Annotated in this window: 46 protein-coding genes (2 of these 46 running past the window's edge); 32 read left to right on the top strand and 14 right to left on the bottom strand. The window is 54.4% G+C overall.

Annotated elements, in window-relative coordinates:
- The 20 genes from RAC89_RS09885 to RAC89_RS09790 form a co-directional block, all read left to right on the top strand.
- Window positions 1-75, top strand: the final stretch of a protein-coding gene (locus RAC89_RS09885) for an extracellular solute-binding protein (protein WP_306613294.1). The gene continues 1,461 nt to the left of window position 1, outside the view; 75 of the gene's 1,536 nt are visible here — the last part of the coding sequence; the start codon falls outside the window, past its left edge; its stop codon occupies window positions 73-75.
- Window positions 76-185: 110 nt separating this feature from the next.
- Window positions 186-2,468, top strand: coding sequence for a helix-turn-helix domain-containing protein (locus RAC89_RS09880; RefSeq protein WP_306613293.1), 2,283 nt, complete (start codon window positions 186-188; stop codon window positions 2,466-2,468).
- Window positions 2,469-2,598: 130 nt separating this feature from the next.
- Window positions 2,599-2,790 carry a hypothetical protein gene (locus RAC89_RS09875; protein ID WP_306613292.1) on the top strand — a complete coding sequence of 64 codons (192 nt, stop codon included), beginning with the start codon at window positions 2,599-2,601 and terminating at the stop codon, window positions 2,788-2,790.
- Between the two features lie 57 nt (window positions 2,791-2,847).
- Window positions 2,848-4,539 carry an S-layer homology domain-containing protein gene (locus tag RAC89_RS09870; RefSeq protein WP_306613290.1) on the top strand — a complete coding sequence of 564 codons (1,692 nt, stop codon included), beginning with the start codon at window positions 2,848-2,850 and terminating at the stop codon, window positions 4,537-4,539.
- 2 nt (window positions 4,540-4,541) lie between these two features.
- Window positions 4,542-9,200, top strand: a complete 4,659-nt coding sequence (locus RAC89_RS09865; RefSeq protein ID WP_306613289.1) for a 3-keto-alpha-glucoside-1,2-lyase-like domain-containing protein — start codon at window positions 4,542-4,544, stop codon at window positions 9,198-9,200.
- A gap of 280 nt (window positions 9,201-9,480) precedes the next feature.
- Window positions 9,481-10,905: a glycoside hydrolase gene (locus RAC89_RS09860; RefSeq protein WP_306613288.1), complete on the top strand. Its 1,425-nt coding sequence runs from the start codon at window positions 9,481-9,483 to the stop codon at window positions 10,903-10,905.
- A gap of 129 nt (window positions 10,906-11,034) precedes the next feature.
- A complete protein-coding gene (locus RAC89_RS09855) occupies window positions 11,035-13,416 on the top strand; it encodes a sensor histidine kinase (protein WP_306613287.1) in 2,382 nt (793 codons plus the stop codon).
- Between the two features lie 16 nt (window positions 13,417-13,432).
- Window positions 13,433-14,080, top strand: a complete 648-nt coding sequence (locus RAC89_RS09850; RefSeq protein ID WP_306613286.1) for a response regulator transcription factor — start codon at window positions 13,433-13,435, stop codon at window positions 14,078-14,080.
- Window positions 14,081-14,260: 180 nt separating this feature from the next.
- Window positions 14,261-15,205 (top strand): helix-turn-helix transcriptional regulator, encoded by a 945-nt coding sequence (locus RAC89_RS09845; protein ID WP_306613285.1) that lies wholly within the window; start codon window positions 14,261-14,263, stop codon window positions 15,203-15,205.
- A 103-nt stretch (window positions 15,206-15,308) separates the two neighbouring features.
- On the top strand, window positions 15,309-15,812 hold the full coding sequence (locus RAC89_RS09840) for a DinB family protein (RefSeq protein ID WP_306613283.1): 504 nt from the start codon (window positions 15,309-15,311) through the stop codon (window positions 15,810-15,812).
- A 158-nt stretch (window positions 15,813-15,970) separates the two neighbouring features.
- Complete coding sequence (locus RAC89_RS09835) at window positions 15,971-16,846, top strand: arylamine N-acetyltransferase family protein (RefSeq protein ID WP_306613281.1); 876 nt, start codon at window positions 15,971-15,973, stop codon at window positions 16,844-16,846.
- Between the two features lie 227 nt (window positions 16,847-17,073).
- Window positions 17,074-17,760, top strand: coding sequence for an ABC transporter ATP-binding protein (locus RAC89_RS09830; RefSeq protein WP_306613279.1), 687 nt, complete (start codon window positions 17,074-17,076; stop codon window positions 17,758-17,760).
- 1 nt (window position 17,761) lies between these two features.
- On the top strand, window positions 17,762-20,248 hold the full coding sequence (locus RAC89_RS09825; protein ID WP_306613277.1) for an ABC transporter permease: 2,487 nt from the start codon (window positions 17,762-17,764) through the stop codon (window positions 20,246-20,248).
- Window positions 20,241-21,059: a hypothetical protein gene (locus tag RAC89_RS09820; protein WP_306613276.1), complete on the top strand. Its 819-nt coding sequence runs from the start codon at window positions 20,241-20,243 to the stop codon at window positions 21,057-21,059. The genes RAC89_RS09825 and RAC89_RS09820 overlap by 8 nt, the downstream gene beginning before the upstream one ends.
- A gap of 13 nt (window positions 21,060-21,072) precedes the next feature.
- Window positions 21,073-22,446: a DJ-1/PfpI family protein gene (locus tag RAC89_RS09815; protein WP_306613274.1), complete on the top strand. Its 1,374-nt coding sequence runs from the start codon at window positions 21,073-21,075 to the stop codon at window positions 22,444-22,446.
- Between the two features lie 201 nt (window positions 22,447-22,647).
- Entirely contained in the window at window positions 22,648-24,408 is a 1,761-nt protein-coding gene (locus RAC89_RS09810; protein WP_306613272.1) for an ABC transporter ATP-binding protein, read from the top strand.
- Between the two features lie 88 nt (window positions 24,409-24,496).
- Window positions 24,497-26,053: an ABC-F family ATP-binding cassette domain-containing protein gene (locus tag RAC89_RS09805; protein ID WP_306613270.1), complete on the top strand. Its 1,557-nt coding sequence runs from the start codon at window positions 24,497-24,499 to the stop codon at window positions 26,051-26,053.
- Window positions 26,054-26,188: 135 nt separating this feature from the next.
- On the top strand, window positions 26,189-27,748 hold the full coding sequence (locus tag RAC89_RS09800; protein ID WP_306613268.1) for an IS1182 family transposase: 1,560 nt from the start codon (window positions 26,189-26,191) through the stop codon (window positions 27,746-27,748).
- Window positions 27,749-28,010: 262 nt separating this feature from the next.
- Window positions 28,011-28,355, top strand: coding sequence for a helix-turn-helix domain-containing protein (locus RAC89_RS09795; protein ID WP_306611401.1), 345 nt, complete (start codon window positions 28,011-28,013; stop codon window positions 28,353-28,355).
- Window positions 28,277-29,182 (top strand): IS3 family transposase, encoded by a 906-nt coding sequence (locus tag RAC89_RS09790; RefSeq protein WP_306612056.1) that lies wholly within the window; start codon window positions 28,277-28,279, stop codon window positions 29,180-29,182. The genes RAC89_RS09795 and RAC89_RS09790 overlap by 79 nt, the downstream gene beginning before the upstream one ends.
- Before the next feature lie 616 nt (window positions 29,183-29,798).
- Here the strand turns inward: RAC89_RS09790 and RAC89_RS09785 are convergent.
- The 7 genes from RAC89_RS09785 to hcp form a co-directional block, all read right to left on the bottom strand.
- The gene (locus RAC89_RS09785; protein ID WP_306613266.1) at window positions 29,799-31,427 is read right to left on the bottom strand and encodes a response regulator transcription factor; all 1,629 of its coding nucleotides are present in this window, start codon (window positions 31,425-31,427) and stop codon (window positions 29,799-29,801) included.
- A complete protein-coding gene (locus RAC89_RS09780; RefSeq protein ID WP_306613265.1) occupies window positions 31,402-33,174 on the bottom strand; it encodes a sensor histidine kinase in 1,773 nt (590 codons plus the stop codon). Before RAC89_RS09780 ends, RAC89_RS09785 begins: the two co-directional genes overlap by 26 nt.
- A gap of 70 nt (window positions 33,175-33,244) precedes the next feature.
- Window positions 33,245-34,060 (bottom strand): carbohydrate ABC transporter permease, encoded by an 816-nt coding sequence (locus RAC89_RS09775; protein WP_284644963.1) that lies wholly within the window; start codon window positions 34,058-34,060, stop codon window positions 33,245-33,247.
- Window positions 34,060-34,944: a carbohydrate ABC transporter permease gene (locus RAC89_RS09770; protein ID WP_306613262.1), complete on the bottom strand. Its 885-nt coding sequence runs from the start codon at window positions 34,942-34,944 to the stop codon at window positions 34,060-34,062. The genes RAC89_RS09775 and RAC89_RS09770 overlap by 1 nt, the downstream gene beginning before the upstream one ends.
- A gap of 92 nt (window positions 34,945-35,036) precedes the next feature.
- Window positions 35,037-36,374 carry an ABC transporter substrate-binding protein gene (locus RAC89_RS09765; protein ID WP_306613260.1) on the bottom strand — a complete coding sequence of 446 codons (1,338 nt, stop codon included), beginning with the start codon at window positions 36,372-36,374 and terminating at the stop codon, window positions 35,037-35,039.
- 439 nt (window positions 36,375-36,813) lie between these two features.
- Complete coding sequence (locus tag RAC89_RS09760) at window positions 36,814-37,653, bottom strand: DUF4405 domain-containing protein (protein ID WP_306613259.1); 840 nt, start codon at window positions 37,651-37,653, stop codon at window positions 36,814-36,816.
- Between the two features lie 123 nt (window positions 37,654-37,776).
- Window positions 37,777-39,066 carry a hydroxylamine reductase gene (hcp, locus tag RAC89_RS09755; protein WP_306613257.1) on the bottom strand — a complete coding sequence of 430 codons (1,290 nt, stop codon included), beginning with the start codon at window positions 39,064-39,066 and terminating at the stop codon, window positions 37,777-37,779.
- A gap of 268 nt (window positions 39,067-39,334) precedes the next feature.
- On the opposite strand from hcp, the gene RAC89_RS09750 reads away from it, so the two are divergent.
- From RAC89_RS09750 to RAC89_RS09740, 3 genes are all read left to right on the top strand, one after another.
- Window positions 39,335-43,561 carry a LamG-like jellyroll fold domain-containing protein gene (locus RAC89_RS09750; RefSeq protein ID WP_306613256.1) on the top strand — a complete coding sequence of 1,409 codons (4,227 nt, stop codon included), beginning with the start codon at window positions 39,335-39,337 and terminating at the stop codon, window positions 43,559-43,561.
- Between the two features lie 83 nt (window positions 43,562-43,644).
- Window positions 43,645-43,932 (top strand): hypothetical protein, encoded by a 288-nt coding sequence (locus tag RAC89_RS09745; RefSeq protein ID WP_306613255.1) that lies wholly within the window; start codon window positions 43,645-43,647, stop codon window positions 43,930-43,932.
- A 125-nt stretch (window positions 43,933-44,057) separates the two neighbouring features.
- Complete coding sequence (locus tag RAC89_RS09740) at window positions 44,058-45,509, top strand: SulP family inorganic anion transporter (protein ID WP_306616077.1); 1,452 nt, start codon at window positions 44,058-44,060, stop codon at window positions 45,507-45,509.
- Window positions 45,510-45,597: 88 nt separating this feature from the next.
- Here RAC89_RS09740 and RAC89_RS09735 read toward each other — a convergent pair whose 3' ends face one another.
- Both RAC89_RS09735 and RAC89_RS09730 read right to left on the bottom strand, forming a co-directional pair.
- Complete coding sequence (locus tag RAC89_RS09735) at window positions 45,598-45,963, bottom strand: ArsR/SmtB family transcription factor (RefSeq protein WP_284642413.1); 366 nt, start codon at window positions 45,961-45,963, stop codon at window positions 45,598-45,600.
- A gap of 134 nt (window positions 45,964-46,097) precedes the next feature.
- Window positions 46,098-46,505, bottom strand: coding sequence for a DUF1259 domain-containing protein (locus RAC89_RS09730; RefSeq protein ID WP_306613254.1), 408 nt, complete (start codon window positions 46,503-46,505; stop codon window positions 46,098-46,100).
- Between the two features lie 203 nt (window positions 46,506-46,708).
- Here RAC89_RS09730 and RAC89_RS09725 point away from each other — a divergent pair, with 203 nt between their 5' ends.
- The 5 genes from RAC89_RS09725 (at window position 46,709) to RAC89_RS09705 (ending at window position 50,440) form a co-directional block, all read left to right on the top strand.
- Window positions 46,709-47,182 (top strand): hypothetical protein, encoded by a 474-nt coding sequence (locus RAC89_RS09725; RefSeq protein ID WP_306613252.1) that lies wholly within the window; start codon window positions 46,709-46,711, stop codon window positions 47,180-47,182.
- A gap of 4 nt (window positions 47,183-47,186) precedes the next feature.
- The gene (locus tag RAC89_RS09720; protein WP_306613251.1) at window positions 47,187-48,284 is read left to right on the top strand and encodes a LuxR C-terminal-related transcriptional regulator; all 1,098 of its coding nucleotides are present in this window, start codon (window positions 47,187-47,189) and stop codon (window positions 48,282-48,284) included.
- A gap of 103 nt (window positions 48,285-48,387) precedes the next feature.
- Window positions 48,388-48,747, top strand: coding sequence for a DUF2269 family protein (locus tag RAC89_RS09715; RefSeq protein ID WP_306613250.1), 360 nt, complete (start codon window positions 48,388-48,390; stop codon window positions 48,745-48,747).
- Window positions 48,748-48,830: 83 nt separating this feature from the next.
- The gene (locus RAC89_RS09710; protein WP_306613249.1) at window positions 48,831-49,643 is read left to right on the top strand and encodes an arylamine N-acetyltransferase; all 813 of its coding nucleotides are present in this window, start codon (window positions 48,831-48,833) and stop codon (window positions 49,641-49,643) included.
- 32 nt (window positions 49,644-49,675) lie between these two features.
- Window positions 49,676-50,440 (top strand): spermidine synthase, encoded by a 765-nt coding sequence (locus RAC89_RS09705; RefSeq protein ID WP_306613248.1) that lies wholly within the window; start codon window positions 49,676-49,678, stop codon window positions 50,438-50,440.
- A 63-nt stretch (window positions 50,441-50,503) separates the two neighbouring features.
- On the opposite strand, the gene RAC89_RS09700 is transcribed toward RAC89_RS09705, so the two are convergent.
- A complete protein-coding gene (locus RAC89_RS09700; protein ID WP_306613246.1) occupies window positions 50,504-51,688 on the bottom strand; it encodes an MFS transporter in 1,185 nt (394 codons plus the stop codon).
- Between the two features lie 427 nt (window positions 51,689-52,115).
- Between RAC89_RS09700 and RAC89_RS09695 the strand changes: the two genes are divergently transcribed.
- Window positions 52,116-52,508 (top strand): DoxX family protein, encoded by a 393-nt coding sequence (locus RAC89_RS09695; protein ID WP_372516723.1) that lies wholly within the window; start codon window positions 52,116-52,118, stop codon window positions 52,506-52,508.
- Window positions 52,509-52,575: 67 nt separating this feature from the next.
- Here the strand turns inward: RAC89_RS09695 and RAC89_RS09690 are convergent, their stop codons facing one another.
- From RAC89_RS09690 to RAC89_RS09680, 3 genes are all read right to left on the bottom strand, one after another.
- The gene (locus RAC89_RS09690; RefSeq protein WP_306613244.1) at window positions 52,576-53,367 is read right to left on the bottom strand and encodes an EcsC family protein; all 792 of its coding nucleotides are present in this window, start codon (window positions 53,365-53,367) and stop codon (window positions 52,576-52,578) included.
- A 102-nt stretch (window positions 53,368-53,469) separates the two neighbouring features.
- The gene (locus RAC89_RS09685; protein WP_306613242.1) at window positions 53,470-53,829 is read right to left on the bottom strand and encodes an ArsR/SmtB family transcription factor; all 360 of its coding nucleotides are present in this window, start codon (window positions 53,827-53,829) and stop codon (window positions 53,470-53,472) included.
- Window positions 53,830-53,832: 3 nt separating this feature from the next.
- Window positions 53,833-54,258, bottom strand: coding sequence for an SRPBCC family protein (locus RAC89_RS09680; RefSeq protein ID WP_306613240.1), 426 nt, complete (start codon window positions 54,256-54,258; stop codon window positions 53,833-53,835).
- A 687-nt stretch (window positions 54,259-54,945) separates the two neighbouring features.
- Here RAC89_RS09680 and RAC89_RS09675 point away from each other — a divergent pair.
- Together RAC89_RS09675 and RAC89_RS09670 are read left to right on the top strand one after the other, a co-directional pair.
- Window positions 54,946-55,491: a DoxX family protein gene (locus tag RAC89_RS09675; protein ID WP_306613238.1), complete on the top strand. Its 546-nt coding sequence runs from the start codon at window positions 54,946-54,948 to the stop codon at window positions 55,489-55,491.
- A 259-nt stretch (window positions 55,492-55,750) separates the two neighbouring features.
- Window positions 55,751-56,296: a DoxX family protein gene (locus RAC89_RS09670; protein ID WP_306613236.1), complete on the top strand. Its 546-nt coding sequence runs from the start codon at window positions 55,751-55,753 to the stop codon at window positions 56,294-56,296.
- A gap of 50 nt (window positions 56,297-56,346) precedes the next feature.
- Here RAC89_RS09670 and RAC89_RS09665 read toward each other — a convergent pair whose 3' ends face one another.
- Entirely contained in the window at window positions 56,347-56,799 is a 453-nt protein-coding gene (locus tag RAC89_RS09665; protein WP_306613235.1) for an SRPBCC family protein, read from the bottom strand.
- Between the two features lie 118 nt (window positions 56,800-56,917).
- Between RAC89_RS09665 and RAC89_RS09660 the strand changes: the two genes are divergently transcribed.
- Window positions 56,918-57,671: the 5' portion of a helix-turn-helix domain-containing protein gene (locus RAC89_RS09660; protein ID WP_306613234.1), read on the top strand. 59 nt of this gene lie beyond the right edge of the window; only the first 754 of its 813 coding nucleotides appear in the window; it begins with the start codon at window positions 56,918-56,920; its stop codon lies off the right edge, out of view.

The raw sequence follows: 57,671 nt of genomic DNA, 5'->3' as shown, positions 1-57,671 counted from the left end.
CAGTGGATGCAAAACGGCGGCAGCAAAATCATCGAAGAGTACACCGCCGAATACAACAAAGCTGCCAAGAAATAAAGCATAACGACTTGCCCGCGGTTAGGGTCTGTGTGAATCCCCACGGCACAGACCCCTTTTTTTGGTATACTTAGGGCAATCAGGACGAGTCGTTGAAGGAGACTACAAGCATGAAGACACATAAGTACTTTCGCAAACTCATATTGCTGACGCTCGCGGTGGGGGCTTTTCCGGTGCTCATTTTGGGATGGTACTCCTATAATTATTCCTCCCGTACCGTGCTGGAAAAGGTGAACGAAAGCAACGCGCAAATTTTGCGGCAGACGCAGCTGCGCGTAGAGCAAACGCTCAAGACGATCGATTATTCCGCTTCGCAGCTATTGAATACGCCCTTGATTACGAAGGCCATCGGAACGCGCCTAACTACCGAAGACTCGGAAATGATCGCCGACCTTTACGATAGCCTGGTGGGCATCCAGACGTTCGAGCTCGGGATTCGGGATGTTTTTTTGTACAGTATGGAAAAGGATTGGCTGATCAGCAATTCGGGGCTGGACGATTACAGCTACCCGGGCATGAAGGAGCTGCTCGCGAGGTTTGCTGCCATGCAGCAGGGCTCCAAGTGGGCCAGCCTCGATCTGTCAGGACGGTATGAAACGGGAATCGATCCTGCCGCCAACAAGCTGACGATTCTGAATATAAAGAAATGGCCGATTAATTCCCTCAATCCTCAGGGGATGCTGGCCGTGGTGCTCTCCGCCAAGGAAACGAACAATCTGATCGACCTGGAAGGCAGCGAAATGGGCCGGATTTACATTGTCGATGAAGGCCGCATTATCGCCCATGAGGACAGCAGCCTGATCGGCAAGGATTTGTCGCAGGAGGACTTCATGCGCCGGATTGTGCAGTCCGGGGAAGCTACAGGGGTGCTTACCTCTAAGGTAGCCGACGAGGATATGTCAATTTCCTACCGGAAGTCGACCTATAACGGCTGGGTCTATGTGTCAGTGCTGCCTATCAGCGAAATGACCGAACGGGCGCAGGGGATTGCGTGGACCTCATTATGGGTTAGCATAATCGCCTTGGGTATTTCCGTCGCCATTGCCGTGCTGGGGACACGAAGCGTATACAGCCCTGTGCGAAGCATTTACCGCGTGCTTTCGGAGGTGCGGGCTCCGCGGGAGGGCAAGGATGAGTTCGGCGTGATCACCGAAGGCATCGAGTCGCTGATGTCCAACCAATCGAAGCTGCAGTTTCAGCTGGAGGGGCAGCAGGAGTACATGACGGAGCTGCTCGTTCGCAAAATGCTGACAGGTGAAGCCAAATCGTCGGAAATCCAGGAGCGGCTGCAATATTACGGCCATACGCTCGCTTGGGAACGGATGCGGGTGCTCCTGTTTCAAATCGATGATCTGGAGGGAAGCCGCTTCGATGAGAAGGACCGCGACCTGCTGCTTTTCGCCATCGGCAATATTGTATCGGAGCTCGTTGACAAGCAGGAACGGCTGGCTCCCATTGTGTATCGCGATGCGGTCGTAATGATAGTCGGCACACAGGCCGGCTCGGAAGAATCGTTCAAGGAAAAGGTATTCCGGGTGGCTGTATCCGTACAGGAGGCCGTGAAGCGTTATTTATCCATCGAAGCCAGTGTGGGCATCAGCCGGAGCTTCGACCATTGGACGGATGCCGCCCTAGGCTATGAGGAGTGCGTATCGGCTTTGAAGTACCGGGTTCAGCTGGGAAGAGAGGCGGCCTTGTTCATAGAGGATGTTCAGCCGAAAAAAAGCAATGAGTTGCAGTATCCGAAGGAGCACGCCGCGCAGCTGACGGATGCCATTCAGTCCTTCGACGCGGGCCGTGCGAAAGAGGCGCTGGCCGGCTTCATTGAGAACGTTTCCAGATCGGCGGGTAATCCTAACGATTATCAGCTGTCGCTGGTGCGGCTGTTCGTTGATGTGAGCCGTCTGCTTCAGGATTCGGGCATTTCCTTATATGAGCTGAATGGAAAGGAAGGCTCGCTGTTCGAGGAGCTGCTGCATCTTCATGCAGAACGGGATATCGAGACGTGGTTCTACGAGCAGATCATCGAGCCAGGGATTGTGCTGCTGGAGCAGCGGCGGGATACCCAGTTCCGCACGATCTCGGAGGAGGTCAAGCGCCTGATCGAAGAGGCGTTCGATACGGATCTCACTCTAGAGAAATGTGCGGCGCGGATCAATTACCATCCGCAGTACATCAGCCGTGTGTTCCGTCAGGAAACCGGAATCAATTTTGCCGATTACTTGGCTCAGTACCGGCTCAATGTCGCCAAGCGCTGGTTGCGCGATACGGATATGACCATAACCGATATCGCCGAGAAGCTGAAGTATAACAACCCGGCCAATTTCATTCGTTACTTCCGTAAGATGGAGGGAATAACCCCGGGGCAGTACCGGGGCAAGCCGGAGAAGTAAGGTGAAAAGGTGTGTATGCGATTGAGCATAGGGCAGGCGGCCTTGGCGCCAACGAGCTGTGTCTGATAGGAGACGGAGCTCGGAGTGACCCGATCAACGGTCAGGGACGGCGCGGCAGAAGGGAATCGGTTTGGAGCTCGATGGCGCTCATCTATTCTGTCAAGACGCCGCTCCCGCTAATGCCGTCTGCGCCGAGATGAACGCGCGCGGCATTGCAGGGCCTATCGTTGACGGAACGGCATGGGAAGGGGCTCTGCTTCCGTATGAGGCGGGGCGAGCCTATCGGGTAACGGTTCGTTTGGGGAGGAGTACGTCTACATAACCTATTATTACTATGGGAAAGCGAGGGAATGGTTTGTTTAAAAAGCGAATGATGTGCATGATGCTGCTCTTCGTGATGCTGATCTCGGCGGGCGTTGCTAATGCCGCCGAGCCGGCAGCCGTACTGGCTCCGATCGGGTCCAAGGTACAGGGAGAGTCATTTACGATTCAAGGGACAACGAGCCTGCCGGAGGTCATCATCATGATCTCCAGACCGAACACCACGGTACTGGAGATGGACCAGCTGTCGTCGGCTCAGCTGCAGAGCGGCAAGACGGTGACCCTGCCGAGTGATGCTCCTGTGGGCACGTATACCGTTAAGGTCGGGGCGGGCAGCAGTGTGGCGGTCACTACCTTTGCGGTTGCAGCTAAGGCAAGAGGCGGAGACGGAAATGGCAATGGTAACGGGAGTGGGGGTGACAATGGGAGCGGAAATGGTAACGGTCACGGTGGGGGCCATGACGATGACGGCGGAAATGGCAACGGGAATGGCAATGGCAATGGCGGAGTCGGAGGCGGGAACGGCAACGGCAACGGCAGCGTGCCGGGGCGTCCTGCGGTGCTGCCGGACGGATCCGTAGGGCTTACGCTTCAAACGATAGACCGTACGGATGCTTCCGGCACGGCTAAGGCTTTACTGACCAAGGAAATCATTGATCAAGCGTTAGCTCTGCTCAAGGACGGCACCGCCTCAAAGCTGGTTATCGAGCTGCCCAAGGCGGACGGGGCCAAAGCCTACGAGCCTGTTCTGCCGGCCTCCCTTGTAACGGAGAACGGCAGAAGCCTGAAGCTGGAGATCCGAACCGAGCTGGCAATCGTTACGGTGCAGGGCAACATGCTGAAGAGAAGTCAGGCCGGAAGCTCGAACACCGTGTCGTTCCATGTGGCCAAGGCGGACCCAGATCGTCTTCCCGAACAAGTCCGAGCGGTAATCGGTGAACGGCCGATCATCGACCTGAGCGTGAAGCTGGACGGTCAGGCCATCGACTGGTCCAATAACGAAACAGCGGTCCTCGTTTCGGTGCCGTACTTGCCGTCGGCAGCCGAGCTGGCGAACCCGGAGGAAATTACCGTGTGGTACCTTGACGCCAACGGCAAGCCTGAGCCGGTAACCAGCGGCCGTTACGATGCGGCTTCGGGCATGGTGCAATTCAAGACGACGCATTTCAGCCAATACGCCGTGGTTCATGTCGTCAAAACGTTCGCCGATCTTGCGGAGCATGCGTGGGCCAAGAAGCCGATCGAGGCGCTTGCGGCCAAAGGCATCATCACCGGAACCTCCGAGCTGGAGTTCACTCCGGGAGCACCGATTAAGCGCGCAGACTTCGTGCTGCTTCTTGTCCGGACGCTGGGACTGACTGCAGACATCGGCAGCAGCTTCAGCGATGTAGCGCAGGAAGACTATTACTTCGAAGCGCTGGGCATTGCCAAGAGCCTCGGCATCAGCGAAGGCGCGGGAGACAATCGATTCCTGCCGCAGAAGGAGATTTCCCGGCAAGAGATGATGGCGCTTACAGCACGGGCGCTGCGCATCGCCGGGAAGCTGGAGGGCTCGGCACCCTCTGCCGACTTGAGCCGCTTCCACGATGCAGGGGATGTTGCGGGCTACGCGGCCGCCCCAATCGCGGAGCTGATCGGCAAGGGCATCATCGAGGGCAGCGACGGCATGCTGCACCCGCGGAGCAGCACGAGCCGTGCCGAAACCGCCGTGATGCTGTACCGCATTTATAACCTTGGAGGAGGAATGTAAGGATGGCATTCGTAGGCACCAAGCTTTACCGCAGTGTCAAGAAGCAGTGCGCTCTGCTAGCCGCGGCTGCGCTGCTGGCCACTGCAGCCGCAGGCTATGCGCCTCAGACGGCGCAGGCGGCCAGCCTGAACCTAGAGGCCGATTATGCGGTCTCGGAAGGGCCGCTTGTTCGTACCGAGCAGTTCAACAACACGAACTACACCCCCTTGCCAGTGCATGTCGTCGATGAGCTGAAGGGGATCAAGACGAAGGTCGTCCGGGATTTCGTCAAGATCAACTGGTATTACAACAAGGACAGCAGCAACAGCGATTATCTCGCTTATTCCATCGAAGACCCGCGGAACGCTACGAACGCGGACCTGCAGCACGCGCGCAAAGAAACGTACGATTTCATGTCGCAGTTCTCCGATTCTCTCTTGATATCGCTTGCTTATTCCTACGGGGGAGACGCCAATCCGGCCAAAAACCGCCTGATCGCCGGCGAAACCGAAATGAACTGGCCGGAATTCGACAAGGCAATGAAGAAGATCATCTACACCTTGAAGGAGAAGAACCCGGAGCTTGAATATATCGAGGTGGGCAATGAGCCGAACCTGGAGCCTGCCTTCTACGGGCATGTTAAGGACGATATTCCCGGCTATATGCGGATGTATAAAGGGATGTCGGAGGCGGTCCAGTGGGTCAATACTCAAGGCCTGGCGGGACATACGCTGAAGGTCGGCGGCCCGGTCTTGTCCGGCTACAATTTTGAAAAGCAGAAGCAATTCGTCGATATCGCTTATCAGCAAGGCTATCATGTGGATTTCGTGTCCTGGCACCGTTATCAGGAAGATGTTCGAATGAATGAGACGCAAGAGCTTCAGATGAAAGCTTACTTGCGTCAATTTTTCCCGCAGGCGACTACGATTGTCAGTGAGTACGGCTGGAAGGGAGGCGGGGGCTTAAGCGACCCGACCAATAATGTGGGGCTGGCGAAGCAAGCGGCGTTCATGACCGATTCCGCCTATTTCTATGCACGGGGCGGCACGGACATCCCGATGAACTGGGTTGCGGTGCATACGCTGAACGCTTACTTTAAGAACCAGTTCGATGTCGATTACGCGCTTAGCAACGGGAATACGACGGAATTCCAAACCTTCACGAACAGCAATCCGCGGCCGCTGCAATACTTGAATCTGCGTGGCTGGAGAGAATCAGCCTCCTCCTCCAAGCCGATGAAGATTAAGGAAATCCGCTTTTATGACAGCGGCAACAATCCGATTCCCATTCCGAACCCGACGAATGACGCGAATATTGCGGCCGTTACGGACAACAACGATGCCACGATGTTTACCCAAGCGGACTATTGGACGTGGCTGAAGTTTGATCTGGGAGCGGGCGCTCCGGCCATAGCACGGGTAGATATCAAATGGGGCAATACCGATATCAACACCTTCCAGCTGATTGGAACCGCAGATAAGCTGAAGTATTATGAGGTGCTGGGCAAAACATTTTTCACCCCTTATTTCAACACGATGCGGATGTTCGCCCGTCTTGGGGATACCCGCGTGAAGACGACGGGAGGGGATACCTCCATCTACGGAACGAGAATGCTGGCAACCAAGAACAGCGACACGAAGGCGACCTTGATGGTCTGGAACAAGCAGGGAGACGGGATTGCCTCCTCGAACGTGAACATCAGCGTGAAGAATTTGCCGGCGGGCTTCCAGGGCAAGAGCCTGCGCTACAAGAAGTATCTCGTCGACGAGACACACAGCAATTTCGCGTATAACAAGATCGATGAGCTCCAAGTGGTGGAGGAAAGCATAGTTAATGAAAGCGACAATCTTGTATTCAGCCAAACGCTTGAGAAAAATGCAGTCATGCTGCTCGAGCTGGAGGCGGTGGATCCCAGCATTAAGAATATCGTTTCCGCAGGCAAAACGGTAACCACCTCTCCGGGCATGACGAACGGGTCGAATGTGGTGGACGGGATCAGCTCTACGGCTTCCGTCGCTGCGGACAGCACGTATCCTCAGACGGTTCAAATGGATTTAGGCAAGGATTACTATTTGGCGGGCATGCAGATCGATTGGACGAACAGCGCTTCAAGAGGGTACAAATATTCGATTGCCACCAGCTCGGACGGCACTACGTTTACTACCGTAACGGATAAAACATACGGCTCGGACCCAAGCTATGTGCCTCCGATGGGCAACAGCCTGGAGTTTTTCCAGACGAAGGCACGTTATGTGAAGCTCACGGTAACCGGCTCGACCTTCGACGGACCGCTGTCGATTAATGAGGTGAAGGTGTTCGCGGAGGCGCTGTATAAGAATGGCTTTGAGACGGCGCAGGAAAAGGATTTATCCGGGTGGGCGAAACAGGGCTACAGCAGCTTGAACACCCCGTGGACAATCGTGACGGATAGCGTCACTCACAATACGTATGTTCAGCCTGCCGGCATTTACGAGACATCGCCCAGCTTTGCGATTTTCGGGGAGAATCTCAAGGATTACGGCATCGAAGCCCGCGTCCAAGAAGTCCCGGGCACCGGCGCAGCGGGCAAAGTCCAAATGGGACTGCTTGCCCGTGCAGGCACGAACTATAACGATCTGTATTACTTCAAGCTGTTTCGAAACGGCAGCACGAGTCAAGCCATTTTGGAGAAGCGGGTGAGCGGTGGCAATACGACGCTGAGTACCTACAACCTGCCGAATGACTATCTAATGGAAGGCAAGTGGTATAAGCTCAACCTGGAGGTAGTAGGGACGACTATTACAGGCTATGTCGACGGAGTAAAGGTGCTGCAGCATACCGATACGAGCCGCACGGCAGGAAGATTCGGCTTGCGCAGCCATGAGGCGAAGGCAGCGTTCGACGACGTCAGAGTGTACCCGATCGTGCCGCTGCTGGGCGACATTCAAGTGAACGGCGCGAGCATCGCCGGCTTCGATCCGCAGGTCAACAGCTACACCGTACTGGTGCCGTCGAGCACGACGACCGCCACGATTACGGCTGCTGTATACGGAACGGCGAATGCCACGGCCTCTCCGGCATCCGGTCAGGTTACCTTCACCGGGGTCGGCCAGGAGAAGCAATATACGGTAGCCGCTCTGTCGACCGAAGGCAATGGTGCTAACTATTATAACCTTACGCTGAGAACGGCCAATTCCGACACCTCGCTAAGCAGCCTGCGGATTTCGGTCATCTCCGATCCGTTGACCGCGCCCGGCACGGAGCTGCCGCAAACCAGCATTGCGCTTGTTCCCGGCAAAACCGAGTACCGCATCTCCGTGCCTTCTCGCACGCACTATGTGAAGGTGCTGGAGGCGGTTCCTACGGCAAGCAATCTGTCGGCCGTACAGATTACGGATGGCGTCCTCGTGAACGGAGCGGGAACAGCGAAGGTACGGGTCACCTCCGAGGCAGGAACGGCTGCAGAGTACATCCTGCACATCCAGGCTAACCCGCCGGCACCGGTGGGCGCGATTATGCACGAGGAGGATTTCAACGGCGGTTCATATGACCAAGCTGCAGGAACCGGCTGGAACAACGGGGCCACACCGAACGGAGCCGCAAATCATCTGAGGGTCGTCGATGAGGAGGACGGCAAGGTTCTGGAGAAGCATACGACGGGCAGCATGGCCTTTACCGTAGGTCAAAGCACTTGGACGAATTACGAGGTACGGGCAAGAGTGAAGCCTCAAGTCGGCACTTCCCTTCCGGGAGTCATTGCGAGAGCATCCGAAGACGCCAAAAACTTCTACATGCTGCGGATCCATAACGGCGAGAACGGCTTGCCGGGCGGCAGCACAGGCTATGTCGTGCTGGGACGCATCCATAACGGAAACATCCGGGAGCTGGACAGCAAAAAAATGCCGTATCCTTATCTTGTCGGCAATTGGTACCAGCTTCGACTGGTCGTTGACGGCAACCGACTGAGAGGCTACGTGGACGACAATCTCGTCTTCGATGAGGTGGATAACGGAGCCTTGTTCCCGCAAAGCCCTCCGGCTTTAACGCAAGGCAAGGCAGGCATCCGGGTGGCGAATCAGCCGGCTCGCATCGATGACTTCCAGGTGGCTGAGCTTGCCTCCGGTCCGGTAGATACGGAGAAGCCGGTCATTACGCTGAACGGATCCGAGACGGTGGAGGTAACGGTAGGCAGCACGTATACGGATGCCGGCGCCACGGCTGCGGATAACGCAGACGGCGACATCAGCGGACGGATTCAAGTGACCGGCACCGTGAATACGGCGGTTGTCGGCACGTACACCCTCACCTATAACGTCAAAGACAATGCGCTCAATGCGGCGATTCCGGCGGTGCGGACCGTCCGCGTCGTGCCCGCAGGAGATAAACCGTTCACGTTAGCGCTCAACGGCCAACTGAATCGAACCGGCGGCCTGAGTGCAAAGGTCGATGTGTCCCGCACAGCGGGAGCGGCCGACCATGCTGGAACGGAGGTCGTGTACTTCCAGCTGCTGAAGGGCAGCATGCCGATCTCCCACGTCGCGCTGGAGACGGACATCGCAGGCTCCGGCAGCTTGACCGGCCACTTCGATGTGCAGGATCCGGGGGATGTTCAATACCAGATCCATGTATTTGTGGTCGATAAGCTGGATCCTCAGGATTCCACTCTGCCGGTTTCGTTATCGAATAAGCTGGAAATGAAGTAAATCAGAGCAAGCTGCAGCCGAATGGATTCCTTGGGGCTGCAGCTTGCTTTATTACTGGAGTGCAGTTTCTGCAATGCGGTTCGCGCGAACAAGCTGAAATGGAATGCAGGCGGAAGGCTCCCGGAGACGGTGCACTTGAGATCGATGACAACGATAAATCCCGGAAAGAAAGTACGGTAATGACTATAGACGGAAATAATTGTATGCGTTTACAATTACAGCAGCTTCCCGGTAACGCGCGGCTGGGAGGTAACTTATCTGCGTGAGGAGTGAATTGATATTGAAGCTGGATAGCAAGAGGATCATCGCAAGGTCACTGGCGTTTGCCTCTGCTTGTACGGTGCTGCTTGCCTCATTACCGTCTCTTATTCCGGGAGCTGCGGCTGCCGACACCATTGCCATCGACAAAGGGACGACGTTTCAGACCATCGACGGCTTCGGTGCGGCGGCGAATAAACCGGTGCATTACCTCAAAAGCAATATGAGTGCCGCGAATCAAACCGCCATTCTCGATAAGCTGTTCTTAAACAGCGGCTCCAATGCCGGGCTGACGATCATCCGTTGGGAGATCAACCCGTTCAAGCCGAGCGAGGACCCCTCAGGGATCGAAGTGTCCTACTGCGGATGGAATGGGTGCACCGAGGACTGGAGCACCGATGCTCATCAACGATGGTTCGCCGAACAAGCTCTGGCCAGGTACAGCCCCATGCAGTTCTATGCGGTGCCCTGGAGTCCGCCCTCTTGGATGAAGGACAGCGGCTCCACGAACGGAGGCCACCTGCTAAGCTCACGGTACGCGGAGTTTGCCAGCTACATAACCAGGTGGGTGGAGAAATACAAGAACGATTTCGGCTACAACATCAAGTGGCTTAGCGTTCAGAATGAAGCGGATTACGAGAACACGCAGTGGGCGACGGCCCGATATTACAATGCCGAAATGGACAACGTCATCGGCTACATCGATACGGCCCTGACAAATCGGGGGCTCCGCACCCAAATCAAGCTGACGGGCCCCGAGGCTACGTCCGAGAATGTAGCGATGAACTTCCTGAACAATATGCCGCTTAATAAAAGCAAGGTAGACTACATCGCCTACCACAACTACGGCAATAACAACAGCACGCTGTATAACGAATCCAAGCCGAAGCTGCAAACGGAATTCAATTTCAAGGACGAGGTCAATAATCTCTGGAAGCCCGGCGACACGGCCTATGATACGGAGCAGGCTGTAGAGCTTGCGGCCAAAATCCAGCGTACGCTGACCACAGGGGGCTCCAATGCAGCAAGAGGTTTCCTATACTGGTGGAGCGTGGGCAAGGATGAGGCTCTGGCCCAGCAGCTCATCAACCTGAATACCTCGAACGGGACGTATTCGATCAGCAAGGTGCTTTACGCCATGGGGAACTTCAGCCGTGTGATGAGACCGGGCTATCAGCGCATTCAAGCCACCTCCAGCAACCCGTCCCTGCTCGTCGCTGCCACCAAAATCAACTCTACCGGCAAGTCCCAGCTTGTCGTCGTGAACACATCCTCTTCCGATATTACCGCCACGGTGAGCGGCTTCTCGTCAACCTCCACGGCGGCTGCCAAGCTCAAGACAAGCGCTACCGACAATCTTAACAATATGGCCGACGCGACCTTATCGAACGGCTCTTTTACCCAAACCTTCTCGGCGAAGTCGATCTATTCGTTCTCAGAGAAATAAGCTTCCTATGGGGATGCCTGCACTTTTTGCGGGCATTCCCTATTTTTTTGCGCGGCAGGATGCTCTCCGATTCGATATAATGTAGCTATTCACTAAGTCATTCATTACGACCATAAAAAGGAGATCGGCATGGGAGCTTATGGGAAGGTGATCGAGGGAGCGAGGCAGTGGCTGACCAATCTCCCCGATCCCATGTATATCATAAATCTGGAGGGGCAGTTCCTGTGGGGAAACCGGGCTTTCGAAAGCCGGTATGGCAGCGCTGGGGAGCTTCCCGAAGCATCGGTTAGCTTGGTGCCGATTGTAGATACGGATAACGTTACCGTAGCCTATACCGCTGTGCTGAAAGACGATGCCGCAGCGGTGGAACGGGAGGAGCGGCTTCGGCTCGTCGCCGAGAACACTTGGGATACCATCGTGCTGGTGGACAATCAGGCGGTAGTCCGCTATGTTTCCCCTTCCATGAATGCGTTGTCAGGCTATCAGATCGCGGATTATGAGGGGATGGATGCCTTTGATGTCATACATCCGGAAGACAAGGATCGTGTGAGATCGGTCCATGCCGAGGTTGTGCGAACCAAGCAGCCGGTGGAGCTGACGTATCGGCTCGTCCATGCGGAAGGCCATACGATTCATATCGAAGCCCGGGTTAGGCCGGTTTTCGATCATCAGGGTGAGGTCAAGTACGTGGTGGCCGTCGCCAGGGATATCTCCGAACGGAAGAAGGCAGAGCAGCTGCTGGAGAACATTTTGGACAACGTCAACGCAGCGGTGTGGTCGACCGATAAGGATTTTACCAGATACACGTTCTGCTCGGAGAGCATCGAGAGGATATCCGGCATCCCTCGTCGGGAGATTATGCATAACCCGATTCGGCTGCACGATCACATCCACCCTGACGATAACGCCATTCTCATGGGGGAAGTGAAGCGGAAGCTGGATGAAGGGCTATCGGTCCGTCAGCCGATTCGTTACATTCATATCGAGGGGGAAACCCGGTGGGGCCAGCTGGTCGTTCATCCTTGGAAGGACCACACGGGGGCTGTGGAGCGGCTGGACGGCATGATTATCGATATTACAGAGAAAATGCGCTCGGAGCTGGCTCTCGAAGAGAGCGAGCAGCGGTATAAATCTTTGTTCGAGAACAACCTGGACGGTGTGTTCTCAATCGAGCTGGACGGCTTTTATTTTGTCAATGCGAACCGGTCCTTTGAAGCCATTACGGGCATCCGCATGTCCCAGCTGAAGGGCCGCTGCTTTCTCGGCATGATCTACGACGAGGACCATCCGCAGGTCTACGAATGCCTTCTCGAGGTGCTGCAGCAAGGGAAGCCGCGGGATATTGAGTGCCGGCTCAGCCGTACGAGCGAAGGAGAGCGGATTGTCAGCATTACGTTCGTGCCGATCTACTTGTCGGGGAGCCTTAACGGCGTTCACGGGATCGTTAAGGACATTACAAAGCGGAAGCAAGAGGAGCGGGAGCTGATCCAAAGCGAGGAGCGGTATAAGTTCCTGCAGCAAAGCCTGAACAGCCTGTCGAGCGATTTGGCCAATGTCATGAAGGTTTCCGAGCTCGAACATCGCCTGCTGGAGGAAGTAAGGAACGTTCTGCAGGTGGGTGATGCATCGATCGAGGAGGTGCCGCGGGGACAGGAGACGGAGGCGATGGGGGCTCAAGCAACCTGGATTCCGATCGGGGAGAAAAAGCATCCCGTGTACCTGCGGATCGCTGCAGATCGCACCTTCCTTCCGATAGAAGAAGAGTGGCTGGAGACCGCCGTGCATTATGTAACGCTTCTGTATGATAACCTGAGGCTGATTGAAGATCTCATGAAGCGGCTCGAGGATCTGGTATCGACGAGCCAGACGCCGAAGTGGATGCTGAGACTGCTATTTAAGCTTTCGGAAAAGGAACGGTTTGCCTTGTCGGCCGACCTGCACGATTCCGTGCTGCAGGACCTGATCATATGGTACCGTAAGCTGGAGTCGCTGCGTTCGGCGGGATTTTTCGGTGATGCGGCGCAGGAGGAGCTTAGACAGATCGAGGAAGGGCTGCTGGACGCCATTCATCAGATTCGCATTACGTGCAATGAGCTGCGTCCGCCGTTCCTGCTGAAGATGGGGCTGGTCGAGTCGCTGAAGAGCTTGTTTCAATATACACGGATGTTTGCCAATTACGAAATCGAATTCCAGGCGGGGCAGCAGCTGGACGGCCTGAGCGAGGAGCAAATCTTGGGGATGTACCGCATCGTACAGGAGCTGCTGAATAACGCGTCCAAGCATTCGAAGGCGGAGAAGGTGACGATGACACTGGACGAAAGTGCGGATGCTGTGCAGTTCCATTACGCCGACGACGGGGTTGGGATGGATTTGTCCGCATTCGACGGCTCCTTCCAGCACATGGGGCTTGCCGGGATTGAGAAGCGGGTGCTCAGTCTGGAAGGGAAGGTCGAGTTTCAATCGGCTCCGCAGCAGGGCGTTCGGGTGACGATTCATTTTCCAAAAAATTAACTGACAGGTGAGGGACATGGAAATCTTATTGGTGGACGACCACCGCTCGGTGGTAGAAGGGACGAAAATGCTGATCGAATCCGAGCCGGGGATGAAGGTGACGATCGAAACGGATGTATACTGCGTGCCGGATCTGGTGCGTTTGAAGAAATTCGACGTCATGCTGTTCGACCTTTATATGCCGAATGTGAACGGCGCCGATTTGACGAGGAAAATTCTCGATTATGTGCCGGATGCCGTGATCCTCATCTATTCCGGCTTTGAGATCGCGCCGCATTTCAATCTGCTGATGGAATCGGGCGTCTCCGGGTTCATTGCCAAAACCTCCACGCGCGAGCAGCTCATTCAAGCGATCCGCTGCGCGGCCAGGAAGGAAGCGATTGTCCCGATGCAGCTGCTGAAGCAGCTGAGGCGGCAGGAAATAATAGTCCAAGGCGACAAGGGACGGGAGGAGACGACGATCACGCAGGAGGAGGATAAGCTGCTGCGGGAGCTGGCGAAGGGAAAGAGCAACAAGGAGATCTCCCAAGCGCTGATGATCAGCCAGCGTTCCCTCGAGTACAGCCTGACGGAGCTCTTTCAGAAGCTGCAAGCGAGCTCGCGCGTGGAAGTGATTAAGAAGGCGAAGAGCCTGGGGATTTTGCCGACTGAGGATTTATATTAGAGAGAGTGGCGCCGTTTGCGGCGTCATTTTTTTTGACTCCCGAGGGGGAACGAGGGGTTCTCTCTACTTTGTTTTATCAGGTAAAATGAAAGACATGGAGCCGAACATTCTTAAAGCACGATACGGCAGATGGGGTTTGGCGAAATAAGGTAAGGGTCTAATCCCGGGAGGTTGCTATCATTGAAGCTTCAACGATTGCTAGGAATTACCATGCTGCTGCTCAGCCGCAAGAGAATAGGCGCCCAAGAGCTGGCCGACCGGTTCGAGGTCTCGCTGCGCACGATTTACAGAGATATTGAAGCGATTAATGACGCGGGTGTTCCTGTCGCTTCGTTTGCGGGGATGGATGGCGGTTACGAGATCATGGACGAATTTCGCATTGAAAGGCAAATCGTCACCCTCGACGATCTGTCATCTATAGTTACGGCTCTGAAAGGAATGCAGTCGACCCTGCAGGATCAACAATTGGATCATTTGCTGGCCAAGATCAATGCACTTTTCGCCAAATCCGAGCAGCATCGGATAGAGGAAGCGGGAGAGCAGCTGATTATAGGTATGAGCCCGTGGACAAGGGTGGACACGGATAAGGACAAGCTGGCTGAGCTTCGGCAGGCGGCAAAGAACCGGAACGTGGTGTGGCTGACTTACTTAAGCCCCGAAGGAGAGGCGGAGGAGAGGGCCGTAGAGCCGATCGGGCTTGCCTGGAAAGGAAGCGCCTGGTATCTGTACGCGTACTGCAGACTGAGAAAAGATTTCCGGACATTCAAGCTTTCCCGAATCCGGAAGCTCCGTGTTGATATGGAAGTGTTCCCCCGCCGGAAGGAACGCTTGGTGGATCTCGATGCCAAATGGGGGCGGTGGAAAATGGGGCCTTACATAACGATGGTGCTTCGCTTTCATCCGAGAGTGAGAGTAAGGGTTGAGGAATGCTTTGGTCCGGAGCAGATGACGGTGGAAGAGGACGGATCGCTGCTCGTAAGGTCGGAGCTTCCTATAGACAGTTGGCTCTACGGGCTGCTGCTCAGTTACGGACCGGATGTGCACGTGCTGGAGCCGAAATTTCTTGCCGAAGAAATTAGCGGACAAGCCAGGCGAATCGCTGAGCTCTATGGGCAATTTCCGTAATAAATTTTGAAGTCTGCTGACAACACGCTGTCAGTGGACCCCAAGTATACTAAAGCTGCCGGATTCATCCCCGGCCTGAAAAAATGACTAGGAGGCTAATCTTATGTACACATCATTGCAAAATTTTATAGCGGAGTATACCAACGAAGCGGAGGGCACCCAGAGGCTGCTGGACCTCTTGACCGATGCATCCCTGAAGCAGGAAGTTATGCCCGGCTACCGGACCCTTGGGAGATTGGCTTGGCATATCGTGACCACGATACCGGATATGCTTCACCGCACGGGCCTGAAGTTCGATGCGCCTTATGAACATAACGAGCCGCCGGCATCGGCCGCCGAAATCGCATCCACTTACCGGACCGCCGTTCAATCCATGCTGGATGCAATCCGCACGCAATGGACGGATGAGACTTTGCTGGAGGAAGCCGACCTGTACGGAGAGCTTTGGAAAAACGGATTTACCTTAAATGCGCTTGTGAAGCATGAGATTCATCATCGTGGCCAATTCACGATCCTGATGCGGCAAGCCGGTTTACCGGTGCCGGGGGTGTATGGTCCTGCCAAAGAAGAATGGGCAGCCATAGGCATGGAAGCTCCTGCTGTTTGAAATCGGCCTATCCAGATAGTAGGAGAAGCAATCACTTTCTGAGAGTGGTTGCTTTTTTTTATAAGAGCAGCTGGCCGGTGAGCGCAGGATGCACCAACGGTTAGGTCGAATTCATAGTGAAGGATTTCATTACAAAGCTTTTGGGAGGGATACATGGCATGATGACGAACGAAGAAATCCGTCTCTATTTGCGAAGGCTTGACATCCCGGATATTCAGCCGCCAAGCCTCGCATATTTGAGAGAGCTTCACCGAGCCCATGTGGAGAAGCTGCCTTGGCAAACGATCGATATTGTGGCCGGCTCTCCCGCGCCTATTGATGTCAGATCATCCGTGAATCTGATGACCGGCGGCCGCAGCGGCTATTGCTTCCACTTGAACGGCGCCTTCAGCGAGCTTCTGCGCTCCCTTGGCTTCACCGTCTTCCGGCACAGAGCCGGTGTTCAGCCGCTGGGGCAGGAGCCTCGGATCAATTCCTTTCACCTCGGGCTCACGGTCAGCTTACCGCACGAGAACGGAGAGGAAGAGCGGTGGATCGCGGATGTCGGGCTGGGAGATATGCCTTATGAGCCTTTGCCACTGCGCGCAGGAAGCTATGAGCAAGGCCCGTTCCGATACCGCGTGACGGCATCGGGGGTTAACTCGGAGGGCTGGCGCTTGGAGCACGACCCCGGAGCTTCCTTCGCAGGGGCTGACTTTGCTCCTGAGGCGGTAGATGGCCTGGATGTATTTCAACCGAAGCATGAGCATTACAGCACGTCTCCGGAATCGCCATGGATCCAGCTGTTCCTCGTTCGTCATAGGCATGCTACCGGCAGTAACGAGCTTCGGGGCTGCATATGGAGCAAGAGGGAGGGAACGGAAGTCACCAAGACGGAGCTGACGACTCGCTCCCGATGGCTTGAGGTGTTAGGTGATGTGTTTGGCGAACGACTTGTGAAGTATAGTCCGCAGGAGAAAGAGGACCTGTGGAAGAAGGTATGGAGCCTTCATGAGGCTTGGAAGCGGTCGAAGGCCGATTCCCAAACGGAATAAGCAGCCGCCGACGAATGGTGATAGTCATTCGCGGCGGTTTTTTTGCGTGCTGCCGGCATCCTATTTCCTGCACCGAGTGCGGACGGCACCGTCGCTTTTTGCGCGAAGACCGCAAATATTTGCGCGTGGCGATGCATCGTTTGCGCGTTCGAGGATTCCGTTCGGGTATATGATGATCTCATATCAATGAAGGCAGCCGAGAGCTGCCTGTAGGAGGACGACGAACGATGATTCAACTGAAGAACGTAACCAAGGTATTTCATTTGGAGGCGGGCAGCTTCACTGCCCTGAAGCCAACCGATCTGCACCTGAAGAAAGGAGAGTTCATAGCCATTATGGGTCCGAGCGGCTCTGGCAAAAGCACGCTGCTGCAGCTGCTCGGAGGATTGGATCTACCGACGGACGGTACCATCATGATCGACGGTGTACAGCTGGAGCAGTTGAATGAGAAGGAGCGGACGCTGTTCCGCCGGGAGAAGGTCGGCTTCGTCTTCCAGAACTATCAGCTGCTGCCGATGATGACCGTGGCCGAGAACATCGCCCTTTCCCTTGCGGCCCATAAGGCCCCGAAGGCGGAAATCGATGCGACAGTCGAGCGCTTGCTCCGCGAAGTGAACCTCGAAGGGAAGGCGGGAAGCTTCCCGTCGCAGCTTAGCGGCGGCCAGCAGCAGCGCGTAGCGATCGCTAGGGCGCTCGCCATGAAGCCGAAGCTGATTCTGGCTGACGAGCCGACAGGGAATCTGGACCGCAAGAACGGTCAGGATATACTGCAGCTTCTTTCCCGGCTGAACCGGGAGGAGCAAATCACCATCGTCATGGTAACCCATGACCGGCAGGCGGCGGCAGCTGCGGATCGGGTCATCGTACTGCGGGACGGCGAGGTTGCCCAGTTCGGGCTGGAAGGAGTGAGCTGAAGTGAACCTGTGGCACCTAGCATGGCGCAATCTCATGCGCCGCAAGACACGGACGCTGCTGACCCTGATTTCGATTATCATCGGCGTCGGCTCTACCTTCGGTGTCATCGCTTCGGTTGATACCGCCAAGAAGGCGTTCCCTCTGTATTTAAAGGCGGCCTTCGGCAAAGCGGATTACACAATCAACGGAATGGATACCTACTTCCCGGAAGCCGTATTGGATGAGGTCCAGAAGCTGAAGGATGTTACCGCTATGGCGGTGGTAGAGCAGAGCACTCAGCTTCGGCTGAAGGAAGAAGGCATTACAGACATACAGAAGCGGGTGGATCTGAAGGGCTACAGCCGCACCGATACGGCGCTTACGAATTTCGCTCTTGTGAAGGGAAGCCTCACAGGGAACGGTGCCGTGATCACGGACCGGACGGCGAAGGTGTGGAAGGCGGACGTGGGAGACGTTCTCCCGATCGAGACGGATCAAGGAGTGAAGGAGATCCCTATCACGGCTGTCGTGAAGTACACCGTAGAGCTGATGGGGCCATCGAGCTGGTCGATGGCGAAGTACCATCCATGGACGGTTGTCGTGCCGCTTCCTGTCCTTCAAGACTGGTTCGGCTTAACCGGGAAGGTGGAGACCATTCAGCTGAAGGCAATGCCCGAAGCGGATACAGAGGCCGTGAAGCAGCGGATCGACGAGCTGACGAAGCGCTACGACCAAATCTACATGCAGCCGGTCATTATGGATTTTGACGCGCAATTCAATGATGCGGGGACCTTCTTCCTGGCATTATATATCGCCGGGCTGCTCGGCATCGCGTTAAGCGCCTTTGTTATTTTTAATTCCTTGTATGTGAGCATTAACGAACGCAAGAAGGAGTTTGCCGTTCTGAAAACGATCGGCTACACACCCGAGCAGCTGCGAAGCTTTGTGCTGGCGGAGGTGCTGCTGCTTGCTTTTGCCGGGACGGCCATAGGGCTGGTCATTGGATTCGGTCTTGCGTATGTACTGAAGCTGGCGATCTTCATGCTGTTCAGTGTGCATGAGGCAGGAAGCATGGTGCTTTGGAAGGGGCTTGGGGTTTCGGTGCTGTCAGGTTTGCTGGTGCCGCTGCTTGCCTCCATGTATCCGATTCGTCAGGCGGGACGGGTCAGCGTCATTGCCGTGCTGAAGGAGGCGCGGTCGGAGAAGGCGGTTCTCCCACGATGGAGAGGCGTTCTAGGCATCCTGCTGCTGTTATCGGGCTTCCTGATCAAGCATCTTCTGGTTATTGTACCGATGCTGCTCGGCGTAGGGCTGCTCTTCCCCTACCTGCTGCGTGGGTTCGTGCTGCTCCTTCAGCCTGTATATCGAGTGCTGTTCGGCTTCAGCGGCGAAATTGCCACCCGCAATTTGACAAGAAATCTCAGCCGCACCTCGATGACCTCGGTCATTCTTTGTATGGGGATCGCCATGATTTTGCTGATGGGCTCCCTCAACTCGGCGCTGATTCAATCGTACGAGAAGGCCATTTTCGCCTCCTACGGCGGCAATCTGGATGTTATGTTTCACCATGCGGAGAAGACGGATCTGGAGCAAATCCGCAAACTGGAAGGAGTGGCGGAAGCCGAGACGTATGCGCTGCAATCGGCGATCTGGAACTTGGACGGCCAGAAGCGCAAGCTGCGGGTGTACGGGGTGGGCGCGGAGTGGATCGACCGCTTTCCGCTGTTCCGATCCTCAGAGGGAACCCACGGTGAAGTAATCGGGAGGCTGGCCCCGGACGAGATTGTGCTGGATCAAATCGCGTACGGCATCTGGGGCGGCCGCATCGGCGAAAGCATATCGCTGGACACGGCTCAGGGAACGAAAGCCTTCAAGGTGGTTGCGGTTGTCAACACGATGAAGAACAGCGGATTCGGAGCCTTTATGAAAATAAGCGACTTCCGCGACCATTTCGGCTTAAAATTTGAGCGAAATGCACTCGTGCTGAAAAAGGCGGAGGCTTCGCCGCTGCAGCTGAGGGAAGCCGTGTTTAACCAGTTCGGCTCCCGGATCGAGAAGATGTTCGGACCGGAGGACTTTGTTTCGGTGGTCGGGGCAACGTTAACCGGCTCGTTCAGCGTGATTAACTTCCTTGTCGTGCTGGCTATCGTTATCTCCGGCGTCGGCATTACGAATACGCTGCTCATGAACATTATGGAACGGATCCGCGAACTGGCGATGATGCGTGCGGTCGGGGTTACGAGAGGGCAATTGATTCGAATGATCATGCTGGAGGGTTTAGGCATGGGCTTGGCGGCAACAGTCATCGGCTGCGTGCTCGGCATCCTGCTCATTTATCTCACATCGACGTTCATGGAGATCAACTCCTTGACGTTCCAATTTGGAGTTTCCGGGCTCATCTTGTCTCTGGTTGCCCTGTTCGGCATCCTAATCAGCCTGATCTCCAGCTTCACACCGGCTTCGAGAGCCGCCAAAATTCATTTAAGCGAGGCTTTGCGATATGAGTAAAAGGATACTGATGATAGTACTGTTAACCGCGATTTTATCCGCCTGCGGTTCCAAGCCTTCATGGGATCAGGAGAAAGTCCCCGCGGCAAGCGCCGGCCAGGTTCAGCGTCTGATGGCGGATCAAGTCAAGGCAGCTTGGAGCCTGACCGATGCGGGAGCCTCCGAAGCGGGCATCGGCAAGCGCATTCGGCTCGAGGTGAAGAAGAGCGACGGGTCCCCTGTAGATCGTTTTCAGGTCAACCATGAGAAGCTGCTGCATTTGATAGTGATCAGCAAGGATTTGTCTTACTTCAATCACATTCATCCGGAGCATAAGGGAGGCGGCGTATTCGAAATCGATAACGTCTTCCCGGCTGGCGGGGAGTACCGGTTCATTGCCGATTTCAAGCCCGCGGACGGCGATTCGATGACCAAGATGGAATGGCTGAAGGTGGAGGGCAAGCCATCGGAAGCGGTGCCGGTTGTGCCGGATGAGAAGCTGGTCCGGGTGATAGACGGGAAGCGGGTGACGCTGACCCTGGATAGCCTGGAGGCCAAGAAGGAAACAAAGCTGACCTTTACCTTGGCCGAGGAGTCCTCGAATCAGCCTATCACCGATCTGCAGCAGTACTTGGGTGCGATAGGCCATGTCGTGATTTTGTCGGAGGACGGAGAAAGGTACGTGCACGTCCATGCGGAGGAGGGCCAAGGCACGGGCCCGGACGCCGTCTTCGAGGCGAGCTTCCCGCGGAGCGGTGTATATAAGATTTGGGGACAATTCCAGAGAAACGGACAGGTATTCACCGCAGCGTATGTGGTGAAGGTTCCATAACAAGGAGGATATTATGAAACTGTTAATGCGTATTGTCGTCTTTATCGTGATAATAACGATATTTACCGGAGCGGTCGGTTTTGTCGGTTATGCTAATTCTCAGCAAAATTTCTGGGCATCTGTGCGTCAGGAGCCGCTGCCGGACCTCACGGGCTTGGCGAAGCCGAAGCATGAAGCGAGCAAGCCTACCGTGGCTGTGCTGCTGGGGAACGAAAATACGGAAGGCATGGATTTCACCATTCCTTATCAAATGTTCGCCATGACAGGAGCCTACAACGTGTACGCTGTTGCGTCAGACAATCAAGTGAGGACCTTAACGGGGGGGCTGGAGGTAGTTCCTCACTACTCCTTCGAAGAGCTCGACCGGCTGCTTGGCCGCAGCCCCGACATCATCGCCATTCCCTATATGAACATGAGTGATGCCGGGAAATACGAGCCGATCCGCCAGTGGCTCCTGAAGCATCAATCTACCGTTCTGCTAAGCATTTGTGCAGGCGCGGATAATTTGGCGGCGACCGGACTTTTGAACGGAAAAACGAGCGCCACGCACTGGCAGACCATGGCGGTGCTGACAAGGAAGTACCCGGAGGTGAACTGGGTACAGAACCGCCGTTATGTTACCAACGGAGATCAAATGATGTCTTCCGCGGGGATCTCTTCCGGAATCGATGCGGTGCTCTATGTCATCTCCAAGCAGTTGGGAGAGCCGAAGGCCGCCCAGCTGGCCAAGGACCTGAAATATCCTTCCTATCATTTTCAGCAAAATCCGGTCGTTACTCCGTTCTCTATGGATTGGCGATTCAGCATCTATGTGCTCAACAACATGTTTCAGTGGAACAAACTCAAAGCGGGTGTACTTCTGTATGAGGGGGTAGAGGAAATGGCGATTGCCTCTTCCTTCGACATCTACTCCGATTCCGGTACGACGCGCGTGCTGTCGGTTGCCTCTTCTATTCAGCCGCTGGAAACCAAGCACGGACTGAGGGTCATCGCCAGACATACCATTGAGGCGGCCCCGTCCGTCGAGAAAATGATCGTCCCGGGTAAGCAGGCAAGGACGCTCGCAGCGAAGGAAGCGAAGAGCTGGAGCGACAGGAGTGGCGCGGCGGCGCTGCAGTATGTGCACAGCGACGCGCCGGACCGTTTCCTCTTCGAGGTGCAGCTGGAGGACCTGGCGAAGCAGGAGGACGTGCTGACGGCGAAGCATGCCGTGAAGCGGCTTGAATATCGGGCCCAGGATATACAGCTGTCCGGCAAGCCGTTCTCTATGGAGACGTACGGGGCGCTGCTCCTGACGATTGGCGTGGCTGTACTGCTCGCGTATGCCGTGGATCGACGCTTCCTACGGAGGCCGAGGAAGCCGGCGGCTGCGCGGCTGGCACAGTGACGCGCAGGTGAAGGGATAAGGGAGACTTAGCTTCCTTTATCCCTTCTTTTTATTCTCCTTTTGCGTGCACAACGCAAAGTTTTGCGCGGCGTCCTTCACCTTATGCGCTCCCTACCCGCAGTGTTTGCGCGATGCGATAAGCTCCTTCACGGTAAGCTGGTACTAAGCAAATCAACGTCCGTGCAAAGGAGCTGTAGCTTCATGAATCACATGAAATTGTTTATCCCCTACGTCCGAAAGCAGATAAACTTATACCTTCTCGGTTTCGTGGGAAGCTTGTTCCGATTTCTCATTCCGCTGTCCGTCCCGCTCGTGATCAAATACATGTTCGACGACCTGCTTCAGAACGAGGCGTTATCGTATTCCGCCAAAACACAGCAGCTGCTGCTGATCGCCGCAGGGATGCTGGCGGTTTTCTTCATCATTCGCGGCCCGATGGAGTATGTGAGGCAGTTTTTTCTGCATAAGGCAAACAACAACGTGCTGAAGGAGCTTCGCACGGATGCTTTCCAGAAGCTGCATGCGCTGGATACGAGCTATTTCACGCAGCATCGGAGCGGGGAGATCGGCACGCGCTTCTTCGACGACATCGAACGGGTGAGAGGCTACCTGACAGCCGCTTTGTCCAACGTGTGGATCGAGACGGTCGTGCTCAGCTTCGTCATTGGCGTGATGCTGACGCTGGACCTCAAGCTGACGCTTCTGGCCGTTCTGCTGGTAGGCTTTCAGTTCGCTCTGGCTCACCTTCTCTCGAGGAGGCTGAAAACGACCACGAGCCAGATGATGAGCTACCGCTCGGTGCTTAGCGGGTTTATTTTTGAAAGAATCCAAGGGGCGTTTCTTTCCAAGCTGTTTTCCGCAGAGAAAAAGGATAAGGAAGAGCTGGAGCAGCACTTGGTTCGCTTCGAGCGTCTGACCGATCGGCAAGCCAGGGTCAATGCACTCTCCCTCGCCTCAGTGAACGTACTGAGTGACGTAACACCGCTGTTGATTGTGCTGGTCGGCAGTCTGTCGGTCATCGACGGAAGCTTGACGCTCGGTGCGCTGCTTGCCTTCTTTGCTTATGTGGACCGAATGAGAAGCCCTGTTACGGCGCTGGTGCAAGCTTTCCCTGCCCTTACCGAGGGGAGTGTTGCGATCGGGAGGGTATTCGACTTTCTGCAGACGCCGGTCACCATCCAAGAGAAGGAGCAGCCATGCGAGCTGCAGGAGTTCCGCCAATCGATCGAATTCCGTGACGTTACGTTCGGCTACAGCGATGGAGAGCCGGTGCTTAAGGGGATCAGCTTTATCTTGGAAAAAGGAAAAACGTACGCCTTCGTCGGCGAAAGCGGCGGCGGCAAAAGCACGATCATGCAGCTGCTTACCCGGATGTACGATGCGAACGGCGGTGAGGTACGGATCGACGGCGTGAGTATCAAGGATTACTCCATCGCCGGCTTGCGGCAGCAGATGGGCATCGTGACGCAGGACAATTTCCTCTACAGCTCCTCCGTAAGGGATAATTTGCGCATGGCGCGGCTGGACGCAACCGACGAGGAGATCGTTGCGGCGGCTAGGAAAGCTTTTGCCCATGAATTTATTAGTGCTCTACCTGGCGGTTACGAGACTGAGATCGGGGAGAGGGGTCTGAAGCTGTCGGGGGGCCAGAAGCAAAGGCTGGCGCTCGCGAGAGTGTTTCTCAAGAATCCGTCCATCATCCTGCTGGATGAGGCGACCAGCGCTCTTGATAATGAAAGCGAGAAGCTCGTTCAGCAATCGATAGAGCGGCTGTCCCGCGATAAGACGGTGATCATGATTGCTCATAGGCTTTCGACGGTGTTAGAGGCGGATACGATTTTTGTGGTGCGGAACGGGGGCATTGTTGAGAGCGGCAGCCATCAGCAGCTGATGGAGCTGGGAGGATACTATAAGGAGCTGTACCAGGCTCAGAATCCGGCGGAATGGGCGGAAGGCGCGTAACCAATTTCAGCACATTGAGCTAGAGGCCTGCTAGAGCGTATAATAGAAAGGAGAATCCTATTTAAATAGAAAAGGTGTTATTTTTCCAATGAGTATATTAAACGTAGAGAGATTAAGTCATGGCTTTGGGGACCGCGCGATCTTCAAGGATGTATCCTTCCGGCTGCTCAAGGGCGAGCATATCGGGCTGATCGGTGCGAACGGCGAAGGCAAGTCCACCTTCATGAACATCATTACAGGCAAGCTGCAGCCGGATGAGGGCAAGGTTGAATGGTCCAAGCGGATGCGGGTCGGCTATCTCGATCAGCACGCGGTGCTGACGAAGGGAATGACGATTCGCGATGTCCTGAAGGGCGCGTTCCAATACTTGTTCGATATGGAGCAAGAGATGAACGACATGTACGGCCGGATGGGCGAGGTGTCTCCGGAGGAACTGGAGCAGCTGCTGGAGGATGTCGGTACGATTCAAGACACGCTGACGAACCAGGACTTCTACATGATCGATGCCAAAATCGAAGAAACGGCACGCGGCCTGGGACTGACCGATATCGGTCTGGATAAGGACGTGAACGACCTGAGCGGCGGCCAGCGGACGAAGGTACTGCTCGCCAAGCTTCTGCTTGAGAAGCCGGACATTCTGCTCCTCGACGAGCCGACCAACTATCTCGACGAGGTGCATATCACATGGCTGAAGCGTTACCTGCAGGAGTACGAGAATGCGTTCATCCTGATCTCGCACGACATTCCGTTCCTGAACAGCGTTATTAACCTAATCTATCATATGGAAAATCAAGAGCTCACCCGTTACGTCGGGGACTATGAGCATTTCCAGCAGGTGTACGAGATGAAGAAGCAGCAGCTGGAATCGGCCTATAAGCGCCAGCAGCAGGAAATTGCCGACCTGAAGGACTTCGTAGCGCGGAACAAAGCGAGCGTGGCGACACGGAACATGGCGATGTCCAGACAGAAGAAGCTCGACAAGATGGACGTTATCGAGCTTGCGAAGGAGAAGCCGAAGCCGCAGTTTAACTTCAAGGAAGCCCGCACCTCCGGTAAGCTGATCTTCGAAGCGCAGGGGCTTGTGATCGGCTATGACAGCCCGCTGTCGAGACCTCTCGATCTGCGGATGGAACGCGGCCAGAAGATCGCGCTTGTCGGTGCGAACGGGATCGGGAAGACGACCTTGCTGCGAAGCATTCTGGGTGAGATTCCGTCGCTGGATGGTAACGTTCAGCTGGGCGATCTGCTGGAGATCGGGTACTTCCAGCAGGAGATGAAGGAAGCCAACTACAATACGTGCATAGATGAAGTGTGGAATGAGTTTCCGTCCTTCACCCAATTCGAGGTGCGCGCCGCGCTGGCGAAGTGCGGACTTACGACAAAGCATATCGAGAGCAAGGTAGCCGTGCTAAGCGGCGGCGAGAAGGCGAAGGTACGTCTCTGCAAGCTGATCAACCGCGAGACGAATCTGCTGGTGCTCGACGAGCCGACGAACCACTTGGACGTCGACGCGAAGGATGAGCTGAAGCGTGCGCTCAAGGCGTACAAGGGCAGCATTCTGCTGATTTCCCACGAGCCGGAATTTTACCGCGACGTCGTGACGGATACGTGGAACTGCGAGTCTTGGACGACGAAGGTGCTGTAAGAAAAGAGAGGGGGCTGTCCCAAAAGTCATCATAGATGACGGGGGAAGCCCCCTTTTCCCAATTTTGTAAAACAAAAAGAAACCAATCCTTGGTAAAATGGAAGTGTCGAGCAACCATTGAAAGGAGAGGTTTCTTTGTTTATTCAATATACCATGGATCAACTGTGTCTGCCAATGGATTTGGAAATGGACATCCCACCACGTCACGTAGCGCGTGTTATTAATAGCTTCATCAATCGTCTGGACGACAGTTTGTTTATTGCCGCATATCCTGGAGGCGGTCGAGACAGCTATCATCCTAAAATGCTTACCAAAATCATTGTGTATGCTTACTCACAGCGTATCTACTCGTCTAGACAGATCGCTAAGGCCGTACGGGAGAACATCACTTTCATGTGGCTGGCAGGTCGCCAATGTCCTGACTTTCGGACTATCAACCGGTTCCGCTCCGAGCGGATGAAGGAACAGCTGGAGAAGATTTTTGCAGGAATGCTGGAGCTGCTAATGGCTGAGGGATATATCAAGCTGGAGAACTACTTTGTTGACGGTACCAAGATCGAAGCAAATGCAAACCGGTATACGTTTGTCTGGGGAAAGACAGTAAAGAAGCAGAAAGCCAGGCTGGAAGAGAAAGTGAAGCAGCTTTTTATTGAGATTGAACAGCAGGAGATTCAGGAAGATAAAGAGCACAACGGCAAGGACCTGCTCGAGCTGGGCGGAGACACCGACCTAACAAGCGAGAGCATGGAGGCGGCTTTAACGAAGCTAGAAGCCAAACTGAAGAGTGAACCAAAGAACAAAACGGTAAAGAAAGCGGTACGGCAACTGCGTAAGGATTTTGTTCCCCGCCAGCAGAAGTACGAAACTCAGCTTGAGATCCTTGGCGAACGAAACAGTTTCAGTAAAACGGATCCAGATGCCACGTTTATGAGAATGAAGGAAGACCACATGGGCAACGGTCAACTCAAGCCCGGCTACAACGTACAAGTCGGCACAGAGAACCAATTCATCGTAGGTTACTCCCTCCACCAGCGCCCGACAGATACGCGTTGCCTTATCCCGCATCTTAACAAGGTAAAAGAGACGCTTGGTCGTCTTCCTAAAACCGTCATCGCCGATGCCGGTTACGGTGGTGAGGAAAACTATGCGTATCTAGAGAAAGAAAACATGGAAGCGCTTGTGAAATACAATTCCTTTCATAAGGAAGTATCAAGGGCATGGCGAAACGACGTATCCCGCTTAGAAAACTGGACGTACAACGAGGACAAAGACATCTGGGTATGCCCAAACGGAAGAACACTACATTTTATTAAGGAGAGCAAGAACAAGACTGATAGTGGGTACGGGGTCAAATTGCGGATCTACCGAAGTGAAAACTGTGAGGGGTGTCCGTTCAAAGAGAAATGCACCAAGTCTGAACGCAGCCGCGAAATAAGGGTCAGCATGGAGTATCTTCGCTACAAAAAAGTGGCTAGAGAAAAATTAAGAAGCGAAGATGGACGCAAGCTCTCGGTTCAACGAATGATCGAAGTGGAAAGTGTGTTTGGGCAAATGAAAAATAACCGGGGATTCCGAAGGTTCCTGCTTCGCGGCTTACCAAAAGTAAGCCTGGAGGTCGGGTGGCTTTCACTTGCCCACAATTTGCTTAAGGTGGTAACCACGGAGCAAAAAAGACATATAGCCGGGCAAGAATGAACCCTGTCCGGCCATTTTTTCACGAAATTCGGGGTTGTATAAAAGGGGCTGTCACTTTAAGTAGATTTTTCGCTGCTTTTGGGACAGCCTCTTTTTGAACGTTAAAGAATGTTTAAGTTGGCTAAAGCTTTAAAGCGCTGCAACATTCTTTACCAAGAAAACCTACCACTGAAACGCGGTCGCTCATTGAGGTGCACCCCCTATAATAGACATTGGAAAAACCCCTGGTTAATCCGATGAATTATAGGGGGTGCATTTTTTCATGGCGATTAAAGGACAAAAGTTCAAATCATACTCAGATGAAATGAAAAAAGAGGCGGTTCGCCTACACGTTGAGGAGAAATGGAGCTACCGGCAGATCACCGAGCACTTCGGAATCCAAGACAAGGATAGAGTCAAGAGGTGGATGCGTAAATTTAGAGAGGCTGGAGAGTTTGGGCTGTTGGATCAACGAGGACGGCGAGAGGAATACATAGATCAGGATCGTCACATGAAGCAGCTTAAGCGGGAGAATGAAGTCCTAAAAAAGTGTTTGAAAATCTGGAAGCAGGAGGTGTGCAAGGAAAGTATCGCATCATTGAATCGGCCGCAGAGCAATATCCAATAACGGAACTCTGCAGCATATTGGGCGTATCCAGAAGTGGATATTATCGCTTTCTGAGCAAACAAGGTGTGGACAAAGACCAAGAGACGAAAGAACGAATCAAGGCCATTTATGAGCAGCGAAATGGAACCTATGGATACCGGAGGATTGTGATGGAGCTGGAACGACAATTTGATGAGAAGGCCAACCACAAGAGGGTGCTTCGGTTGATGCAAGTGCTAGGATTAAAGGCAGTCATCCGAAGAAGACGCAACTATCGTAGTACATACCAGGCGGCGGAAGCTGCCGGCCGGGTTGCAGAGAACTTGCTGCAGCGTGACTTTAAGGCAGACAAGCCAAATCAGAAGTGGGTAACGGATGTGACACAGTATCGTGTTGGGGATGAGAGGCTATACTTGTCGGCCATCAAGGACTTGTGCAGCAACGATATCGTTGCATATCACATAAGCAAGCGTAACGACAATGAATTGGTCCTAGAAACGTTTAAAGCCGCGTTCGAAACGCAAAAAGACGTGACTGATAAGATAGCCGGATTGATCGTTCACAGCGACCAAGGCTTCCAGTACACGTCTCATGCTTACCATGACATGCTGCCTACGGTTGGCGCCCAAATCAGCATGTCCCGACGCGGCAATTGTTTAGACAACGCCGCCATGGAGAGCTTCTTCTCGCATCTCAAAGCGGAAGCGCTCTATCCCTATGATATCCGTTCTTTGGACGAGGCACAACGGAGAATAGAGGAATTTATACATTTTTATAATCATGAGAGAATACAGAAAAAACTAAACAAGCTGACACCGTTGGAGTTCCGGCGCCAGCTTGCATCCTAGGGCTTTTTTTAATGTCTACAAAATTGGGGCTAGACCACATCTTTGAAAGGCCTCGATAGAGGTTTTCTTATTTTTCGGGGTGTAGGCGGCAGCGGCATCGGAGCCGGGGTGATGTGTGTGCCATAGCGGCATGCCGTGCCGCTAACGGGGTGAATGCGCGGGAATCAGAGCAAATAGCGGCACGCAGGTACGTTAGAGGCAGGAGCGACGTCGGAGGCGAGGGGATGAGTGTGCCATAGCGGCATGCCGTGCCGCTAATGGAGCGAATCCGCGAAAATCAGAGCAAATAGCGGTACGCAGGTACATTAAAGGCGGGAACGACGTCGAAGCCGAGGGGGATGTGTGTGCCATAGCGGCAAGCCGTGCCGCTAATGGAGCGAATCGAGAGAATCAGAGCAAATAGCGGTACGCAGGTACGCTAAAAGCGGGAGCGGCGGCGGAGCGGGGGTGATGTGAGCGCCCTAGCGGCATGGCGTGCCGCTAATGGGGACGGATGCGCGAGAATCCGAGCAAATAGCGGCACACAGGTACGCTAAAGGTCGGTAGCGTCGTCGGAGCCGGGGCGCTGTGAGTGCCATAGCGGCATGCAGGCACGCTAAGGAGGGACGACGCCCCCCTAGCGGGCACTATGCTGATCCCGATACTCCTGCGGCGTTTTGCCGAACGCCTTCTTGAAGGCGTGGTTGAACGAGTGGGGCCGCTGGTAGCCGAGCTGAGCGGCGATTTCGTAGATCTTTTCGTCGGTGTTCCGCAGCAGATACTCCGCCTTGTCCATACGAACGCGATGGAGGTAATCGCTCAGATTCTCACCGGTTTCCAGCTTGTAGATCTTCGACACGTAGACGGGATGCAGGTACACGTGCTCGGCGATCTTCTGCAGGGAAACATCGTTCGAGATATTGTGCTCGATAAACTGCTGGATCTGCCGGATGACCGAGTGGCGCGTATCCTGCGTTTGCCGTTCCAGATCCTCCCGAATACGCCGCAGCGTGCGGTACGCCCAGTCCTTCAGCTGCTGCAGCGTCCGAAACGGTACGCCTTCCGTCAGCTTCCCGTAATCCTCGGCGATCAGCTGCGACAGCTGCCTTCCATTTTTATGGGAAATGTAGGTGTACGCAGAGGCAATGGAAAAATACACCTCCATCACATGCTCCTGAGACTCGGCCTGCTTACGCTCCATCTCCTCGAAGGCAGCCTGCAGCTTCTCTTCTATACTCTCCCAGCGCGAGGCCTCCAGCAGGTGAATCAGCGTGGGCGGTTCATAAAGGCTCTGCAAGGACGAAACCTCCGGAGCCAGCTGGCCAAGCTCCTCTCCGATGCGCAGGAAAAGCTCCTTCTCGCGGCCGATGTGCCTGCGGAAGGCCTCCACCGAGCGGCTGTACAGCAGCCGCAGCTCCGCCGGGAAGTTTCCCGACGTGCTCACCAGAATGGAAATCGTGCCCTTGAGATACGTGGACACCGCGGCCTGCAGCTGGTTTGCCGTCCGCTCGAACCAGGCGGCGCCGTCAGGATCGGTTGTTCCTTGCTTCTCCGTCATCACGAAGACCAAATAATCGTGAGGGTCCTTCGTGTTCCAGCTGTCATAGCGATCACCGAAAAGCTCCTCCACCATGTTGCCGATCGCATACTCCATCAGGGACAATCGGGAGGGGTCAAACTCCAGGAAGGCCTCCTCCAGCCGGATCATCATAATGGAAAAGCTCCGGCTCGTATGACCGGCCAGTCCAAGCAAGTCCATCTTCTCCCGCAACGAGGCCTCCGACATCCGCAAGCCCTGCAATACATCGCTTAGGAGCGTGCTTCTCAGCAGGGGCAGGTTCTCTTTCAGGGTGTAGGTCAGGCGCTGCCGGGAGACGACCTCCTGCCATTCCTCCCGCAGCTTCTCCATCACCCTGCCCACGGCGGCCACCAGCTCCGGCTCCTTCACCGGCTTGAGCAAGTAATCCTCCGTACCGTAACGAAGCGCTTCTTGCGCGTATTCAAATTCGGAATACCCCGACAGCAGCAGGCACTTCGTTTTGGGCCACCGCCGCTGTATCATGGCGGCCAGCTCCAAACCTGTCATCCCGGGCATCTGGATGTCAGTAATGACAATATCGATCAAGGCCTGCTCCATCAGCTCCAATGCTTCCAGTCCGTTGTAAGCCTTGTGCACCTGTTCTATGCCGATGGCCTGCCAATCGATAGTGCCGGCCAGCCGTTCCACCACGTGCATCTCATCATCCACGATCAAGAGCTGTACCATCCTTCGCCCCTCCTTGCACCTGCTGACTTCGATTCCACTCAAGCACCGCCCGGACGCCGCCGCCTGCGGCATGCTCGAAAGACAGCCCGGAGCCCTCGCCGAACTGGTAATACAGACGGCGGTGCACATTCCAAGTCCCGCAGCCGATCTGCTCCGTCATAGGCTCGTTAAGCTGGGCTGTCAGGCGCAGCAGCTCTTCGTCCGAGAGCCCTTTGCCGCTGTCCTCAATTACGATTCGGTTCAGCTTCTCCGTCTGCTCTCCCGTAATGCGGATGAAGCCGCCTCCCACACGATGCTCAATGCCATGCACGATTGCATTCTCTACTAATGGCTGAAGCAGCAGCCGCGGCACCTTTTCCTCCAGCATCGACTCGGGTACGCTTACTTCATATTCGAGGCGCTGCATCCGCATATTTTGAATCGTCAAATAATGACGCACCAGCTCGAGTTCCTCCCGAAGCTTTACGGACTGCGTCTCCACCCGGGTAGAGTATCGGCAAAACTCGGCAAGACTCTCCGCCATCCTGACAACCGCATCCTTATCGTCGAGCAAGGCCGAATTAATAATAAAGAACAAGGAATTGTACAAAAAATGGGGATGAATCTGCGATTGCAGCTGCTTCAGCTCCGCTTCCCGGGAGCGCAGCTTCTCGGCATACACATCCTCGACCAGCTCTTGAATTTGCTCGGCCATCCCGTTGAACCGCCCGATCAAATAATGAAATTCACGGGACGATGGATCCGGCTTTACGCGAGCTGACAGGTCCCCCCGAGCCACGCGCTGCACCCCGCGGATCAAAGTGACCAACGGCCTCTGCACATGCCTATACAGCAGGAAAGAGCCGAGCACCCCCGCCAGCAGCAGGAGACCGATGGACCCGTAGAACCCGTTTCTCGTCTTCGTAATCGGCGTAAGAATCTGCTGCTCAGGCACATAATCAATGAGATACCAGCCCAGCTGGCGCGATTTCACATAGCTCACCAGATGTTCCGTATCCCCGAGCATCATGCGGGTTTGTCCGGAATCCGCCAAGTCCATTCCGCTTAGTCTCTCGCTGATTAACCGGATGACCGGCTTCGCCGCCGTACTGGTCACAATGGGCTCCTGACCGGGCGAATAGAGGAAGGGATCGCTTTGCTTATCTTTTTTATAAATATCCAGCCATTCACTAATATTCTGCACGGGAAAACGAACCTGATACACCGCCCGGGCTTCGCCATAGGTCTGCACATGGGAAGGCTCGCTAATATCCTTGCTGAAGGTGCCCTGCGCGCCGCCGCGGGAGACGTCCGTCCCATACGTCCATGTGCCGTGAAGCGTCTGCTGCCAAGGCCAGCCCGCATCGCTGCCGTTTACGAAAATATTCGATGAGATGACCTTCCTCTCCCGCGGCATCAAGAGCGTCAGGTCGTTCGACCAGGCGCTGGAGACGCTTTGCAGTCCCAGCTTTTCCTGTACCCGGGATTGCTCCCGTAACAGAGTATCCCCCGGGGGCACCGAGGGATCGACAAATTCGCGTATATAAGGGTCATGGCTTAAAATGACGGGAAACATCGACAAGTTCTCGATATGCGAGTCCAACTGAAACAAAAAGAAAGACAGCTGGTTCAAATTCGAGCTTTGAAGCTGATCCTGAATGACGTTGTTCGCCACACGGTTGGAATAGCTGTATAACACGAAAACCGGAGTAAGCAGGAGCACGACCATGATGACGATTTTGGTAAACATCGATAACCTAAGCTTCATCCGGCTTCCCCCTTCCTTACGTCACTGAATCTAGATTATAGTATCCCAACCGGAGCGGAATCAAATTCCATTATCCCTTTACGGCGCCGGCTGCGAGTCCGCTCACGATATATCGCTGAGCCAGCAAGGCAATGATGAGGACCGGAAGCGTAATAATGCAGGCGGCCGCCATGAGCGCGCCCCAGTTGATCTCCGAATACGACATGAAGTTGAATACGGCGATCGGAAGCGTCTTCGTTTTGTCGCCAGCCAGAATGATAGAGAACATGAAGTTGTTCCATGAGAAAATGAACGACAGCAGCGACGACGTAATCACACCCGGTCCGGAGATCGGCATGATGATGCGAAGGAACACCTGATGCTGCGTACAGCCGTCGATCAGGCCCGATTCCTCAATCTCGGTAGGAAGCGCCTCGAAGAAGGAAATCATAATCCAGATGATGAACGGCAGTCCGACCAGCATGTGGCTGAGAATCAATGCGGTGTAGGTGTCCACCAGATTGATTTTGGAAAAAAGGATGAACCATGGAATCAGGAACGTAATTCCCGGAATGATCCGGGCTACCAGAATAACCAGTCCCAGCTTGTGGAGGCCGTGTCTCGCGATCGCATACGCTGCAGGAAGCCCCAGCAGCAAAGAGAAGAACGTCGAGCCCAGCGCTACGACTAAGCTGTTCCATATAAATTGCATGAAGTCATATTCCCGAAATACGTTGATATAATTCACGCCAGTCGGCTTGAAGGCGAACAGCTGATCGGTGGACATGATCTGCGCCTGTGTCTTGAAGGAGGCAAGCAGCATCCACAAGAACGGAAAGGCGAACAGGAGCAGCACCAGAAATGTCAAGCCGCTGTAAATCCAGCGCTGACCGGCTTTTTTCTTCATCATGAGGCGGTTCCCTCCAATCGCTTACGCATCCAGATCATAAACAAAGTCAAACTCATAACGAGCAGGAAGAACAGTACGAGTAATGCGGAAGCCATACCCAGCTTAAAGTACTGGAAGCCGAGCACATAACCGTAAATGTTGAGCGTCTCGGAAGCCAGGTCCGGACCGCCCTGTGTCGTAGCATAGATGATGTCGAAGGTCTTCAACACATCGATCAGCCTTAGCATAGCCGCAACCATAATCGTTGGCTTCAAAAGCGGCAGCGTAATGGAGATGAACTTTCTCCAGCCGCTGGCTCCATCCACATCCGCCGCCTCGTACGGATCGGTGGGCAGCGTGGAAATGCCCGCCATTACGATCAGGGCGATCATCGGCGTCCATTGCCATACGTCCACAATGACGAGGGAAGGTATAGCCTGCTGAGGAGAGGCCAGCCACAGCAGCGGCTCGAAGCCCATCGCCTTCAGCATCATATTAGCGGCGCCCATGGTCGGTTCATAGATCAGCAGCCATACCAGACCCATCGCAACCGGAGTGGCGACCATCGGGAGAAGGAAGATGGTTTTAACGATATTTTTGCCGCGGAATTCTCTGGACAGTAATACGGCGATGGCGACGCCAAGCACAACTTCAATAAACAAGGCTCCTATAGTAAAGGAGAAGGTCGACTTGACGGCATTCCAGAAACGGCTGTCCAGGAACAGCGAGATATAGTTATCCAGGCCCACCCACTTTGGGGGAGTCGTAGCGGACATGCTCCATTCGAAGAAGCTGATCCGCACGGTATAAATAATCGGGAAGAGCATCATGACCAGGACGAAGATGACGGCCGGAAGCGTGTAGATCCATTTGAGATGTCGGTCAAACCAGTTGTAGCTCACAGTATGAAGCACTCCTTTCTCGGAAGACAAAAGGGCCAATGGCTTGGATACACCTTTGACCCTTTGTCGTGATAGCCTATGTCAGCGTTGGATTATTTCGTTTTGTCTTTGTCGATGATGGCTTGCAGCGTCTTGTTCGCTTTATCTGCGGTTTCCTGCACGTTGCCTTCGCCGGTAATAATCTTCTGTACGATTTCACCTACGGCATCGCGCGCTTCACCGACACTGATCACAACCGGACGGTCGTGGTCTACGCCGCCTTTGGCGCTTTCCTTGATGATCGGAACGAGCTCCGCCGGGAATCCGGTCGTGCCCTCAGGCTTCTCCCATACGGAAGCACGGGGACCGGGGTTACCCTTCTGCTGGGTCTTGAGCACGATTTCCTTGCTCGTCGCCCACTTAATGAACTCCCAAGCCGCATCCTTATTGGCTGCCTTCGCATTCATAGCGAGACCCCAGGAGGTGATGTTGTAAGGCTTGGAACCGGCCTTGCCTGCAGGGAATACGGCGAAGCCTACTTGATCGGCGATTTTGGATTTTTCTTTATCCGTTGCGTTCTGGTAGATGGAGTTCGCATCGGTATAGAACGCTACCTTGCCTTGGGCGAAAATCCCGATCGCCTGCGGCCAGGACATGTTCAGTACGCCTGGAGGGCCGTAATCCTTCAGCAGCGTGCCGTACGTCGTGAACGCCTTGATTGCTTCAGGTGTATTGATCGAAGCCTGATCCCCCTTGGTGAAATCTCCGCCTTCGGAATAGAGGAAGGAGGACACCTGCGTGACGAGCGGGGAACGCTGTCCGCGGGCGACGAAGCCGTACATCTCCTTCGACGGATCATGCAGCTTCTTGGCTGCGGCTACGAGCTCATCGAGTGTCTTTGGCACCTCAATGCCCGCTTGCTTAAGCAGGTCCTTGCGGTAGTAAAGGATCTCCTGCTCGGTGATGATCGGAATGCCTGCAAGCTTCCCGTCAACCGTTGCCGAGCCTACTGCGGATTTCGAGAAATCGTTAAAGTCATATGCCGCATCCTTCTTCACGTACTCATCCAGAGGCTGAACCCAGCCGTTCTTGTAGAAAAGCTTGCCTTCCTGAAGCGGGCGATACATGAACACATCCGGGGTTGCGGAGCCTGAAGTGAATTGCACGGTCAGCTTCTGCGTCAGCTGATCCTCGAACAAGCCCTGCACCGTAACCTTCATGCCGGTGGCAGCTTCGAATTCCGGGAGCAGCGGCTTGATCGCGTCTCCCCAAGGATGGTTCGCTGTTACAAGGTTCAGCGTCTTGCCCTCGAACGGCTTTGCCGCCGGCGCCTTCGTATCCGATGCTCCCTGAGTCGCTCCTCCTGCACCGCCGCCGCAGCCCGCTACTAGTGATGCTGTAAGCAGAACGGCTGCTCCCGTACCAAACCAACGCTTTCGTGTATGTTTCATAAAGTGTGACCCTCCAATATGGATGATATGTTTATTTTTTTATGAATGCGCTTTCGACTTACAGTTATAAAGATACAGCACCATCGCCGTTCTTGATATAACGAAGACTAAACATGGATAACGACACATTAATCAGTTGTGTGAGATGGTAGTAGGATTCCCGGCCAAATGAAAAAAAACTCCAACTCTCTCTCTATAGAAGAGACATTGGAGTTTAGCAGATGATGTGGGATTTGTGATAATGTGCAGCAAAATTTTGGAAAAAGAACGGATAACTGCAGGATTCGTGAGATAGTACAACTTTCAAAGCGGTCAATGTGCCTTTACCCGTCACGGTGGTGTTGGAATTTTGTATTTCCGCAGAAATCTTCCGTGCAAAGGGCGCTGCGGCAGCAGATTCCTTCCTTATCGCAGAAATCCGCCTAGCGAGCTCTGACGCCTACTCTATCGCTACCCGGCGTCGTCGGCCGATCCACTTATCCGCATAATAAGTGATTCCTGCAAACACAGCCATGATACCGAAGTAAGTCCCGGCGACCGTCACCGCATTCGGGCTCAACCGGCTGCCGCCCGGCATCCCTTCGCCGCGGGCTCCTGCGCCGCGTCCCTCCATGGAGCCGCGCTGCGGCTTCGCTCCTTCGGCTGCCCCGGCCTCGGCTCCCGGCCGCTGCATCCCGCTATGCCCGGCCGGAGCGGAGGAGGCGTTTACCACCATCCCGAGCATTTGAAGCTTGGAGAGGAAGCCCGTTGTATACACCTCGTAAGCTCCGAACAGCAGCACGATGGCCGCGGCAGCAGTCATGACGGGACGAGCGGCTGTCTTGGGCAGCTTAAGATTCAACAGCCGATTCGTCACCTTCATAACCCAATGCCAGTGGAGCCCAATGTGAACGCCGATCAGAATCAGCGTAAGGAAGGAAACGCCCATATGGGTGATTTTAAACCAATTCTCGTTTCCGTAGCGGAACTCCGGCAGGACGACCCGTGAAATGAGCAATCCGCTCACAATAACGAAGGCCATCGTGATCAGCAGGATGACGTTCAAGGCGTAGCTGAGCCGCGTTTTGCCCGGGAGGGTCTTGTCGAACAGGCGCAGCGTAATCTTCTGCACAAACTTGAGATTCAGCAGAATGTGCGTGATGAAAGCAAACGCAATGGCGGTGCCCGCAATTTCGTGAAAGGCGAGCCCCCCTAATACCATTTTGTTAAAAAGCAAAGCAAACGTGGTCCCCATGACGATATCCAGGGTCAATTTGATATACGATTTCTTTTTATTCATACCTCGCAAACTCCCATACTCAGAATGGTTTCATCGCCTCTTATTATGCGAGGGATGGCTGAAACCGTTCTGAGCAGGGGCTGAAAGCTCGCTGAATGTTTGACCGATGCTGCCGGTGATGCGTTAATGCGCCAGCATATCGGCCATATCCTCCTGTGCGTTGCCGATCAGCTTCAAGCCGAACGTCTGCACGAGCACATCCATTACGCCGGGCGTGATGAACTCCGGCGGCTTCGGACCGATGCGGATGTCCTTGATTCCCAAGCTGAACAGACCAAGGAGAATAGCGACGGCCTTTTGCTCAAACCAGGACAGCACGATGCTGACAGGAAGCTCGTTCACGGAGCAGCCGAAGGCGTCCGCCAGCGCCAGCGCGATTTTGACCGTGGAGCCGGAGTTATTGCACTGCCCCAGATCGATGTAGCGCGGAATACCCGTAGCCCCTACCGTACCGTAGTCGACGTCGTTGAAGCGGAACTTGCCGCAAGAGGTGGTCAGAATGACCGTGTCGTTCGGCAGCGAGGTAGCCAGCTCACGGTAGTACTCCCCGCCCGAGCCCGGTGCGTCGCAGCCGGCGATGACGAAGAAGCGTCTGATTTTGCCGTCCTTTACGGCTTGAATGATTTCCGGCGCCAGCCCGATTACTGTTTCGTGGTGGTAGCCTGTCGTCAGCACGGCCTCCGATTCGATATTCGCTGCAGGCAGCTGGAGGGCTCTCTCGATCAGAGGAGAGAAGTCCTCGCCCACAATTTTGGTGACCCCCTCAAGTCCGGCTACTTCATAAGAGAAGAACCGGTCGGCATACGAGCCCTTGATCGGCATGACGCAGTTGGTCGTCGCCAGAATCGCGCCGGGGAATTTCTCGAACAGACGGCGCTGGTCGTACCAGGCCTTCCCGATATTCCCTTTGAGATGAGGATATTTCTTCAGCTCCGGATACCCGTGAGCCGGCAGCATTTCGGAGTGGGTATAGATGTTGATGCCCTTGCCCTCGGTTTGCTTGAGCAGCTCCTCCAGCGCGTAGAGGTTGTGTCCGGTAACGACGATGCATTGGCCCTCGATTTTGTTTTGCGAAACGGTGACGGGCTGCGGGATCCCGAAATGCGTCGTATGCGCGCGGTCAAGCACATCCATGATGCGTACGGCGGCACTGCCCACCTTCATCGCCATATCGATATGCTCCTGGAGATTAAAGTTGGAGTTGGTTAGAGTCATATACAGCGCTTCATGCGTGATCTTATCCACCTCAGGGTCGCTGTAGCCAAGCTGGCGGGCGTGGGTGGCATAGGCCGCAATCCCTTTCAAAGCAAAAATCATCGTATCCTGCAGGCTCGCGATATTCTCGTCCTTACCGCATACCCCGATCACCTTGCAGCCGCCTGTCGGCGTTTGTTCGCATTGGTAACAAAACATAACGAATCTCCTCCAATTTATCTTTCGTAATTGTTTTTCTCATGGGTACCACTTTACCAAGAAGACAAGGCATCGGAATGTGATGGGAATCACAATGGATTTGTACAAATGATGGCAGCGAAACATGGGACTTTCGTATGAAAAAACACCAAAACTATGACTTATCATTGCCCATTCTTGGAAGTATAATAGATTCATAGCTTTGTTGACAGGTGGATGTATTTGTCGCAATTTGTAGAATTGATACGGGAGCGGGGTTGGATATTCTTTGAAAATTAATACTGCTGCAGCAGTACTGATGCTGCTGATCTTTTGCTGCTTTTTTGCAGCGCCGCGGAGCTATGCCGAGCCCATACAGGATGAATTTACTGTCGATTCCGGCTTGTGGGACTACATGGGGAATGCGTCGCGGCAGGGTGACGGAGCCGTCCGGCTGACGGAGGCTAAGGGCTCCCAGGTAGGGACGATCTGGCTCAAGCAGAGCGCGGCTCCGCCTTATCAAGTGAGCTTCAAGTTCAAGATCGATCGTCCGATACCAGGTGACGGGGGCGACGGTCTGGTGTTTATGTTCAATAAGCAGCAAAATCTGGCCCCGGCCTCGGGCGGCGGGATGGGCTTCGAGCCGGGCAGCGGCTACGGGGTCGAGTTCGATACCGTCCATAACGGCGAATATGATCAGGACGGCAGCCATATCGCCTTGTTCAAAGACAATGCCAAGCATATGCCGGACCCGCTGGATGCTACACGCCGGCATGCGCTGGCGCTGGTGCCTGCCGCCGGTCTGAGCGACGGCGCCTGGCATGATGTCAGCCTTCGCGTGGAGAACCATCGGGTCACGCTATGGAAGGACGGCAGCTTGGTGTTCCGCGCGGACGGTCCGCTGGACAACTCCTTCGCGGGCCTCGGATTCTCGGCAAGCACGGGCGGATCCTATCAAGCGCATTGGATTGACAGCTTTCAGCTGGATAGCGCTCCTTTTATCAGTAGGGTGGATGCGGATAAGGAGGGTCGCCTGAAGAACGGGGAGACGGTGGATCTCCAGCTGCAGTTTTCCAAGACAGTGAACGTCACCGGCTCTCCCGAGCTCACGCTGAATAATGGGGCCAAGGCGGTATATGCCAGCGGCTCGGGGACGGACACGCTGCATTTTACTTATTCGGTGGACGGAACGAAGCGAACGAAGGCGCTTGACGTCACGGGTCTGGCTCTGAACGGGGGAAGCATCAAGGGCATGGATGGCTACGATGCCAACGTGGCGATGCCGGACCCGGGTGTCGCCGGCTGGCTGTCTCAGACGAAAAGGCTGATCATCGACGGTCTTGTGCTGCAGCTCGATTTTGAAGGCGGCTATACGGATTTGTCGGGGATGGCGAATCACGGAACGGCGAACGGGGAGGTCGCCTTGGTCCCGGGCACCAAGTTCGGCCAGGCGGTCCAAATCAAGGGCAATGGAGTGGCCGCGGCGGGAAGTAACGGGGTGATCCGCATCCCGGATAGCTCTACACTCGCGCTGCAGAATGAACTGACCGCCTCCTTCTATTTGCGTGTGGATAGCAAGAAGGGGACGGACGGGTATTGGACGCAGCTGGATGAAGGAGTCCAGTCGATCCTTGCGAAGAAAAGCGACACCGAGGGCTTTGTCATCAACCTGGATTATATGGCCAATCCGGATGAAATCTATTTTAATAAATCAATGGATGCCTACAGCGGCCAAAATGGACTTGTTATGGATTATACGTATCCTACAGGCAATCCTCCAGACGGTCCTCCAGGCGAATGGCATCACGTGGCCGTCGTCGTTGCCACCGATAAAATTCAATTGATCGTTGATGGAGACACTAAAAAAACAGAGCCGCTCAGCGCACCCGATAAGGTAGACTTCACCAGCGCGAATGGACAAGACCTGACCATCGGCCAGTTCGGGACCGGATGGTACGCGGCCAATATTTCGCTGGATGATGTGCGGCTGTATAACCGGGCACTGTCCGAGACGGAGGTGCAGAGCTTGTACAGCTCGACGCGGCCGGCCATTACGTCCATCACGGTTCCTGATGCTCCTGCCGAGAGGGCGTATAAGCTTGGGGAAGCGGTAACCTTCGAGCTGACCTACTCGGAGCCGGTATGGGTGTCCGGGTCGCCCTATCTGGAGTTGACGGGAGGAAAGCAGGCGGTTTACCGTTCGGGGAGCGGCTCGAATAAGCTCCGATTCGCTTATGTGGTTGCAGCCGGGGACGGCATCTCGGACTTCAGGGTAACCGCGCTGAATACGGCATCGGGAAGCATTCGAAGCGGCTGGGATTATGATGCCACAGGGACGCTGCCTGCGCCAAGCTATCCGACGCTCCACATAGACGGAGTAGCACCGACAGTCGACGTATGGGCGCCGGGCACGAGCTCCGTTCGCTGGGTGGAATTGAACCCCCAGCCGGGAAGCGATGCCGTGTCCATGCGATTCTCGAATGACGGCGTGACATGGCAGGCATGGAAGCCCTTCGCTACGAAGACCTATTTCAAGATCGACGGAACCGGCAGCGTATGGCATCAGTTTATGGATGCGGCCGGTAATCTGAGCACGCCGGGGAATTTCTACATCTCCTATGGCAATTCCTTGGCGCCGCGGGCCGGAGCCGATCGAGCCCTATATTTCCGAAGTAACGAGTCCGTAGTCATTCCGAATAAGAACGATCAGCTCGGCGTTTTCACCATCGCCATGCGGGTATATCCTCAGTTGGATAGCTCACCGACGTCCAGCAACCCGGTGCAGACTCTGTACCATCAGCCTCCGGGTACAGGTACGAAGGGAATCTGGATGTACTTGAAGGATAACCGGGTGCACGCGGCCTATACGAGCCCTTCCGGCGCATGGGAGGAGCAGTTTGTTTCTACGGAAGAGCTTCCGCTCAATCAGTGGTCGCAGCTTGGTTTTATGTTCTATAACACCTATGCAGAGCTGTATATCAACGGTCAAATGAAAGGCTCCGGCTCCGTCGAAGTCGGTACATATGCGCAGACCAAATTCCAATCGATCACGCTGGGCAATCGGCCGGGACAGGCGGAAGGCTTCGTGGGCGGGATGGACGACCTTGTCTTTTTCAACCGCGATGTCTATGGGTCGGAGCTGTCGAAGCTGGAGCATGAGGGCATTAATCCGAATCATTTGTACTACGGAAATATTACGAATTATTTCCCGTTCGATTACCTGGTCCAGACCTCTGTCGTCGACGTGATAGGCGGACTCTACGGTGGGGTTAACGGATTGACCGCATCGGATGTGAAAGAATACTTGAATCATACCTCCTTCACGATAGAGGAGGATCAAGTCCTGAACAGCAGGCTGCTGGGATATGACGGCAATGACGATCCGGTAACCTTCCGGATCGTTACGGGACCTTCACACGGCACGGTTACACTGAAGGATGCGGTGACGGGGGCTTTTAAGTATCAGCCTGAGCCCGATTACTTCGGCCCGGACAGCTTCACCTTCCAAGCGAATGAAACCGGCAGGGCATCGAATATCGCTACGGTTGCCGTTACGGTGGCCCCTGTGAACGATCCGCCGAGCTTTGCCCTCAAGGGAACGGAAATGACCGTGACCCATCCGCTCCCGGTTTCCGAGCTGTGGGCGATCGGAATCAGCCCGGGACCTTCCAACGAAGAAGGTCAGATGCTGGTCTTCGAAGTAACGACAGACCGGCCTGAGCTGTTCGACGTGCAGCCGGCAATCGCCGCTGACGGCACATTGACGTTCCAGGCTAAGCCGAATGCGAAAGGAACCGCCATCGTCACAGTGGTGCTAAGCGATGGCGAGCCGCATTATGGTGATGTATATTGGTACCGGCAATTTCAAATTCATGTAGATACGTCACCGATGTTCCTTGCTCCGGAGGCGCTGGACCTGACGGTGGGAAGCACGGCTCCGGTTGCGGTTAAGGTGTATGCGGGCGGAACGGTGACGGATGTGACGTATCACGCAGCTTACCTTGGCTATAACGGCAGCATTGTTTCAGTAAGCTCTGCTGGCATGGTGACGGGACTCTCCAACGGTTCTACCGTCATTACGGTAACGTACGGCGTCTACAATGCCCAGCTGCCGGTAACAGTTACAGGAGGGACGACGCCTCCTCCTGAGAGACATATCAACTATATCGAGATGGATCCGCTCCCGTTCTTAACCGTCGGAGCAGCGGTCCCGGCCCGGGTATGGGGCGTATACTCCGACGGGAGCCGGGAAGCGCTGACGACCGGAGTGACGTTTACCTCCTTAAGTCCGCTGCTCGTCAGTGTCGACCCGAACACGGGCATGCTGAAGGGGCTGGCAGGGGGTGACTCGGTGATTAGGGCCGTTTACGGCTCTTACGCAGCCGAGCAGAGGGTATATGTCATCACGCTCGAGCTGATGGTCAAGCGGCAGGATTTGAACGGCGATGGAATGTTCGACAAGCATGACGTCCTCCTTGCGCTGAGCCATCTGCCAAGCTACCGTATACGTGAATAAGCGCGCTTGCTTACGGCGGTCGTTTCCTAGTATGATGCTGGGAAACGGCCGCTTTTTTGGCATATAAAGGAGGTCTATTCGGCATGAAGCAATATTCCAAGGTAGAGCTGTCGGAGCTTCTGGAGCATCGGGAGGATGCCCGGGCTGGGGATTATCGAGGCAGTATCACCATATTCGCCTGGGAGCTTGGGAACGAAGGGGAACCGCCGAAAGTAGTATCGGTTGTGATCGGAGAACTGAAGGACGGCCGGGCGGAGCTGCGGGTGCAATATGAGAAAGAGGATTACGAGGCGCACAAGACAAACCTGCTGATTCAGCGGGCCGTGAAGGAAGCCAGAGCCAAGCTTGAAGCTGCGATAAGATCACTATAAATAGCAACTAGGGGTAGAGATATGTGACCGAAATGTGTATAATAAAAACCGTTGACCATCGGCCCCGACTTTTCTGAAAGTGGAAAGTCACCTACTTTTAAACAATAAGGAGTGAGCTTTTTTTGCTGTACCAAAAATTGAAAAGCCATTGGTTTTTTAACACCCGTAAGGACGTGCTGTCCGGAATGACGGTTGCTTTGGCGTTGATTCCGGAGGCCATTGCCTTCTCCATCTTAGCGGGGGTGGACCCGATGGTGGGTTTGTACGCCTCCTTTACGATTGCGGTCACGATCTCCATCGTAGGAGGACGTCCTGGGATGATCTCGGCGGCAACGGGCGCCATGGCTTCGCTGATGGGGCCGTTAGTCGCCAAGCACGGCGTCGAGTATTTATTCGCCGCAACGGTTCTGACCGGTATTATCCAGTATCTTATGGGCGTGCTTAAGTTCGGTAAATTTATAACTTTCATCCCGCATTCGGTCGTTACCGGATTTGTGAATGCACTAGCCATTATCATCTTTATGGCGCAGCTGCCGAACTTCCGCGGCGCGAATTGGATGATGTACGCGATGGTGGCGGGAACACTGGCGATTATTTATTTGCTGCCGCTTCTAACCAAGGCGGTGCCTTCCGCACTGGTAGCCATTATCGTAATGACGGCTCTTTCCATGTCTTTAGGATTGAACCTGAGAACCGTGGGCGATATGGGACAAATTACGCAGGCACTGCCCTTCTTCCATATTCCCGACATGAAGCTTTCTTGGGAAGCTATTATGACGATCCTGCCTCTATCCTTGGCGCTGGCGGTGGTCGGGGTCACCGAGTCGCTGATGACGGCTACGATTGTCGATGAAATGACGGAAACCAAAAGCGACAAGAACGTTGAAGTGAAGGGCCAAGGCTTGGCCAATATCATTACCGGCTTCTTCGGCGGCATGGCCGGCTGCGCGATGATCGGGCAAACGGTCATCAACGTGAAGTCCGGAGGGAGATCCCGGCTTTCAACCCTTGTAGCCGGCGTGTTCTTGCTCTTCCTGATTTTAGTATTAGGCAAAGTGGTCCAAGAAATACCGATGGGTGCGCTTGTGGGAGTGATGTTCATGGTTTCCATCGGCACCTTCGATTGGAATTCGGTTCGGACCTTAGCCAAAATCCCTCGGGCCGATGCCCTGGTCATGGTTGTTACGGTGGCGATCGTGGTCATTACCTCGGACCTTGCGATCGGTGTCATCTCCGGAGTCGTGCTAAGCGCGTTGATCTTCGGCTGGAGGTCCGCTAAGATAAAGGCACATACAGCTGTGGAACCGAGCGGTGCCAAGGTGTATCGCATTACCGGGCAGCTGTTCTTCGGAACGATGTCCCACTTTGTTGACTTGTTCGATTACCGGAACGATCCGGACACCATAGTGATAGATTTCAGTGCATCCCATGTGTGGGATCACTCGGCGGTTACAGCCATTTCCAAAACTAAGATGAAATATGAGCAGCTAGGCAGGAAGGTCAAGATCATCGGCATGAATCAGGAGAGCAAGGCGCTCGTAGAGCAGGTAGGTCTTGCGGCTTCGTCCGGGCATTAAAAGCAAGAAGCACTCAGGCATCCATCTTGGGATGGGGGCCGGAGTGCTTCTTTTTTGAGTAAAATAACAGCCGTTTGCTGCTAACTGCTTACGATTCACCGGATGGATCTCGGTTAAGCGGCTGCTCTTGTGCCTGCTTTCTTTGAAGCTCCGCCAAATAATCGTCCAAGCGGTCGAATCGTTCCTCCCACAGCCGGCGAAAGGAATCCATCCATTCGTTCAGGTCTTGAAATGGCTGGGGCTGCAGCTTATAAATCCGCCTATTGGCGATTGGATGCACTTCAACGATCCCGGAATCACTGAGTACACGAAGATGCTTCGAGGCTTGCGGCTGTTGAAGCTCCAGACGTTCGGCAATTTCACCTACCGTAAGTGGACCTTCGCGCAATAGCTCGACGATGTGTAATCGGTTGGGCTCGGCCAGTGCACTCAAGGTTGTCAAATTCGCGCCCATATCGGTTACTCCCTTCAAAGAAAATAGTATAGTAAACCGAATATTCCTGTCAAGGAATATAAAAAGGGACAAACAGGGAGCCATGGACGCAAACAAAGAAAAACAGGCCCTTAGGCCTGTTCTGGTGCAGCTGCTTACCTTCTGGGAAGGATGCCAACCGCTCTGGCGGCTGCGGCGCTTTTTTGAGCGAAAAGCACGGGATCTCCGACGGACTGCCAGTGGATATATTTAAAAGAGCGGCTTTGGAATAGCCAGTGGTTGTGAATGGCGGTTACTTTGATGCCGCGCTTGCGCAGCTCCGAGACGAAGGGGTTGATTTCTCTTTCCAGGATGACGGTTTCCCCCAGGTTCAAGGTACGGCTTCTGGCGTCCTTGGCTTCCACGGACAGTGCGAACGGCAGGGTAAGAGGGGAGCGGCTGCGGCGTCCAAAAATTTTCACATTAAGCTTCCGAAGGGTTTGGACGACACACGCACCGTTCGTAATACTTCCGGATCCTCCAATGATCCGGGCCAAGCGGTTGCATAGCTGGCGGTTTACCATACGGCATTCCTCCTTTCCTTCAGGATGATGCAGTGTATGGCAGGCAGGGGGGATGCGAATATGCGTATTACGGACGACATCTTGCTCAATTTCCCATGTATCGGAAGGGTCTCAAAGAGCTTTTCCGTTTCAGCCTCATCGCTTTATGCTATCATAGAAGCAAAATCATGACAGTGATGTTCCCCAAGAAAGGAGGAGTACTTATGAGTATATGGCCTGAGGAGCTGCTTCGATTTGTCCATAGACAGGTTCCCTTCTTCATCCATGTATCGGCAGCTTGGCATGAGGTTCCTCCCTTCCTTTGCAGGGGTTATGGGGTTCGGCTCCATTCGGAGGAAGAGCTGAAGCTGATCTGGGTTTCGATTCTCCATAGCCAATGGAAGCGGCTGAGCGAGGCCCGCCCCCATCCTGGCCCGCTCTCTGTGCTGATGACGGCCGGAACCGATAATGAATCGTATCAGCTGAAAGGGGCCTTTCGACGGCAGCAGTCTCTAACAATGGAGGATTTTGAGGTGTTGGAGCTGCAGCGGCAACGGATTGCGGCCTATTTTCCAAACCTGACCCCGCTTGTGTCCTTTGAAGCGTCGCAATGTGTAGCTGTAGAATTACAAGTAAGCAAGGTGTATTTGCAGACGCCGGGCCCTAATGCCGGAGCTCTACTAGGGGAAAGGAGGTAGAACAGTGCTGCCGTCTCAATTACTGCCTGCATTTCAGGGCGTCGCGCCTTGTGTTATCGTTACAAGCGATAAGGAGGGTGTGCCTAACATTGCGAACTTGTCCAGGGTATGGTATGTGGATTCGGAGCATGTGGCGATAGCGAATCAGCTGCTGTATAAGACGAAACTGAACCTGCAAACCGAAAGGGCCGCCCTTCTGAAAATCGTAAACCCAAGCGACCGCCTGCACTGGGAGCTGACGCTCCGCTTTCTGCGTTCGGAGGAGGAGGGACCGCTCTTTGCCCTGATGCATCAGGACCTTCAAGCCGTCCAGCTGGAGCCGGCCCCTCCGCGTCATGCCGAGCTGCTGCAGGCCCTCGCCGAATTCGATTGGGAGCGGCTGTCCTGCTGGATTCCACGGGAGGAGGGGGGCTCCGTTGTGCCGCAGCTGCTGGCCTCGCGGGGGGTTCCGGGCGCCGGAGCCCATCCGGCCGCTCTTGAGCCGATGGAGCGGCTGGCCGCTTTGGTTATGCAGAATCGCCGGGTGATCCGCTTGCATAACATTCGATCGCAGCTGCGATACGTATACCACCTGCAGCCCGGAGAACAGGTGCAGCAGCAGGAGAGCTCGGGCGACCGGGTGCCTTCGCTTTCGACAAGCTATTTCGCCTTTCCGCTCTTTGCCTTAGGAAAGCTCGTCGGGGTGGTGTGCCATGAAGAAACGGACCCAAGGAAGAATCGCTTGGAGCACATCCTTGACGAAGAGCTCCTGCAGCTGTCCGAGCGTCTGGGAGAAGCCCTCGCTTCAGCCGACGGCATAGAAGGCCATGCGTGGGGCCCCCTGTTCCGCCAGGTCATCGAGCGGTCCAAGCTGGAGTGGCGTAAAACGAAGGAGCCTTTCCATACGGTGCTGAGTGCGAGAGAGCGCCAAGTCGCCGTCTGCGTCGCTCAAGGACAGACGAATGCAGAGATTGCTAAGGCGCTTTTTATAAGTCTTCGTACGGTCACGACGCATCTGGAGCGAATCTACCAGAAGCTGCAGCTGACCTCAAGGGCGGCACTGACGCGATATATCGTAGAGAAGGGGCTGCAGAAGGAAGCACCTCATATCGAAGGAAGCTAACGAATCTGAGAAAATACGTAGTTCTACCGATACAAGAAGGAGGCATCGCCGGATATGATGGAGAGGTATTCAACCCACCATATCGATGAAAGCGGTGCTGTGTATGAAATGGCTTATCTTACTTCACGTTGTATCGGCGATTCTAGGGATCGGGCCTACGCTGGCCTTCCCGATGCTGCTGCGGGCCGAGCCCTCCGTCAGGGAGATGGGGCGTGCCCTGGAGCAGGTTACGCGATTGGAGATGTTCCCCAAGGTATTCGGCACCTTGGCTGTCGTTTCGGGAGCGGTTTTGTTTTGGCTCGGCTCCTACGGCCCCTTCCTGCAAGCCTGGATTGCAGGATCCTTGCTCCTGTTCATTGCCGTCGAAGTATTGGTCGTGGGCTTCTTGAACCCTGCGGCTGGATGCATCAAACGATGCTGCGGAAGAGAAGGCTCCTTCCGTAATATCCGCCATGTACGCTAAAGTACGCAATCTTCATATGTGGGCTACCATTCTCAGCATGGTTATCGTCATTTTAATGGTTTGGAAGCCTTAAGGGGGGGCCAATGGAAACGATAGAACGATTTGTGCGTTTTCTGGGAACGGACGTAAGGAAGCCCTCGCTTCCTTACCTGCGGAGCCTGATTCGGCTTCATCTGGAGCGAATTCCTTTTGAGAATATCAGCAAAATCCATTACTACCTTCATCGGGGAAGGACCGGCCTGATATGGCTGCCCCCGCTGGAGACGCACCTTGCGGGTATGGAAGACAGAGGGCTGGGCGGCAACTGTTATGTACTGAATGCGCACTTCGGCCGCTTGCTGCAGGCGCTGGGCTTTCAAATCGACCTCGTACGAGCTGCCGGCGGGAATACCCACCTGGCCCTTATGGTTACGGTGGAGGGGCGTTCTTATTACGTGGATGTCGGCTATGGGGCTCCGCTCTTTGAGCCGCTCCTCTTGGAGGAGCAGCCCCGGTTCACCCGATTCGGGGAGGAAGTGGAGATCACCCGGCTCGGTGACCTAAGATATCTCATCGATCGCCGAATGAACGGGCAAAGCTTCGTCGCCAAATGCATCGAATGGCAGCCCGTCAGCCTCGAAAGCTTCGAGGAGGCAATCACCCATTCTCTAAGGGATGAGGACGAGAACCCTTTTATGCGAAGAATTACAGCGACCTTGTTTCGAGAGGGAAAGGCTTACTCTGTCATCAATCATAAGCTGCTCGTCAAGACGGACAAGGGGACCGAGGTACATGAATATACGCGGCTAAGCGACTGGCTGGAGATGCTGCGTGCAACCTTCGGCTTTCAGGAGGACATCGTAGAGGAAGCGCTGGACTTTCTTTCCTCTCGGGGAGTTGATCTGTTCCCTGCTTGAGCTGAAGGCAGGCGGAAAAGGAGAGCGCAGGCGTGCATCTATTGACTAAAGAAGTAACGGAGCATAATGAAATCATCGTCTTTGATACAACGCAATTGTATGGAGAGCTGGGCAAATTCCGCTGTCTGCAGTTTGCCGAGGATGCAGTACAGGGGGCCATCGATCTTCGCGACCCGGAGCGCGTCGTTCTTGAATACCCGAGGGCGATCCTGCACTGCATGGAACATAACGCCCCGGCGTTTCGTCAGGCGTTTCTCATTGGGCACGGCGTCGGGACGATGGCACGTCGGTATCCCGTCGAAAGGTTCGTAGTGGCCGAGCTTGACGAGAAGGTTGTGGAGCTCAGCCGGAAGTATTTTGGCTACCGATGGGATAACGTTGTGATAGGGGACGGACGGAGGATCTTGAACGGGCAGGCTGGCGGCGCGTTCGACTGCATCCTGCTGGATGCGTTCGGCAAAGCGGGAACGCCTGCGCATTTAACGACACTGGAGTTCTTTCAGACGGCAAAGGAAAAGCTTGCGTCCCGCGGGATGATGCTGCTGAATTTGATGGGCAAACCGTGGAACGATAAGCGGGTGAGCTCCATTCACACAACGCTGAAAGAGGTGTTTCGGTATACGCGGGTGTTTTATTTGCCCGGGGACGATAAGGAGGAGCAGCGCAATATGCTGCTGCTGGGCCGCGAAGAGCCGATCGAGGCGGACATGTCCGAGATGGCCGGCTTTGTAGAGCTGGAGCTGGATGGCGGGCATGTGATCCGGGATCGGAGAAATGGGGCTGCCTACCTTGTCTAGTCCGAATCGTTGCGCTCAATCGGGAAACCCCGACAACCGGCCAGGTTGTCGGGGTTTGACTCGTTACGGCTCGATCCTGCGGGAAGCGAACCAGGCGTACATAAGGAACGCTCCGCATAGCGCTGCGATGAAGCCGAAGTCGCCGAAAATATCGTGTCTCACGGAGAGCCAGCCGAAGCCAAGGCCCGTCACGATCAGCACGAGGTTCTCTCCCAGCGACTGAAACGAATCGATGGTCGCTCTCATGGAGGAGTCCGCGATACGATGGTGCAGATACCCCGAGGCCAGGGGCTCCATGATGCCGTAAAACAGGCAGATCAGGAGGACGGCGGCAAAGCCGGCATAGCCGCCCGCGAGTGCCACGCAGCCGAAGCCGACGGCAATGACGCTCGTCACGCCGAGGATCAGAGGCCGGTAGCGAAACCGGCCGATCAGCGCATAAGCCAAGACGCTGCCTGGAACGCGAAGCAGTATCATCGCTGCCGATACGGTGCCGAAGAAGGCCACTGGAATGTGGAGCCGGTTCATGTAAATTTGCCAAAATTCATCCATGAAGCTGACCGCGGCGCCGGTGACCATCCCGGTCAGCACGACGAGACGGACATCCGGTCGAGTGCGGAAAAATCGCAGGGAGCCCGCGACATACTGCCTGATCGGAAGCGGTTTTTCCGTACTCGAAGCGGCTTGGAGAGCCTTAGGCTCCTTCAGGAAGAAGGAGATCGTGAGGCTAAGCACTGCACTGCCTAGCGAAATCCAGTAGTTGAGCTCCAAGCCGAATCGCCCGGCTAACCAGCTGCCGCTGAGAGCAGCCAAGATAGCCGCCGTGAAATCCAGGGCGTTCATTCGACCCAGATGCTTCTCGAAGAGCTGCTCTCTTCCGTGCTGCAGCAGCGAATCGTACAGCAGCGCATTCTCGGAGCCGCTGGCTGCCGTTCGTGCAATCCCGGCAAGAAAGACCACCAGGGCAAAGTGCCAAAACTCCGAAGCATAGAGCAGAATCAAAAACTCGAAGCAGCTTAAGACCGCTGCCGCGATAAGCATGCGCTTGCGTCCCCACCGGTCGGCAAGGATGCCGGTGGGAACCTCAAGCAATACGATGGTGACGGCATAGATGATTTCGGCATAGACGACCAGCGGAATCGTCATGCCGCGCTGCTCCCAGAACAGTCTTTCGATCACATGAGCAGGAATCAGGCTGTGAAAGAAACGCATGGCATACAGCCAGTGAATGTTGGATAAAGCGTCCATAGGTGCACTCCTCACATGGGTTCGTATTCGCAGGTGTGGTAACGAAAACGAGCACGGAGGGGCACGGGCATGCGAGGAGGTTCAAAATCAACAAGGAGGTCTAGCGTGTGTCATACTCGACAACTCCTTCGCGAAAGGGATATATATCTGATATCATCTTAAACTTTGATCTGCGGGGGCGTCAATCGAAGCTAATGCACATTCCGTGGTGAAACCAATAAGAGCAATAAAATTGTAGCCGTTATAAAAAAAGAGTTGACAGCATGACGTTTTTGATTTATCTTTAAATCAAGATATTTAACACAGAGATAAATTTAAAAAGATGTCGCACTCAAAAGGTTGCTTTCTAGATCAGCCTTCAAAACTGCTAAATATCTTAAATTAAAGATTCTTAAATTTATAGGAGGTAGATGGTATTATGGTAGCTATGGGATTAGGATTGTTGATTGTTCGTTTGGTAATCGGGTTGTTGTTTGTAGGGCATGGGGCGCAGAAGCTGTTCGGCTGGTTCGGCGGCTATGGCCCCAAGGGAACAGGCGGCTGGATGGAATCGATCGGTATCAAGCCGGGCGTCGCTATGGCAGTCATGGCAGGGCTCATGGAGCTGATCGGCGGGCTGCTGTTCGCGGCAGGTTTATTTACTCCGGTAGCTGCGGTGCTCATTGCACTTACAATGCTCGTTGCCATCTTCAAGGTGCACGGTCCCAACGGGATTTGGGCAACCTCCAATGGATATGAGTACCCGCTCGTGCTTCTCGCCGTTGCTGTCGGTGTTGCTTTAACCGGTGCCGGCGCCTATTCACTGGATGCACTAATGTAATATGAAGCAGCGCAAAAACACCGTACGGTGCCATGGTCCTGACCATGGCCGCTGCGGTGTTTTTGTGCTATTCGGCCTGCAGCCGTTCCAGGATTCTGCGCTTCCGGTACAGCATTTGTCCGGCTTCGGCCAAATCCTGAATCGCCGAGCGGTTCACGTAAGCGCCGAAGAACATGCCGAGCACCGGCACCAGCTGGAACAGCTTTTTCCATCCGAAGTTATCCCGGTACGTCTGGAATACTTCCCGCCAGCCCTGAAGCTGGGAAATCATCTGGTTTTGTGCTTCTTGCTGACCGTAATGGCCTAGCTCGTGAAGGATCGCCTTTTTCCCGACGATGTCGGAGGAGGCGAATTGCAGACATTTGATGACGAAAGCCCGCTCATGCTGCTCGCGAGGGTCATAGCCGTAAGCGAGAGCGATTTCCTGGATCAGCTTCAGCGACATCCCAAGAATCGCAGGAATATCAATGGCCAGCGTCAGCACGCCGCCGAAGCCTGTGGTCGCTCCTTGGGCCGTTGCAGCCAGCGCGCTTCGGCGCGAAATTTCTTCCGCCACTGCATCCATCGTACGGATAGGCAAGCCGCGGATTTCCTCAAATGTCACGTCCGGCACCTTGGCTTGGAAGGCCTTCAGTACCGAAGTATCCGACACAAGATACTGCCCGCCGGATTGCACATAAGCGCCGAGGTCGCCAAGCGCTTCGCCAATCTTCGTCTGAATCGACTGGGGTGTAATTCGATCAAGCATCTCGAAGGGTAAGCGGCCCAGCTTCTCCCAGAACCACAGATCCTTCTGGCCAGCTTCCCAAGCCTCCACCTGACGCAACGCGGCTGTAAGCTCCTCCCGAGACTCTATCATATACACCACTCCTCAAGCGCAAAATTCATTTATTCTACCTATACGCCGCATAGTCTTCCCCGTTTCGTAGAAAAAAAGAAAAAGCTCCCCAACGGGAAGCTTTTATTCCACAAGACGAGGACCTTCCGCAGCGGGAGCGGTCTCGTCTTCCTCCACCAAATGCTTGAGCACCTGGAGCCGGTTTTCCCAGAATCGCTCGTAGTAGGCAAGCCAGCGCTTCAGCTCCAGCAGCGGCTCCGGTCGCAGGCTGTACCGGGTTTCGCGTCCGACCTTCTTTTCGCTGACGAGCCCGGCCTCCGCCAGCACCCGAAGATGCTTGGACACCGCTGTTCGGCTCATGGGAAAGTGGCTGCTGATGACCGTAACCGGCATCTCCTTATCGGCCAGCATGCTGATTAACTGACGGCGTGTCGGGTCCGCAATCGCTTGAAACACATCATGCTTCGCGGCAGAAGCTGTCATGCCTTACGCCTCGACGTAAGCTTTCAATCTTGGAAGTACGGCAGAGCTCCAACCACCGTTCATGCGGTCGCGAATGACATTGTGTGTGTCTCCTGTAACCGTTGTTTTCCCGGCAATCCAACCGGAATGAATCAGCGTAAATTCGGTGCCGCCGTCGATTTCCTTCAGCTCGAAGGTAATGACCCAATCCTCGCCCCAAGTGAATACGAGCAAATGAGGAGGATTAATTTCGATGACCTTGCAAGGAGAATTTTCATAAGGGGAACGCAGGGTAAACTCATAGCCCAGCTCCGGTTGAAAATCATTGGGCATAAACCATTTTTCAATCCCTTCGGAAGAAGAGACGGCGGCCCACACTTTTTGCAGCGGCGCTTTCAGTTCAATGGTTTGTCGAATATCCGGTAAGGTAGCTTGGTCGTTTTGTGGCATCAGTGGTGGCCTCCTGCATGATATATTATTGCGAAACTAAAAGGTTTCATAATTGGATTATACGAAACCATTTGGTTTCGCGTCAAGGGGTAGGCGGAAAATAGATAACAGGTTTTGCTCTTAGTATGTCCTAATTTTATGAGAGCTGGTGTGAAATAGGAGGAAAAACACTAAACTAGAGGCTATCGGCAGCTTGGATGAGCTTTTGTGGGAATCGTTTGGGCAAAAAAAAGGAGCCGACCCTAACAATAAGGCCGGCCTGCTTTCATTAAATAAATGTGCGGGTAATGATAACGAGGAGAATGAACAGTACGAGAACCACACCTGCGCTGCTGTAACCAGCGCCTGCACCAACACCTGCATAGGTCATGGATAGCTGCCTCCCTTCCAAACAAACTTCTGTATTGTATGCTAAGGAAGGTAAAGGGATTGGACGTTTGCGAAAAATGAAAAAATAAAATCCTTGTGATTCATATCACAGACGACGGGTTTACTCCGTGCTAAGATAAGGGTGTAGCAAGGAAGGAAACACAAGGCAAAACATCAAGCAAGAAAGAGGGATCAGAAGCCATGAGAACAATCAAAAGATCCTCAACGCTCCGACGCTTTCTCAACTGACCTAGTTACTAAAGCCTTCTTTTTCATAAATAAGTGAAAATATTCACATACCAAAAGGAGATGGTTATTATGTTAGGAACCTTTATGAGAGAAAACAAATACGCAGCCGGCTTGCTGCTCTTCGTGAGACTGTACGTCGGGTATGAATGGCTCACAGCAGGCTGGCATAAGCTGACCGGCGGCTTCGATGCCGGAGGCTTCCTGAAGAACGCCGTAGCGAAGCCAATTGTTGATAAAGCAACCAACGAACTAGTATATCCGACCTTTACCGCTTTCGTGAACAACTTCGCATTGCCGAACGTCAAGATCATTAATATCCTGATTCCGCTCGGCGAATTTCTGGTAGGACTTGGTCTCATCCTCGGCTGCTTGACCACCGCGGCTGCTTTCTTCGGACTCATGATGAACTTCATGTTCATGTTTGCCGGAACCGTAAGCACGAACCCCTGGCTGGTGCTGCTGGGCGGCGTGGTAGTCTTGGCCGGTGCCAATGCAGGACGCTTTGGTGTTGACTTCTACCTGCTGCCGGTTCTTCGCAAGGTGTTCACTCATAAGAACAAGCCGAATGTGAAGAATCCGGGCGCCGGAGCTGCTGCCACACCTGCCATAAGATAGAGCCTTCTCAGTAAAAAATCAATTTTTTGCTTGATGCAGACGATGTGAGAAAAGTCACATACACCCCTTGCGACCGGTGTTAAGATAAAGGTGTAGCAAGGATCAAGCAAGTCAAAGTAAAGGAAGGGATCAGACGTCATGAACAGGAAACGGCAATCCATTCTTACTAAGCAGCTTTCTCAAGCACAACGATAGACCGCATATATTTTTTAAAATTAATTGTGAAAATATTCACTATCCATTAAAGGAGATGGTTACCATGTTAGGAACCTTTATGAGAGAAAACAAATACGCAGCCGGCTTGCTGCTCTTCGTGAGACTTTACCTCGGATATGAATGGCTCACGGCCGGCTGGCACAAGCTGACCGGCGGGTTCGATGCCGGAGGCTTCCTGAAAAACGCCGTTGCAAAGCCGATTGTCGATAAAGCAACCAACGAGCTCGTATACCCGACCTTCACCGCCTTCGTGAACAACTTCGCCCTGCCGAACGTCAAGATCATAAACGTCCTGATTCCACTTGGGGAATTCCTGGTAGGCCTCGGCCTCATCCTCGGATGCTTGACCACGGCGGCCGCTTTCTTCGGACTCATGATGAACTTCATGTTCATGTTCGCCGGCACCGTAAGCACGAACCCTTGGTTAATCCTGCTGGGCATGGTCGTTATCGCTGGTGCAGCAAATGCCGGACGCTTCGGTGTTGACTACTACCTGCTGCCGATCCTTCGCAAAGCCTTTGCCCGTAAGAACAATCCGAAAGCAACCAATACCGGAGCGGGGGCCGGTGCGGCACCAACCACCGCTTAACTTTACAAAAGGCTGGACCCGCAGCTTCGCGGTCCAGCCTTTTTTTCCCTTTACCATCCGAAATTCAGTGCCTTCCCTGTTTCGGCGTAGGTTTTAATATTGCTCAAAATCATAGGCCAATGCTCCTGCGTATTCTGATAGGAAGGATGCCCTTCCGGCCATAGGTCATTCACCAGCGTCAGCTTCGTACATTCACCGTAAGGCTCAAGCGTCATGGTTACGCGGGTTTCAAGCTCGGCGTGATTCTCACGATAACTCGGCCCCGGATGCTCGGCATAGCTGAATACCTTGCCCGGTTCGAAGGCCAGAATGGTTCCGTAGACATGAACCGTTTCATCTCCGTCGTTCCCAGGCCCGATATATGCGAACTCCTCCCCGACCCGGAAGCTGGAGCGAATTATGCAGCCGAAGAAGGTTTGCTTGACTCCCTCGTCCGAAACAAGCACCTCCCATACCCTCTGAGGACTTGCATTAATGTAGAAATGATATACCAATTCGTTCATAGTTTACCTCCCATAGCCGCAAAATATCATTGTCATCGAGTGCAGCAGCTGATACTCTAACTATAAGCAATCATGGTTTCCCTGTATTGTAAAAATGCGACAACGGAGGCCTCACTCTATGACAAGCCCATCTCCTGAGCTGCCCAAATCAAAAGGAATCCTTCGACGGCAGGCAGGCGAACAAAAATATACGCTTACCAGACATCTTCCATCCGAGGAGACGGCTTATTTTATCCAGCATTATTGGATCGTTCGCTGGGATTTGCGCGGCGAGCCCCCGTTTGCCCAAACGGTCATCGCCCATCCGAACGTAAATTTGGTATTTGAGCCCGGCGCCAGCGCCATTTACGGAATTGCTCATACGACATCAACCCATCTGCTGCAGGGTCAAGGCAGTGTGGTTGGAGTCAAGTTTAAGCCCGGAGGCTTTCAGCCGTTTTGGCGAAGCACGGTGGCAGGCATAACGGGACTAGTCGTTCCTGTGGAAACCGTTTTTGGGGAACCAAGTAAACAGCTTGAGAAAACGTTATTTTCGGTACATGAGGGAGACGATGCGGCGGTCCGGCGGGTGGATGATTTCTTTTTGAATTGCTTACCCGAGCGGGATCCGAACATTGCGCTGGTAAGCAGTCTCGTTTATCAGATTCGGGACGATCGCAGCATCCTGAGGGTGGATGATGTCGTCAGCCGGTGCGGCCTGCACAAACGTTCCTTGCAGCGGTTGTTCGAGCGTTATGTAGGGGTCAGTCCCAAGAACGTCATTCAGCGATATCGTTTGCATGAAGCCGCGGAGCGGATGGAGCACGGGGAGGTAGCCGAATGGGTGGATTTATCGCTGGAGCTCGGCTATTATGATCATTCCCATTTTATTA

This window comes from Paenibacillus sp. GD4 (genome assembly GCF_030846225.1).
GTDB classification, from domain to species: Bacteria; Bacillota; Bacilli; order Paenibacillales; family NBRC-103111; genus Paenibacillus_G; species Paenibacillus_G silviterrae.
This window is presented reverse-complemented; position numbering and strand designations above follow the sequence as displayed.

What these genes read in the sequence shown, in the direction of transcription:
- RAC89_RS09880 (WP_306613293.1), top strand. Translation starts at nt 186, where the DNA reads ATGAAGACACATAAGTACTTTCGCAAACTCATATTGCTGACGCTCGCG.
- RAC89_RS09870 (WP_306613290.1), top strand. Translation starts at nt 2,848, where the DNA reads ATGATGCTGCTCTTCGTGATGCTGATCTCGGCGGGCGTTGCTAATGCC.
- RAC89_RS09865 (WP_306613289.1), top strand. Translation starts at nt 4,542, where the DNA reads ATGGCATTCGTAGGCACCAAGCTTTACCGCAGTGTCAAGAAGCAGTGC.
- RAC89_RS09855 (WP_306613287.1), top strand. Translation starts at nt 11,035, where the DNA reads ATGGGAGCTTATGGGAAGGTGATCGAGGGAGCGAGGCAGTGGCTGACC.
- RAC89_RS09850 (WP_306613286.1), top strand. Translation starts at nt 13,433, where the DNA reads ATGGAAATCTTATTGGTGGACGACCACCGCTCGGTGGTAGAAGGGACG.
- RAC89_RS09840 (WP_306613283.1), top strand. Translation starts at nt 15,309, where the DNA reads ATGTACACATCATTGCAAAATTTTATAGCGGAGTATACCAACGAAGCG.
- RAC89_RS09835 (WP_306613281.1), top strand. Translation starts at nt 15,971, where the DNA reads ATGATGACGAACGAAGAAATCCGTCTCTATTTGCGAAGGCTTGACATC.
- RAC89_RS09830 (WP_306613279.1), top strand. Translation starts at nt 17,074, where the DNA reads ATGATTCAACTGAAGAACGTAACCAAGGTATTTCATTTGGAGGCGGGC.
- RAC89_RS09820 (WP_306613276.1), top strand. Translation starts at nt 20,241, where the DNA reads ATGAGTAAAAGGATACTGATGATAGTACTGTTAACCGCGATTTTATCC.
- RAC89_RS09815 (WP_306613274.1), top strand. Translation starts at nt 21,073, where the DNA reads ATGAAACTGTTAATGCGTATTGTCGTCTTTATCGTGATAATAACGATA.
- RAC89_RS09810 (WP_306613272.1), top strand. Translation starts at nt 22,648, where the DNA reads ATGAATCACATGAAATTGTTTATCCCCTACGTCCGAAAGCAGATAAAC.
- RAC89_RS09805 (WP_306613270.1), top strand. Translation starts at nt 24,497, where the DNA reads ATGAGTATATTAAACGTAGAGAGATTAAGTCATGGCTTTGGGGACCGC.
- RAC89_RS09795 (WP_306611401.1), top strand. Translation starts at nt 28,011, where the DNA reads ATGGCGATTAAAGGACAAAAGTTCAAATCATACTCAGATGAAATGAAA.
- RAC89_RS09785 (WP_306613266.1), bottom strand. Translation starts at nt 31,427, where the DNA reads ATGGTACAGCTCTTGATCGTGGATGATGAGATGCACGTGGTGGAACGG.
- RAC89_RS09780 (WP_306613265.1), bottom strand. Translation starts at nt 33,174, where the DNA reads ATGAAGCTTAGGTTATCGATGTTTACCAAAATCGTCATCATGGTCGTG.
- RAC89_RS09775 (WP_284644963.1), bottom strand. Translation starts at nt 34,060, where the DNA reads ATGAAGAAAAAAGCCGGTCAGCGCTGGATTTACAGCGGCTTGACATTT.
- RAC89_RS09765 (WP_306613260.1), bottom strand. Translation starts at nt 36,374, where the DNA reads ATGAAACATACACGAAAGCGTTGGTTTGGTACGGGAGCAGCCGTTCTG.
- RAC89_RS09760 (WP_306613259.1), bottom strand. Translation starts at nt 37,653, where the DNA reads ATGAATAAAAAGAAATCGTATATCAAATTGACCCTGGATATCGTCATG.
- hcp (WP_306613257.1), bottom strand. Translation starts at nt 39,066, where the DNA reads ATGTTTTGTTACCAATGCGAACAAACGCCGACAGGCGGCTGCAAGGTG.
- RAC89_RS09745 (WP_306613255.1), top strand. Translation starts at nt 43,645, where the DNA reads ATGAAGCAATATTCCAAGGTAGAGCTGTCGGAGCTTCTGGAGCATCGG.
- RAC89_RS09735 (WP_284642413.1), bottom strand. Translation starts at nt 45,963, where the DNA reads ATGGGCGCGAATTTGACAACCTTGAGTGCACTGGCCGAGCCCAACCGA.
- RAC89_RS09730 (WP_306613254.1), bottom strand. Translation starts at nt 46,505, where the DNA reads ATGGTAAACCGCCAGCTATGCAACCGCTTGGCCCGGATCATTGGAGGA.
- RAC89_RS09725 (WP_306613252.1), top strand. Translation starts at nt 46,709, where the DNA reads ATGAGTATATGGCCTGAGGAGCTGCTTCGATTTGTCCATAGACAGGTT.
- RAC89_RS09715 (WP_306613250.1), top strand. Translation starts at nt 48,388, where the DNA reads ATGAAATGGCTTATCTTACTTCACGTTGTATCGGCGATTCTAGGGATC.
- RAC89_RS09710 (WP_306613249.1), top strand. Translation starts at nt 48,831, where the DNA reads ATGGAAACGATAGAACGATTTGTGCGTTTTCTGGGAACGGACGTAAGG.
- RAC89_RS09700 (WP_306613246.1), bottom strand. Translation starts at nt 51,688, where the DNA reads ATGGACGCTTTATCCAACATTCACTGGCTGTATGCCATGCGTTTCTTT.
- RAC89_RS09695 (WP_372516723.1), top strand. Translation starts at nt 52,116, where the DNA reads ATGGGATTAGGATTGTTGATTGTTCGTTTGGTAATCGGGTTGTTGTTT.
- RAC89_RS09690 (WP_306613244.1), bottom strand. Translation starts at nt 53,367, where the DNA reads ATGATAGAGTCTCGGGAGGAGCTTACAGCCGCGTTGCGTCAGGTGGAG.
- RAC89_RS09685 (WP_306613242.1), bottom strand. Translation starts at nt 53,829, where the DNA reads ATGACAGCTTCTGCCGCGAAGCATGATGTGTTTCAAGCGATTGCGGAC.
- RAC89_RS09680 (WP_306613240.1), bottom strand. Translation starts at nt 54,258, where the DNA reads ATGCCACAAAACGACCAAGCTACCTTACCGGATATTCGACAAACCATT.
- RAC89_RS09675 (WP_306613238.1), top strand. Translation starts at nt 54,946, where the DNA reads ATGTTAGGAACCTTTATGAGAGAAAACAAATACGCAGCCGGCTTGCTG.
- RAC89_RS09670 (WP_306613236.1), top strand. Translation starts at nt 55,751, where the DNA reads ATGTTAGGAACCTTTATGAGAGAAAACAAATACGCAGCCGGCTTGCTG.
- RAC89_RS09665 (WP_306613235.1), bottom strand. Translation starts at nt 56,799, where the DNA reads ATGAACGAATTGGTATATCATTTCTACATTAATGCAAGTCCTCAGAGG.